The 54,517-nt window shown below is 70.0% G+C and carries 46 protein-coding genes; 21 read left to right on the top strand and 25 right to left on the bottom strand.

Features of this window, described 5'->3' with window-relative positions; translation table 11 throughout:
* Positions 1 to 85: 85 nt before the first annotated feature.
* The 7 genes from ACFUJR_RS12815 to ACFUJR_RS12785 form a co-directional block, all read right to left on the bottom strand.
* Entirely contained in the window at positions 86 to 1,249 is a 1,164-nt protein-coding gene (locus ACFUJR_RS12815) for an ABC transporter ATP-binding protein (protein WP_383166826.1), read from the bottom strand.
* A complete protein-coding gene (locus tag ACFUJR_RS12810; protein WP_383166829.1) occupies positions 1,242 to 2,300 on the bottom strand; it encodes an ABC transporter ATP-binding protein in 1,059 nt (352 codons plus the stop codon). Before ACFUJR_RS12810 ends, ACFUJR_RS12815 begins: the two co-directional genes overlap by 8 nt.
* 17 nt (positions 2,301 to 2,317) lie before the next feature.
* Complete coding sequence (locus tag ACFUJR_RS12805) at positions 2,318 to 3,271, bottom strand: ABC transporter permease (RefSeq protein WP_383166832.1); 954 nt, start codon at positions 3,269 to 3,271, stop codon at positions 2,318 to 2,320.
* Positions 3,264 to 4,190 carry an ABC transporter permease gene (locus ACFUJR_RS12800; RefSeq protein WP_383166835.1) on the bottom strand — a complete coding sequence of 309 codons (927 nt, stop codon included), beginning with the start codon at positions 4,188 to 4,190 and terminating at the stop codon, positions 3,264 to 3,266. Before ACFUJR_RS12800 ends, ACFUJR_RS12805 begins: the two co-directional genes overlap by 8 nt.
* An 89-nt stretch (positions 4,191 to 4,279) precedes the next feature.
* The gene (locus ACFUJR_RS12795; RefSeq protein WP_383166838.1) at positions 4,280 to 5,923 is read right to left on the bottom strand and encodes an ABC transporter substrate-binding protein; all 1,644 of its coding nucleotides are present in this window, start codon (positions 5,921 to 5,923) and stop codon (positions 4,280 to 4,282) included.
* Between the two features lie 561 nt (positions 5,924 to 6,484).
* Positions 6,485 to 8,386, bottom strand: coding sequence for a translational GTPase TypA (gene typA / locus ACFUJR_RS12790; protein ID WP_383166841.1), 1,902 nt, complete (start codon positions 8,384 to 8,386; stop codon positions 6,485 to 6,487).
* 304 nt (positions 8,387 to 8,690) lie between these two features.
* Positions 8,691 to 11,084 (bottom strand): ABC transporter family substrate-binding protein, encoded by a 2,394-nt coding sequence (locus ACFUJR_RS12785; RefSeq protein WP_383166844.1) that lies wholly within the window; start codon positions 11,082 to 11,084, stop codon positions 8,691 to 8,693.
* Positions 11,085 to 11,344: 260 nt separating this feature from the next.
* Here ACFUJR_RS12785 and ACFUJR_RS12780 point away from each other — a divergent pair, with 260 nt between their 5' ends.
* The 4 genes from ACFUJR_RS12780 (at position 11,345) to ACFUJR_RS12765 (ending at position 15,142) form a co-directional block, all read left to right on the top strand.
* A complete protein-coding gene (locus ACFUJR_RS12780; protein WP_383166847.1) occupies positions 11,345 to 11,575 on the top strand; it encodes a hypothetical protein in 231 nt (76 codons plus the stop codon).
* 78 nt (positions 11,576 to 11,653) lie between these two features.
* Complete coding sequence (locus ACFUJR_RS12775) at positions 11,654 to 12,490, top strand: hypothetical protein (protein WP_383166850.1); 837 nt, start codon at positions 11,654 to 11,656, stop codon at positions 12,488 to 12,490.
* A 1-nt stretch (position 12,491) separates the two neighbouring features.
* Positions 12,492 to 14,375: a fumarate reductase/succinate dehydrogenase flavoprotein subunit gene (locus ACFUJR_RS12770; protein WP_383166853.1), complete on the top strand. Its 1,884-nt coding sequence runs from the start codon at positions 12,492 to 12,494 to the stop codon at positions 14,373 to 14,375.
* Positions 14,372 to 15,142, top strand: coding sequence for a succinate dehydrogenase/fumarate reductase iron-sulfur subunit (locus ACFUJR_RS12765; protein ID WP_383166856.1), 771 nt, complete (start codon positions 14,372 to 14,374; stop codon positions 15,140 to 15,142). The genes ACFUJR_RS12770 and ACFUJR_RS12765 overlap by 4 nt, the downstream gene beginning before the upstream one ends.
* 85 nt (positions 15,143 to 15,227) lie before the next feature.
* Here ACFUJR_RS12765 and ACFUJR_RS12760 read toward each other — a convergent pair whose 3' ends face one another.
* The gene (locus ACFUJR_RS12760) at positions 15,228 to 16,373 is read right to left on the bottom strand and encodes a hypothetical protein (protein WP_383166859.1); all 1,146 of its coding nucleotides are present in this window, start codon (positions 16,371 to 16,373) and stop codon (positions 15,228 to 15,230) included.
* On the opposite strand from ACFUJR_RS12760, the gene ACFUJR_RS12755 reads away from it, so the two are divergent.
* Both ACFUJR_RS12755 and ACFUJR_RS12750 read left to right on the top strand, forming a co-directional pair.
* Positions 16,374 to 18,563: a TPM domain-containing protein gene (locus ACFUJR_RS12755; RefSeq protein ID WP_383166862.1), complete on the top strand. Its 2,190-nt coding sequence runs from the start codon at positions 16,374 to 16,376 to the stop codon at positions 18,561 to 18,563.
* Positions 18,564 to 18,646: 83 nt separating this feature from the next.
* The gene (locus tag ACFUJR_RS12750; RefSeq protein ID WP_383166865.1) at positions 18,647 to 19,372 is read left to right on the top strand and encodes a PspA/IM30 family protein; all 726 of its coding nucleotides are present in this window, start codon (positions 18,647 to 18,649) and stop codon (positions 19,370 to 19,372) included.
* A 119-nt stretch (positions 19,373 to 19,491) separates the two neighbouring features.
* On the opposite strand, the gene ACFUJR_RS12745 is transcribed toward ACFUJR_RS12750, so the two are convergent.
* The 5 genes from ACFUJR_RS12745 to ACFUJR_RS12725 form a co-directional block, all read right to left on the bottom strand.
* Positions 19,492 to 22,086, bottom strand: coding sequence for a SpoIIE family protein phosphatase (locus ACFUJR_RS12745; protein WP_383166868.1), 2,595 nt, complete (start codon positions 22,084 to 22,086; stop codon positions 19,492 to 19,494).
* 147 nt (positions 22,087 to 22,233) lie between these two features.
* Positions 22,234 to 22,653 carry an ATP-binding protein gene (locus ACFUJR_RS12740; protein WP_383166871.1) on the bottom strand — a complete coding sequence of 140 codons (420 nt, stop codon included), beginning with the start codon at positions 22,651 to 22,653 and terminating at the stop codon, positions 22,234 to 22,236.
* A 142-nt stretch (positions 22,654 to 22,795) separates the two neighbouring features.
* Positions 22,796 to 23,239 (bottom strand): (deoxy)nucleoside triphosphate pyrophosphohydrolase, encoded by a 444-nt coding sequence (locus ACFUJR_RS12735; protein WP_383166874.1) that lies wholly within the window; start codon positions 23,237 to 23,239, stop codon positions 22,796 to 22,798.
* A gap of 56 nt (positions 23,240 to 23,295) precedes the next feature.
* Positions 23,296 to 23,475 carry an SPOR domain-containing protein gene (locus tag ACFUJR_RS12730; RefSeq protein ID WP_352192255.1) on the bottom strand — a complete coding sequence of 60 codons (180 nt, stop codon included), beginning with the start codon at positions 23,473 to 23,475 and terminating at the stop codon, positions 23,296 to 23,298.
* A 507-nt stretch (positions 23,476 to 23,982) separates the two neighbouring features.
* Positions 23,983 to 24,735: a GntR family transcriptional regulator gene (locus ACFUJR_RS12725; RefSeq protein ID WP_383166877.1), complete on the bottom strand. Its 753-nt coding sequence runs from the start codon at positions 24,733 to 24,735 to the stop codon at positions 23,983 to 23,985.
* A gap of 224 nt (positions 24,736 to 24,959) precedes the next feature.
* On the opposite strand from ACFUJR_RS12725, the gene ACFUJR_RS12720 reads away from it, so the two are divergent.
* The gene (locus ACFUJR_RS12720; RefSeq protein WP_383166880.1) at positions 24,960 to 26,303 is read left to right on the top strand and encodes a glycoside hydrolase family 18 protein; all 1,344 of its coding nucleotides are present in this window, start codon (positions 24,960 to 24,962) and stop codon (positions 26,301 to 26,303) included.
* Positions 26,304 to 26,526: 223 nt separating this feature from the next.
* On the opposite strand, the gene ACFUJR_RS12715 is transcribed toward ACFUJR_RS12720, so the two are convergent.
* A complete protein-coding gene (locus tag ACFUJR_RS12715; RefSeq protein WP_383166883.1) occupies positions 26,527 to 27,561 on the bottom strand; it encodes a DUF4190 domain-containing protein in 1,035 nt (344 codons plus the stop codon).
* A gap of 598 nt (positions 27,562 to 28,159) precedes the next feature.
* Entirely contained in the window at positions 28,160 to 29,737 is a 1,578-nt protein-coding gene (locus ACFUJR_RS12710; RefSeq protein WP_383166886.1) for a S8 family serine peptidase, read from the bottom strand.
* Between the two features lie 178 nt (positions 29,738 to 29,915).
* On the opposite strand from ACFUJR_RS12710, the gene ACFUJR_RS12705 reads away from it, so the two are divergent.
* From ACFUJR_RS12705 to ACFUJR_RS12695, 3 genes are all read left to right on the top strand, one after another.
* Entirely contained in the window at positions 29,916 to 31,037 is a 1,122-nt protein-coding gene (locus ACFUJR_RS12705; RefSeq protein ID WP_383166889.1) for a threonine synthase, read from the top strand.
* Between the two features lie 197 nt (positions 31,038 to 31,234).
* Positions 31,235 to 31,675, top strand: a complete 441-nt coding sequence (locus tag ACFUJR_RS12700; RefSeq protein WP_383166892.1) for a hypothetical protein — start codon at positions 31,235 to 31,237, stop codon at positions 31,673 to 31,675.
* A 304-nt stretch (positions 31,676 to 31,979) separates the two neighbouring features.
* Positions 31,980 to 32,783 carry a bifunctional 5,10-methylenetetrahydrofolate dehydrogenase/5,10-methenyltetrahydrofolate cyclohydrolase gene (locus ACFUJR_RS12695; protein ID WP_383166895.1) on the top strand — a complete coding sequence of 268 codons (804 nt, stop codon included), beginning with the start codon at positions 31,980 to 31,982 and terminating at the stop codon, positions 32,781 to 32,783.
* Positions 32,784 to 33,088: 305 nt separating this feature from the next.
* On the opposite strand, the gene ACFUJR_RS12690 is transcribed toward ACFUJR_RS12695, so the two are convergent.
* The 10 genes from ACFUJR_RS12690 to ACFUJR_RS12645 all read right to left on the bottom strand — a co-directional run bounded on the left by ACFUJR_RS12690 (position 33,089) and on the right by ACFUJR_RS12645 (position 44,633).
* The gene (locus tag ACFUJR_RS12690; protein ID WP_383166898.1) at positions 33,089 to 33,316 is read right to left on the bottom strand and encodes a hypothetical protein; all 228 of its coding nucleotides are present in this window, start codon (positions 33,314 to 33,316) and stop codon (positions 33,089 to 33,091) included.
* Positions 33,317 to 33,502: 186 nt separating this feature from the next.
* Positions 33,503 to 33,742 carry a hypothetical protein gene (locus ACFUJR_RS12685; RefSeq protein ID WP_361597077.1) on the bottom strand — a complete coding sequence of 80 codons (240 nt, stop codon included), beginning with the start codon at positions 33,740 to 33,742 and terminating at the stop codon, positions 33,503 to 33,505.
* Between the two features lie 14 nt (positions 33,743 to 33,756).
* Entirely contained in the window at positions 33,757 to 35,232 is a 1,476-nt protein-coding gene (locus ACFUJR_RS12680; RefSeq protein ID WP_383166902.1) for a WhiB family transcriptional regulator, read from the bottom strand.
* A 121-nt stretch (positions 35,233 to 35,353) separates the two neighbouring features.
* Positions 35,354 to 35,971 (bottom strand): hypothetical protein, encoded by a 618-nt coding sequence (locus ACFUJR_RS12675; RefSeq protein WP_383166905.1) that lies wholly within the window; start codon positions 35,969 to 35,971, stop codon positions 35,354 to 35,356.
* Between the two features lie 11 nt (positions 35,972 to 35,982).
* Positions 35,983 to 38,259: a hypothetical protein gene (locus ACFUJR_RS12670; protein WP_383166907.1), complete on the bottom strand. Its 2,277-nt coding sequence runs from the start codon at positions 38,257 to 38,259 to the stop codon at positions 35,983 to 35,985.
* 62 nt (positions 38,260 to 38,321) lie between these two features.
* Positions 38,322 to 38,870: a hypothetical protein gene (locus tag ACFUJR_RS12665; RefSeq protein WP_383166910.1), complete on the bottom strand. Its 549-nt coding sequence runs from the start codon at positions 38,868 to 38,870 to the stop codon at positions 38,322 to 38,324.
* 39 nt (positions 38,871 to 38,909) lie between these two features.
* Entirely contained in the window at positions 38,910 to 41,930 is a 3,021-nt protein-coding gene (locus ACFUJR_RS12660) for an ATP-binding protein (RefSeq protein WP_383166912.1), read from the bottom strand.
* A gap of 7 nt (positions 41,931 to 41,937) precedes the next feature.
* On the bottom strand, positions 41,938 to 42,501 hold the full coding sequence (locus tag ACFUJR_RS12655) for a hypothetical protein (protein WP_383166915.1): 564 nt from the start codon (positions 42,499 to 42,501) through the stop codon (positions 41,938 to 41,940).
* A gap of 73 nt (positions 42,502 to 42,574) precedes the next feature.
* The gene (locus tag ACFUJR_RS12650; protein WP_383166918.1) at positions 42,575 to 42,841 is read right to left on the bottom strand and encodes a hypothetical protein; all 267 of its coding nucleotides are present in this window, start codon (positions 42,839 to 42,841) and stop codon (positions 42,575 to 42,577) included.
* A 97-nt stretch (positions 42,842 to 42,938) separates the two neighbouring features.
* Positions 42,939 to 44,633, bottom strand: a complete 1,695-nt coding sequence (locus ACFUJR_RS12645; RefSeq protein WP_383166921.1) for a conjugal transfer protein — start codon at positions 44,631 to 44,633, stop codon at positions 42,939 to 42,941.
* Positions 44,634 to 44,955: 322 nt separating this feature from the next.
* On the opposite strand from ACFUJR_RS12645, the gene ACFUJR_RS12640 reads away from it, so the two are divergent.
* The 11 genes from ACFUJR_RS12640 to ACFUJR_RS12590 all read left to right on the top strand — a co-directional run.
* Entirely contained in the window at positions 44,956 to 45,570 is a 615-nt protein-coding gene (locus ACFUJR_RS12640) for a hypothetical protein (protein WP_383166923.1), read from the top strand.
* A 55-nt stretch (positions 45,571 to 45,625) separates the two neighbouring features.
* Positions 45,626 to 46,381, top strand: a complete 756-nt coding sequence (locus ACFUJR_RS12635) for a hypothetical protein (RefSeq protein WP_383166926.1) — start codon at positions 45,626 to 45,628, stop codon at positions 46,379 to 46,381.
* Positions 46,382 to 46,501: 120 nt separating this feature from the next.
* The gene (locus tag ACFUJR_RS12630) at positions 46,502 to 47,125 is read left to right on the top strand and encodes a hypothetical protein (RefSeq protein ID WP_383166929.1); all 624 of its coding nucleotides are present in this window, start codon (positions 46,502 to 46,504) and stop codon (positions 47,123 to 47,125) included.
* Positions 47,125 to 48,129 carry a hypothetical protein gene (locus tag ACFUJR_RS12625; protein WP_383166932.1) on the top strand — a complete coding sequence of 335 codons (1,005 nt, stop codon included), beginning with the start codon at positions 47,125 to 47,127 and terminating at the stop codon, positions 48,127 to 48,129. Before ACFUJR_RS12630 ends, ACFUJR_RS12625 begins: the two co-directional genes overlap by 1 nt.
* Positions 48,130 to 48,251: 122 nt before the next feature.
* Complete coding sequence (locus tag ACFUJR_RS12620) at positions 48,252 to 48,875, top strand: hypothetical protein (protein WP_383166934.1); 624 nt, start codon at positions 48,252 to 48,254, stop codon at positions 48,873 to 48,875.
* On the top strand, positions 48,872 to 49,885 hold the full coding sequence (locus ACFUJR_RS12615; protein WP_383166937.1) for a hypothetical protein: 1,014 nt from the start codon (positions 48,872 to 48,874) through the stop codon (positions 49,883 to 49,885). The genes ACFUJR_RS12620 and ACFUJR_RS12615 overlap by 4 nt, the downstream gene beginning before the upstream one ends.
* Positions 49,886 to 50,007: 122 nt before the next feature.
* Positions 50,008 to 50,631, top strand: a complete 624-nt coding sequence (locus ACFUJR_RS12610; RefSeq protein WP_383166940.1) for a hypothetical protein — start codon at positions 50,008 to 50,010, stop codon at positions 50,629 to 50,631.
* Positions 50,628 to 51,647, top strand: coding sequence for a hypothetical protein (locus ACFUJR_RS12605; RefSeq protein ID WP_383166943.1), 1,020 nt, complete (start codon positions 50,628 to 50,630; stop codon positions 51,645 to 51,647). Before ACFUJR_RS12610 ends, ACFUJR_RS12605 begins: the two co-directional genes overlap by 4 nt.
* 27 nt (positions 51,648 to 51,674) lie before the next feature.
* Positions 51,675 to 52,397, top strand: coding sequence for a DUF4913 domain-containing protein (locus tag ACFUJR_RS12600; RefSeq protein ID WP_383166946.1), 723 nt, complete (start codon positions 51,675 to 51,677; stop codon positions 52,395 to 52,397).
* A gap of 186 nt (positions 52,398 to 52,583) precedes the next feature.
* Positions 52,584 to 53,273, top strand: coding sequence for a hypothetical protein (locus tag ACFUJR_RS12595; RefSeq protein ID WP_383166949.1), 690 nt, complete (start codon positions 52,584 to 52,586; stop codon positions 53,271 to 53,273).
* Between the two features lie 6 nt (positions 53,274 to 53,279).
* Positions 53,280 to 54,517: lytic murein transglycosylase (locus tag ACFUJR_RS12590; RefSeq protein WP_383450379.1), on the top strand; the 1,238-nt coding region annotated here is incomplete at its 3' end.

Here is a 54,517-nt window from a genome sequence, read left to right as displayed (position 1 = left end):
GGGTGTACACCGGCACTACACCTGGGAAAAGAACAGTGTGGGGCACCCGTGCAACTCGGCAGGCCACCTCACGCGTCGAACTCGGTCATCCGGCGTGGACGACGTCCTTCTCCTCGGCGAAGTGACACGCCGACTCGTGCGCGGCCGGGGTGTCCTGGCCCTGGAAGCGCTCGGGGATCGCAAGCAGCGGGATCTCCGTGGAGCACTTCTCCTGCGCCTTCCAGCACCGGGTGCGGAAGCGGCAGCCCGACGGCGGGTTGGCCGGCGAGGGGACGTCACCCGTGAGGATGATCCGCTCGCGGCCCTCGCGGGCCTCCGGGTCCGGGACCGGGACCGCCGACAGCAGCGCCTGGGTGTAGGGGTGCGTCGGGTGGTCGTAGATCTGCGCGTCCGTACCGATCTCGGCCATCTTGCCGAGGTACATGACGCCGACCCGGTCCGAGATGTGCCGGACGATCGACAGGTCGTGCGCGATGAAGACGTAGGAGAGGTTGAACTCGTCCTGCAGCTTCTCCATCAGGTTGATGACCTGCGCCTGGACGGAGACGTCCAGGGCCGAGACCGGCTCGTCGCAGATGATGATCTCCGGGTTGAGCGCGAGGCCTCGGGCGATACCGATGCGCTGGCGCTGGCCTCCGGAGAACTGGTGCGGGTAGCGGTTGATGTACTCGGGGTTCAGACCGACCACATCGAGCAGCTCCTGCACCTTGCGGCGCCGGTCGCCCTTCGGGGCCACCTCGGGGTGGATGTCGAAGGGCTCACCGATGATGTCGCCGACCGTCATGCGCGGGTTCAGCGAGGTGTACGGGTCCTGGAACACCATCTGGATGTTCCGGCGGACGGCCTTCAGGGCGCTGCCGGACAGCTTGGTGATGTCCTGGCCCTTGTAGAAGACCTCGCCCGCGGTCGCCTTCTCCAGGGTCATCAGGAGCTTGGCGACCGTGGACTTGCCGCAGCCGGACTCGCCGACGATGCCGAGGGTCTCGCCCTGGTAGAGGTCGAAGGAGACCCCGTCCACGGCCTTGACCGCGCCGACCTGGCGCTTGAACAGGATGCCCTGGGTCAGCGGGAAGTGCTTGACCAGGTTGCGCACCTGCAGGATCGGCTCACCGCGATCGACCGGCGCCCCGATGGCGGCCACGGCCTCCGCCTCGCTCGTCGCGTCGGCCCCGGGGACCTCGGTGACGTTCGGAGTCGCGTCCGCGGCCGAGCCCTCGGGCGATGTAGCAGCCTTGCTGAGCTCAGCCATGGATCGTCTCCTTCCAGAAGTGGCAGGCGCTGCCGCGGCCCGGCAGATCGGTGCCGTCCTGCTCGGTGACCGGCGCGAGCACCGGCACGTCCGTACGGCAGACGTCGTCCGCCTTGGGGCAGCGCGGGTTGAAGGCGCAGCCCGACGGGATCTTGAGCAGGTTGGGCGGCAGACCCTTGATCGCGTAGAGCTCCTGGCCCTTCTGGTCCAGGCGCGGGATCGAGTCGAGCAGACCCTTGGTGTACGGGTGGGCCGGGCGCGCGTAGATCTCGTGCACCGGCGACTGCTCGACGATCCGGCCCGCGTACATCACGGCGATCTTGTCCGCGACGTCGGCGACGACGCCGAGGTCGTGGGTGATCAGGATCAGACCCATGTTGAGCTCGCGCTGGAGCTCCGCGAGCAGGTCCATCACCTGAGCCTGGACGGTCACGTCGAGCGCCGTGGTGGGCTCGTCCGCGATGATGAGGTCGGGCTCGAGGGCGAGCGCCATCGCGATCATGATGCGCTGGCGCATACCGCCGGAGAACTGGTGCGGGTAGTCGTTGACCCGCGCCGCGGCGGCCGGGATCTTCACCCGGTCCATGAGCTCGATCGCCTTGGCCTTGGCCTCCTTCTTGGAGAGGCCCTGGTGCACCCGGAACATCTCGCCGAGCTGGTAGCCGACGCTGAGCACGGGGTTGAGCGAGGACAGCGCGTCCTGGAAGATCATCGCGATCTTGCTGCCGCGCAGCCTGCGGTGCTCGTCCTCGGACATCTTGAGCATGTCCTGGCCACGGAAGAGGATCTCTCCCTTGGTCACGAACCCCGGCGGGGTGTCGAGGATGCCCATGATGGCCTGCGCGGTCACGGACTTGCCGGAACCGGACTCGCCGAGCACGGCGAGGGTCTCGCCGGCGTTCACGGAGTACGAGACGCCGTTCACGGCCTTCGCGACACCCTCACGGGTGCGGAACTCCACATGGAGGTCGCGTACGTCGAGCAGCGGACCGTCGTGGGTCGCGCCGTCACGCGGCGCGGGGACGCTCGCGGTTTTGTCGATGGTGGTCACTGCGTTCGTCCTTACTCTCAGCGCAGCTTCGGGTCGAAGGCGTCACGGACCGCGTCGCCGAGCATGATGAAGGCGAGCACCGTGATGGTGAGCATTCCGGACGGGAACAGCAGCGGGTGCAGCCCCTGGGAGATGCGCTGCTGCGCCTCGGCGATCATCACGCCCCAGGAGATGGCAGGGGGCCTGATGCCGATACCGAGGAAGCTCAGCGTCGCTTCCGCGCTGATGACGACACCCAGGGAGATCGTGGCGACCACGACCACCGGAGTGGCGGAGTTCGGCACGACGTGACGGAACATCAGCCGCCAGGTGGAGGCACCCAGCGAACGGGCCGCGGCGACGTAGTCCGCCTGCTTCACCTGCATGACGGCACCGCGCATGACGCGGGCCATGGACATCCAGCCGACGACGGTCAGCGTCAGGACCACGGCCATGACACCGGCGTTGCGCATGCCCTTGTCGTCACGGAAGTTGTTCAGGATGACGATCGCGGCGAGCAGCAGCGGCAGTCCGAAGAAGACGTTGGTGACGAACGAGAGGAGGGCGTCCGTCCACTTGCCGAAGAAGCCCCCGAGCACACCGATGAAGCCGCCGATGAGCAGGGAGAAGACCGTCGTCAGCACACCCACGATGATCGAGTTGCGGGTGCCGTAGACCGTCTGCGAATAGACGTCGCAGCCCTGGAAGTTGTAGCCGAACCAGGCGTCACCGCTCGGGCCGGCCATCGAGTTCTTCAGATCGCAGTCGAGCGGCTCGACGCTGGTGAAGAGGCCCGGGAAGGCGGCGATGGTCAGGATGAAGAGGATCAGGGACGCCGAGACGAGGAACATCGGTCGGCGGATCAGGTCCCGGAACGCGTCCTGCGCGAGACTGCGCGGCTTGTCCTGCTTGCTGGAGACCGCACCGGGCACGACGGTCCCGGCGTTGCTCTCGGTGAAAGCCTCTTCGGGCGACTTGGTCGGGTTACTCATAGCGAATCCTCGGGTCAAGCACGGCGTACAGCAGGTCGACGATCAGCGCGGTGATCAGATAGACGAGCACCAGCAGGCTGACGAATCCGACGACCGCCGGTCCGTCCTCCACGTTGAGCGAGCTGAACAGCTGGAAGCCCACACCGGGGATGTTGAAGATGCCCTCGGTGACGATGGCGCCGCCCATGAGGGAGCCGAGGTCGGCGCCCAGGTAGGTGACCACAGGGATCAGCGAGTTGCGCAGTACGTGGATGCCGATCACTCGGCTCTTCGGAAGGCCCTTGGCCTTCGCGGTCCTGATGTAGTCGGCGCGGAGGTTCTCCGCGACGGAAGCCCGTGCCAGTCGCGCGATGTACGCGAGCGAGACGGAGCCGAGCACCATACCCGGCAGCAGGTAGCTCACGAATCCGTCGTCGGTGCCGGCGACGGGGAACAGCCCCCATTCCACACCGAGGAAGTTCTGGCTGACGTTACCGAGCACGAAGATCGGGATGGCGATGACGGTCAGGGTGGAGACGAGCACCAGGTTGTCGATGAAGCTGCCGCGGCGCATCCCGGCGAGCACACCGGCGGTCACGCCGATGAGCAGCTCGAAGGAGAAGGCCACACCAGCGACCTTCAGCGTCTCCGGCCAAGCCTCCGCGAGGAGGTCGACGATAGGCCGACCCTGCGCGATGGACTCACCGAAGTCTCCCTGGAGCAGTCCGGTGAAGTAGTACCAGTACTGCATCCAGAACGGTTCGTCCAGGTGGTACTGGGCGGTGAGGGTCGCTCTGATGTTGTCAGGGACTGGCTTCTCGCCGTACAGGTTCTGGATGGGGTCGCCACCCATCTGCGTGACGAGCACAAAGACGATGAACGTGGTGCCGACAAAGACGGGCACCATCTGAAGGATTCGTCGGATGACGAACCGGCCCATGGGTCCTCCTCGCGAGAAGCGGCGGGGGCCGGTGTTGCCGCCCCCGCCGCCGTTCTCGACTATTCGTTTGGGTCAGATGCCTGAGGCTGTTAGGCCTGCGAGATCTTCGTGACGTCGACCCGGTTGAAGAGGTCCATCTCGACGTTCGCGACCTTCTTGCTGTGCGCGAACACGTTCTTGCCGAAGCGCAGCGGGATCACCGGCATGTCCTGGACGAGGACGTCCTCGGCCTGCTGCCAGAACTTGATCGCCTCGGCCGGGGTCTTGGCGGCGCGGCCGTCCTCGACCAGCTTGTCGAACTGCTTGTTGCTGTAGCCGTAGTAGTTCGAGGAACCACCGGTGGTGAACAGCGGGCCGAGGTAGTTCTCCATGGACGGGTAGTCCATGATCCAGCCCATGCGGAACATGCCGGAGAACTTCTTCTGCTCGACCTGGGTCAGCATCTCGGCGAACTGCGGCACGGCCTGGCCGACGCAGTCGACGCCGAGGTTCTTCTTGATCTGGTTGCAGGTGGCGTCCACCCACTCCTTGTGACCACCATCGCCGTTGTAGCCGATGTTGATCTTGTTGCCCTCGACACCGCCGGCCTTCGCAAGGAGGGCCTTGGCGGCGGCCGGGTCGAACTTGCAGGACTCACCGCAGGTGTTGTCGCGGTAGCCGCCGACGACCGGGGAGACGAAGGAGCGGGCCGGGGCCTGCGAGTCGTTGAAGATCACCTTGGTGATCTCCTCGCGGTCGATGGCCATGGAGATCGCCTTGCGGACCTCGGGCTTCGAGTACTTCTTGTCGTACGTCGGGAACGACACGAACTGGAAGGTCGAGGCCGGGGACGACTTGAAGCGGTCACCGAACTGCTTCGGAGCGTTGGCCAGCTCGGAGGTCGGAACCTGCGGGATGACGTCGAGGGCGCCGGCGACGACGTCCTTATACATCGTCTCCTGGGCCTGGTAGATCTTGTACGTCACCGAGTCCACGTTGGGCTTGTTGGTGCCCGTGTAGTCAGGGTTCTTGACGACCTTGATCGCCTTGTTGTGCTCCCACTTGCCCTCGATCTTGAAGGCACCCTGGCCGATCGGAGCCTCTTCGTACGCCTTGATGTTGGCGATCGCGGCATCCGGCAGCGGGTAGAAGACCGTGTAACCGAGGACGGTCTTGTAGTCGGCGAAGGGCTTCGCCAGCTTGACCGTGAAGGTGGTGTCGTCCACGACCTTCAGGCCCGACATCTCCTTGGCGGAGGGCTCGGGGGCCTTCTTCGGGCCCTCCTCGCCGTCCGGGTCCGCCGGGTTGAGGGCGTCGTAACCCTCGATGGTGGCGAAGAAGTAGTTGCCGTCGGCCGCGTTCGGGCCGTAGGCACCCCAGTTCCAACCCTGGACGTAGCTCTTGGCGGTCACCGGGGTGCCGTCGTGGAACTTCTGTCCGGGCTTGATCTTGACGGTCCAGAGCTGGTTGTCCGTCGTCGTGATCGACTCGGCAGCGTCCTCGACCGGCTGGTTCTTGTCGTCGTAGCTGACGAGCGGACGGAACAGCGCGTCCAGCACCTGCGAGCCCTCGGACTCGGTCGTCGTCTGCGGGACGAGGCGCTTCGGCTCGGAGATGCCGACGCTCACAGAGCCGCCGGTCTTCGCCTTGCCTTCACCCTCCCCGCCCTTGTCGTTGCTGCCGCCACAGGCGGTTGCTGCCAGGGCCACGACGATCGCGCCCGCTACCCACTTGGCGCTCTTGGCACCGCGCATGGGTTCCTCCTCATGAGTCCACTTGTCACTACAAGGGGGGCACTTCGAGTTCGCCGACACCCCTGACGGCATTGGACTCAAGTGCCCCTAGTGTGCTCGTGAGTCGACACTCCCCACAGTGCGTGACCCATTGACCCGAGCTCAATGGAGCCAACTATTAAGTACGTCCGGGCTGTAAACCACACTTAAGTGGTCTCGTTTTGGCAACATCAGTAAGGGCCTTGAGACCGAAATCCGGACAAACTGATCACAGACAGACACCCCCGAAACGGACCGTTAACACACGTTCCGGAGAGCGACGTCCGGAAATCGAACATCGGGACGGGAAATCGGTTTGACGCGTTCCTGCCCATCCGAACTGTCAGATTCGCCACGCTGTGCGCCTCCGGCCGGAGGGTTCCGGAGGGCCCTGGAGCGTTCCGGAGGGGAGGGTCCTGGAGGGTTCGGGAGGGGCCCACAACGGGGAACGGCCCCCGCGGGGATCCCGTGGGGGCCGTTGCCGGTGTTCCGGTGGTGCTGGTGGGACCGGCGAGACGCCGGTGCCGGTCGAGCCTCGCTCGGTCAGCCGTTCTTGGCGCGCGACGCGGAACGGCCGCGCTCCTTCTGGTCCAGGACGACCTTGCGGATGCGCACGGCCTCCGGGGTCACCTCGACGCACTCGTCGTCGCGGCAGAACTCCAGCGACTGCTCCAGGGAGAGCTTGCGCGGCGGCACGATCGCCTCGAAGGAGTCGGCCGAGGAGGAGCGCATGTTGGTGAGCTTCTTCTCCTTGGTGATGTTCACGTCCATGTCGTCGGAGCGCGAGTTCTCGCCGACGATCATGCCCTCGTACACCTCGGTGCCGGGGTCGGTGAACAGGACACCGCGCTCCTGGAGGTTGGTCATCGCGAACGCGGTGACCGAGCCCGCGCGGTCGGCGACCAGCGAACCGTTGTTACGGGTCGTCAGCGTGCCGAACCACGGCTCGTGGCCCTCGTGGATCGAGTGGCCGATGCCGGTGCCGCGGGTCTGCGTCAGGAACTCCGTACGGAAGCCGATCAGGCCACGGGACGGAACGACGAACTCCATGCGGACCCAGCCGGAGCCGTGGTTCGACATGTTGTCCATGCGGCCCTTGCGGACACCCATGAGCTGCGTGACCGCACCCATGTGCTCCTCGGGCACGTCGATGGTCATGCGCTCGACGGGCTCGTGCGTCTTGCCGTCGATCTCGCGGGTGACGACCTGCGGCTTGCCGATGGTCAGCTCGAAGCCCTCGCGGCGCATCTGCTCGACCAGGATGGCGAGCGCCAGCTCACCACGGCCCTGGACCTCCCAGGCGTCGGGGCGCTCGGTGTCCAGCACGCGGAGCGAGACGTTACCGATGAGCTCGCGGTCCAGGCGGTCCTTCACCTGGCGGGCGGTGACCTTGCGGTCCTTGACGGCGGACTTGGCGTCCGCGCCCTTGCCGGTGCCGCCACGGCCGACCAGCGGGGAGGTGTTGGTGCCGATGACCATGGAGATGGCCGGCTCGTCCACCGTGATCAGCGGCAGCGCGATCGGGTTCTCCGGGTCCGCCAGGGTCTCGCCGATCATGATGTCCGGGATACCGGCGACGGCGCAGATGTCACCGGGGCCGGCGACCTCGGCCGGCTTGCGGGTGAGCGCCTCGGTCATCATCAGCTCGGTGATGCGGACGTTGGAGATCGTGCCGTCCCGCTTGATCCACGCGACCGTCTGGCCCTTGCGCAGCTCGCCCTGCTCGACACGGAGCAGCGCGATACGGCCGAGGAAGTTGTCGGCGTCGAGGTTGGTGACGTGGGCCTGGAGCGGCGCGTCCTCGTCGTACGACGGGGCCGGGACGTGCTCCAGGATGGTGGAGAAGAAGGGCTCCAGGCTGTCGCTGTCGGCCGGGACGGTGCCGTCCTCCGGCTTGGTCAGCGAGGCGATGCCGTCACGGCCGCAGGCGTAGACGATCGGGAACTCGATCTGGTCCTCGTCCGCGTCCAGGTCGAGGAAGAGGTCGTAGGTCTCGTTGACGACCTCGTCGATCCGGGAGTCCGGACGGTCGGTCTTGTTGATGCAGAGGATGACGGGCATCCGGGCCTGGAGGGCCTTGCGGAGCACGAAGCGCGTCTGCGGCAGCGGACCCTCGGAGGCGTCGACGAGCAGAACGACCGCGTCGACCATCGACAGACCGCGCTCGACCTCGCCACCGAAGTCGGCGTGGCCGGGGGTGTCGATGATGTTGATCGTGATCGGGGCCCCGCCGTCCTTGGGGTGATACTTCACCGCCGTGTTCTTGGCGAGGATCGTGATGCCCTTCTCACGCTCCAGGTCGTTCGAGTCCATCATGCGGTCGTCGAGCTGCTGGTGGGCGGCGAAGGCACCGGCCTGCTTGAGCATGGCGTCGACGATGGTCGTCTTGCCATGGTCGACGTGGGCGACGATGGCGACGTTACGGATGTCGTGGCGCGTGGGCATGGGTGCTTGCGCTTCTCTCGGATCGTGGGATGCGGCGTCAGTTCCTCTTACGCCCGCCGGGCGGACGCGCCACGGCTATGTCCTATGGTACGGGGCCGCCGCGCAAGGGGCTTCCCCGCCTTGATTCGAGAGGGCCTGCTGGAGGCCTGGGGACGCCTCGGTGGTGCGGTGCACTGGGGATGAGGAGAGGCACTGAGCGTGCGCGAACCGGCCGGGTCAAGGGGCCGGACGTGATCCTGCCCGCCGGGGGAGCCGGCGGGCAAGGGAATTGAGCTGCATCTGAGGTTGTGACCTGCGGTTTCGCCTACTTGGTGTTGCGCTCCGCACCCTTGGCGGATTCGGGCTTCTTGAACCCGATGTCCTGGTAACGCGGGGTCGCGAAGCCCCAGGCGCCCGCGTTCACCAGCTCGGGCTTGGCCGCCACCAGCTGGGGGCGCTGATAAAGGGGAATCGATCCTGCGGCGGCCCAGATCCGGGCGTCGGCCTGACGGACCAGGTCCAGCGCCTCCTTCTCGTCGAGCGTGGACACCGCCTGATCGAACAACTGGTCGATTCGGTCGGTGCCGACGCGTGCGTAGTTCTGCTCGACCAGGAGGGAGCCGTCCGAGGCCACCTCGGGCTTGGCGTAGATCGGCCGGGCGTCGGTCGCCGGGAAGGCGGAGGCGGGCCAGGAGTAGAGGGCCAGGTCGTAGTCGCCGGCGGCGATGTGGTCCTTGAAGAAGCTCTCGTCGGCGACCTTGCTGACCTCGGTCCGGATGCCGACCGCGTCGAGCATCCGGACGATCTTCTCCCCGACGGCGCGGAGCGACTCCGAGCCCGGACCCGAGGGCAGGACGAAGCGCAGGTTCAGCGGCTCGCCGTCCTTGCCGAGGGCCTGGGAGGCGCCCGCGGGGACGGCCGGGGCCGCGGTGCCGCGCGGGGCGTAGGCCCCGGGGGCGCCCCGGTCGGGACGGGCCGGGTTCTGCGCCTTGGCCTCGGTGCCGCCGGAGTCGGCGGTTCCGTCGGCACCGGCGCCGGGCTCGTCGTCGAGCAGGGCGGCCCGGTGCAGCAGCCCGGGGGCCGGGGCGACGACGGTGGTGCCGTTCTCCGGGGCTCCGGCACCGATCACGGGCTCGCCCGCGGTGCCGCCCGGCTTGTCGTCGCCGACGATGTAGAGGCCTTCGTCGGAGGCGGTGTCGGCGGCCTCGGGCTTCTTGGCCTCGTCGGCCGAGCCCGCCTTGCCCTTCTCCTCGGCCTTCTTCTCCTCGGCCTTCTTCTCCTCGGCCTCGCTGCCTGCCTTCGTCCCGGCGGGCTTCTTGTTCGCACCGCCGGGGACCCAGCCCGCGTCCGCGAGCAGCGCCCGCGCCTCCTTGGCGTCCTGACCACCGAGCGCGTCGCTGCTGTCCGCGTACGCCGCCTGCCCCGCGAGCGCCAGGTGGCTGCCGGGCGGCCGGGCGGGCAGCCCGAGCGGCTTGAGTACGGCTTCGGCCAGTTCCTGGCGGTCGAGGGCGCGCGCCACCGCTCTGCGTACCCGCTCGTCCGAGAGCGGGCCGCTCTCACCGTTCAGGGAGAGCTGGGTGTACGCGGGCTCCAGGGACTTGCGGACCACGAACGTGCCCAGCGCCCGCTGCTCGGCCGCATACCTGTCGACGGCCTGCTGGTTCTTCTCGCGCGCGGCCTGGACCGCCTGCGCCTTGCCCTCGTCGGAGCCGTTCGCCAGCGCCCAGGACTTCAGGGCCGCCGACGGGGTGATCGCGGCGCCGGGGCCGTGTGCGAGGGGCTGCCCGGCACTGCCGCCGGCCTGGGCGTCCCGTACCGCGAGGGCGATGCGGTCGGCGGCCGACCGATCGATCTCGGCCAGATCGAGCTTGCCCGCGGCCAGCGCGGCGATGCGCTCGTCGCGCGGCACGGCACGCAGGACCACCTGGTCGAGCTTGGGGGACCGGCCCCACCAGCGGGGGTTGCGGACGAGCGTGACGGTGGCGGCCTTGCTGTCGGCGGCCTTGAGCAGGAACGGTCCTGCAGTCGCCTTCAGGGTGGTGCGGGCGCCGTCGTTGAAGGCGTTCGGGGTCCCCGTCACCTCCTTCGGGTAGAGCGGGGTGAAGAGGGACTGCCAGTCGGCGTACGGCCGGGCGAAGGTGACCCGTACCTCCAGGTCGTCCTTGCCGCGCTCGATCTTCTCGATCCGCTCGTAGCCGGCGTTGCGGGCGGTCCAGTACGCGGTGTCCCGGCCGTTCAGGGCCCGCCACTGCGCGACGAAGTCGGGGGCGCCGATCTCCCGGCCGTCGCTCCACACCGCCTGCTGGTTGAGCTTGTACAGGACGATCTGCTTGGGCTCCGTCTCGATCACCTGGGCGGACTCCAGATAGTCCGCGTTGCGCCGGGGCCGGCCGCGCTCGTCGAGGGTGTAGAGGGCGGGGAGCACGGCTCCGGCGACGCGCGACGTCGCCCCGTCGGCGTCGGCCTGGAAGGCGTTGAGCGTGGTCGGCATCGCGTCCACGGCCCAGTTCAGCGTGCCGCCGTCGGCGATCTTGTCGCGCGCGGCCGGGGCGTGGTCCGGAGCGGCGGCCGGGGTCTCGTCGGCCTCGTCGCCGGAGCTGCATCCGGCGAGGACGGTGATGGCGAGCACCGCGCTGGTGAGCGTGGCGGCGGAGCGAAGCGTGCGGGAGCGGGGGCTCCTGGAGCATGTCCTCCCGCGAGGGGCGCCGACCTGGGACATGACTTGTACCCCTTCGTCCAGTTTCATGGCATTTGGCGATGATCACACCTATTGCTCATACACTGAAAGCGACGCACCGGATCCGGCCACGCCGACACGGCGGCGGGGCGGACAAACCCCACCCGTGCGGCCCAACCGCCGGGCGGCGCGGTTCACCGGACGAGTGGAATCCCGTACACATGGCTTCACAAGCGGGATGTGACGCGCGACACTCTCAGGCGCGTGTTCGCCACCCGCACTCGCGGAAGTGAGGGCAACCCATGTCCGTTCAGGATGATTTGGCGGCCGTCAAGCGCTGCCTCGAAGACCTGGTCCGCACGGTCGGACAACTGGAACGCAGCGTCGCGGCGGAACGGGGCGCCACCGCGCCACCAGCCCCCGGCCGGCCCGAGAACCTCGTGACGATCCCCGACACGCCGTACGACAGCGCGCTGTGGGGCTCGGACACCGACGACGAGGGCCTGGGAGCACGCGACCGGCACGCACCCTAGGTCCCGCGGCCTCCGGGAGCGGCAGCCGCTGGAGGCCCCGGGAGACCGACAGTCGGAACGCGCCCGAGGAGACCGACCTTGGCCACAGGAACCGAACCGCCGTCCACAGGAAGGGGGGTGCGCGCCACCGGCGTGCACTCCCCTTCCCGTGCGGCCATCGCCCCGCGCCATCTGCGCACCGACCGCTGGTGGCTGGCACCGGCCGCCACCGCCGCCGGACTGCTCGCCTTCGTCGCGTACTCCACCTGGCGAGCCTTCGCCAACAGCGACTACTACGCGGCCCCGTACGTCTCGCCGTTCTACTCGCCCTGTCTGGCCGAGAACTGCGTCCCCATGAAGGGCGGGCCCAACTGGGAGATCTTCGGCAGCTGGTGGGGCCTCTCCCCCGCCCTGCTGATCCTGATCTTCCCCCTCGGCTTCCGGCTGACCTGCTACTACTACCGCAAGGCGTACTACCGGGGCTTCTGGGCATCACCCCCGGCCTGCGCCGTCGCCGAACCCCATCGGACGTACACCGGCGAGACGCGCTTCCCGCTGATCCTGCAGAACATCCACCGGTACTTCTTCTACACCGCGCTGCCGGTCGCCGCGATCCTCACGTACGACACCGTGCTGACCTTCCGGGACTCCTCGTACGCCTGGGGCCACGCGGGTCTGGGGACGGTGATCTTCCTGATCAACATCGTGCTGATCTGGGCGTACACCCTCTCCTGCCACTCCTGCCGGCACATCGTCGGCGGGCGGCTGCGGCACTTCTCCAGGCATCCCGTGCGCTACCGGATGTGGAACCTGGTCGGGAAGCTCAACGCCCGTCACATGCTGCTCGCGTGGGCCTCGCTGATCTCCGTCGCGGTCTGCGATCTGTACGTGTACCTGCTCGCCACCGGCACCTTCGACGACCCGAGGATCTTCTGACATGGCGCAAGTCGAGCGGCAGCAGTGGGACGTGGTCGTGGTCGGCGCGGGCGGCGCGGGGCTGCGCGCCGCGATCGAGGCGCGCGAGCGGGGCGCACGGACGGCCGTCATCTGCAAGTCCCTGTTCGGCAAGGCCCATACGGTGATGGCCGAGGGCGGCATCGCCGCCTCCATGGCCAACGTCAATCCGCACGACACCTGGCAGGTCCACTTCCGCGACACCATGCGCGGCGGGAAGTTCCTCAACCAGTGGCGGATGGCGGAGCTGCACGCGCGCGAGGCGCCCGAGCGGGTGTGGGAACTGGAGGCCTGGGGCGCCCTCTTCGACCGTACGCCGGACGGCCGGATCTCCCAGCGCAACTTCGGCGGTCACGAGTACCCGCGCCTCGCGCACGTCGGCGACCGCACGGGTCTCGAACTGATCCGCACGCTCCAGCAGAAGACGGTCGCCCTCCAGCAGGAGGACTTCCGGGAGAGCGGGGAGTACGAATCCCGGCTGAAGGTCTTCCAGGAGTGCACGGTCACGCGCGTCCTGCGGGACGAGTCGGGACGGGTGGCGGGGGTCTTCTGCTACGAACGGGAGACCGGCCGCTTCTTCGTCCTGGAGGCGCCGGCCGTCGTCCTGGCGACCGGTGGCATCGGCAAGTCCTTCAAGGTGACGTCCAACTCCTGGGAGTACACGGGCGACGGCCACGCGCTGGCGCTGCTCGCGGGCGCGCCGCTGGTGAACATGGAGTTCGTGCAGTTCCATCCGACCGGGATGGTCTGGCCGCCGTCGGTGAAGGGGATCCTGGTCACCGAGTCGGTGCGCGGCGACGGCGGAGTGCTGCGCAACTCCGAGGGCAAGCGGTTCATGTTCGACTACGTCCCCGACGTCTTCAAGGAGAAGTACGCGCAGACGGAGGCGGAGGGTGACCGCTGGTACGAGGACCCGGACAACAACCGTCGCCCGCCCGAGCTGCTGCCGCGCGACGAGGTGGCACGGGCCATCAACGCCGAGGTGAAGGCGGGGCGCGGCTCCCCGCACGGCGGCGTCTTCCTCGATGTGTCGACCCGGATGCCGGCCGAGGTGATCAAGCGGCGGCTGCCTTCGATGTACCACCAGTTCAAGGAGCTGGCGGACGTCGACATCACGGCGGAGGCCATGGAGGTCGGGCCCACCTGCCACTACGTGATGGGCGGGGTCGCGGTCGACTCCGACACCGCGGCGACCGTGGGGGTGCCGGGACTCTTCGCCGCGGGGGAGGTCGCGGGCGGGATGCACGGCTCCAACCGGCTCGGCGGGAACTCGCTCTCGGACCTGCTGGTCTTCGGGCGGCGGGCGGGGTGGCACGCCGCGGAGTACGCGGCCGCCGCCTCCCGCGCGGGCGTCTCCGAGGCGGGGGTCGCGACGGCGGCCGCGGAGGCGCTGGCGCCGTTCGGGGCGGCGGAGGAGCCGTCGGCGGAGAACCCGTACACCCTCCACCAGGAGCTCCAGCAGACGATGAACGACCTCGTCGGCATCATCCGCCGGGAGGGCGAGATGGCCGAGGCCCTGGAGCGGATCGCCGAGCTGCGCGCCCGGGCGCGGCGCGCCGGGGTCGAGGGGCACCGGCAGTTCAACCCGGGCTGGCACCTGGCGCTCGACCTGCGGAACATGCTGCTCGTGAGCGAGTGCGTGGCCCGGGCCGCGTTGGAGCGGACCGAGAGCCGCGGAGGGCACACCCGGGAGGACTACCCGTCGATGGACCGGGCGTGGCGTCCGGTGAACCTGCTGTGCCATCCGGCGGAGGAGGGCGTCGCCCTCGAACGCACCCGTACGGAACCCATTCGTCCGGACCTCCTCGCGCTGTTCGAGAAGGAGGAGCTGGTCAAGTACCTGGCCGAGGAGGAGCTGTACGAGTGAGTACCTATGACGCGCGCTTCCGGGTGTGGCGGGGCGACACCGCCGGCGGGGAGCTGAGGGACTTCACGGTCGAGGTGAACGACGGCGAGGTGGTCCTCGACATCATCCACCGGTTGCAGGCCACACAGGCCCCGGATCTGGCCGTGCGCTGGAACTGCAAGGCGGGCAAGTGCGGTTCGTGCTCGGCCGAGATCAACGGGCGGCCCCGGTTGATGTGCATGACCCGGATGTCGACCTTCGACCACGCGGAGACCCTCACGATCACGCCCCTGCGTGCCTTCCCGGTCGTACGCGACCTGGTGACGGACGTGTCCTTCAACTACGCGAAGGCGCGCGAGATCCCGGCGTTCGTGCCGCCGGAGGGGGTCGCTCCGGGCGAGTACCGGATGCGGCAGATGGATGTGGAGCGCTCGCAGGAGTTCCGTAAGTGCATCGAGTGCTTCCTGTGCCAGGACACCTGTCATGTGGTCCGGGACCACGAGGAGAACAAGGGCGCGTTCGCCGGGCCGCGCTTCCTCATGCGGGTCGCGGAGCTGGACATGCACCCGCTGGACGCGGCGGCTGAGGCCGGCCTCGACCGGAGGCGGACGGCGCAGGACGAGCACGGGCTCGGGTACTGCAACATCACCAAGTGCTGTACGGAGGTGTGTCCGGAGGGCATCAAGATCACGGACAACGCCCTGATCCCGCTGAAGGAGCGGGCCGTGGACCGCAAGTACGACCCGCTGGTGTGGCTGGGCAACAAGATCCGGCGGCGGGAGGGGTAGGGACGGCCCACCCCTCCCCCTGCCGGATGGGCCCACCCCTCCCCCTGCCGGATGGGCCCGCCCCTCCCCCCGGCGGATGGGGACGTCAGTGCCAGCCCTCGCGGTAGGCCGTCCAGTCCCCCTCCTTCGCGGCGAAGTCGACGTAGAGCGCGACTCCGAACCGTTCGCGGTCGCGGTCCGTGCGCCCCAGGCCCAGCCGGGTGCCGCGGATCGCGGCCGCCACGGTCTCCGCCGAGTCGTGGTGGCCGAGGTCGTCCTCGTGGAAGAAGGGCAGGCCCATGAGCAGGTCGGTGTCCTCGGGCGTGACCTCCAGGGCAAGGCTCGTCTGCTGGGCGACGTACCCGCCGTAGAGGCTCTCCAGCGGCATCCACGTGTCGTACGACATGACGGCTATCTGGTCGACCCTGCGGGCGACCTGCCCGAAGAACTCCTGCGACCACCACTTCTCGCTGCCGCTGACCGCGCCGTTCACCGAGTGCAGGGCGGGCAGCGGGTCGATCTGGTGGGCGGCGACGGAGAGCGGGACCTTGCGGGCGCTGGTCAGCTCACCGAGGTCGTCGAGGAGGGACAGGCAGTGCGCGTCGTCGGAGAGCAGCGGCTCCAGGTCGAAGTGGACCCCGTCGAAGCCGGCGTCGAGGATCTGCCGGGCCGAGCCCACCACGGCGGTCCGTGAGGCCGCGTCCTCCAGACGGAGCCCCTCGGGTCCCTCGGTGGCCAGGATGTCGCCGAGCCAGGCATGCACCCGTATGCCGGGCATCGTGCGGTGGACGCTCTGGATCAGCCACGCCGCGCGGGGGTAGCGGGCGGCGGGCAGGGTGCCGTCGTGCTCCAGCGGCCCGGCGTGGACGTAGAGGTCGCGTATGCCGGTCCCCTTGATCCGGGCCGCGAACTCGGCGAGGTCGGCGTCCTTCTTCCGGCCGTCCACCCAGGCGTGGCCCAGCCAGATCGCGTCCTTGCCGCGGGTCTTCGTCCCGTCCTGGAGCTCGCCCGCGTAGTTGACGCGCAGGGCGATCGCGCTGCCGCCCAGAGGGAGGACCAGAAGGAGGACGAGACCGAGGGCGATCCATCTCCCCCGCCGCCACCAGCCGCGTACGCGTCCGTCCACCCGGTCCCCCAAGATCGTCGATGTCGTGATCACCACCCTAGGGGCGGCTACTGACAGTGACGCTCGGGGCCGAGGGGGCGGTTCCGCCCGGTCGCGGGCCCCCGAACCGGGACATAACCTCCCCATGTGACGCGAACAGCCACCCGAGCCCTCCTCGCGGTGCTGGTGGCGGCGTGGTGGCTGACCGTGCCCGCCGTTCACGGCGCCCGCGCCGACGACCCCGTCGTGCTGTCCCGCGAGGGGCAGATCACCGACACGGTGGGCGCGCTCGGCGACCGTCGCAGCGCGGTCGCCCAGGCCCTGGACCAGCTCTACGACGACCGGCGCGTCCAGCTCTTCGTCGTGTACGTACGGGACTTCTCCGGGCGCTCGGGCCAGGGCTGGGCCGACGCCACGGCCGAGCGCAACGGCCTGGGCGTGGACGACATCCTGCTCGCGGTGGCCACGCACGACCGGCAGTACGGCTACTCGGCCGACCCGGACTCCCGCTTCACCCAGGCACAGCTCGACGACGTCGCCCGGACCGCGATCGAGCCGCCGCTCCGGCAGAACGACTGGGCGGGCGCCGTGATCGGCGCGGCGAACGGCTACGACGCGGTCCTCGGCGGACGGCCCGTGCCCACGCCCACGATCACCCCGGGCGTCGCCGATCCCGGCGGCACCGGGGACGACGGCACCGTGGACGACGGCGCCTCGGGGACGGACCTCGTCGTGCCCGTCGTCCTCGTCGGCGGGGCCGGGGTCGTCGCCGCGTACGTCTGGAGCAAGCGCCGCCGGCGGCCCGCGGCGGGAGCGGGAACGGGCGCCGGGGAGGGCGCCGGGAGAGGCGACAGTACGGGAGCCGGGACGGGCGCCGGGGCGGGCGCCGGGGCGGGCGCGAGCGCACCGGGCGGCCGGGGCTGGGGCGCTCCGAAGGAGCCCGCCCAGCCGACGCTGTCCGTGTTGGACCGGCAGGCCCGGCAGGCGCTCGTCGCCACGGACGACGCCGTCCGGACCAGCCAGGAGGAACTCGGCTTCGCGACCGCCCAGTTCGGCGAGGAGGCGGTCGGGCCCTTCACGGAGGCGATGGCGTTCGCGAAGGAGGAGCTGACGGCCGCGTTCCGGCTGCGCCAGAAGCTCGACGACGCCTTCCCCGAGGACGACGCGACCCGCCGCTCGATGCTCGACGAGATCATCGGGCGCTGCGACGAGGCGAACGCGCGTCTGGACGCCCGGTCCGAGGACTTCGACCGGCTACGGGCCCTGGAGCGCGATGCCCCCGAGGCCCTGGCCGCCGTCGAGGCCGCGTTCCGCGAGCAGTCCGGGCAGGTCGGCACGGCGGAGGCGGCACTGACCGCGATGCGGGAACGGTACGCCGAGTCCGCGGCCTCCCCCGTGGCGAGCGACGTCGAACAGGCCAAGCAACGGATGGTGTTCGCGACGACGCATGTGGACCAGGCACGGCAGGCCGTCGAGGCGGGCGACAACGGCGTCGCGGCCGTCCACATCCGGGCGGCCGAGGGCGCGGTCGACCAGGCGGCCCGGCTCACCGAGGCCGTCGACCGGCGGGCGAAGGAGCTGGCCGAGGCCGTGGGCAGGCTGACGACCGCGCTCTCCGAGACCGAGGCCGACCTCGCCGACGCCCGCGGAATGCTCCAGGGCACGGCCGAGGGGGTCTCCACCGCCGACCTCCAGGGCCGTATCGCCCGCGCGGAGGCGGTCGTGGCGGATGTGCGGCGGAGGATGGACGCGGGCCGCCACGACCCGTTGGACGCGCTGCGCCGCATCGAGGAGGCCGACACGGCGCTCGACGAGGCGCTGGCGGGCGCACGGGAACGCGAGTCGGGCACGCGGCGCGCCCGCGCGCTCCTCGACCAGACGATGCTGACGGCCCGTTCCGCCGTTGGAGCGGCGGCCGACTACATCACCACCCATCGCGGGGCCGTGGGCAGCGAGGCCCGTACGCGCCTGGCCGAGGCCCAGCGCCGGCTGGAGAAGGCGGCGGCCCTGGCGGAGGCCGACGACCCGCAGGCGGGCCTCGGCGAGGCCCAGCAGGCGGGCGCGCTGGCCCGGCGGGCGCAGGACCTCGCCGAGCAGGACGTCCGCACGTACGGGAACCCGAACGGCCTGGGCGGTGTACCGGGGGCGGGAGGCGGCGGCGGGCTCGGCGGAGCGGTGCTCGGCGGCATCATCCTCGGCGGGCTGTTCGGCGGAGGAAGGGGAGGCGGGGGCTTCGGTGGGGGCGGGTTCGGTGGAGGCGGGTTCGGTGGAGGCGGACCCGGGCGTTTCGGCGGCGGGGGAACCCGCGGCCGACTGGGCGGTGGCGGTCGCTTCTGACGATTCACGGCTCACCGCGTCCACCGTGCTCCCCGCGTCCACCTCGCTCACCGCGTTCACCGTGCTGCTCAAGGAGAAGGACCATGACGAAGCAGACCGTCCTCGGCCGCGTCACCCAGCTGGCGAAGGCCAACATCAACGCGCTGCTGGACCAGGCGGAGGACCCGCAGAAGATGCTGGACCAGCTGATCCGCGACTACAGCAACAACATCACGGAGGCGGAGGAGGCGGTCGCGGCGACGATCGGCAATCTGCGACTGATGGAGCAGGACCACCAGGAGGACATGGCCGCGGCGAAGGAGTGGGGCGGGAAGGCGCGGGCGGCGAGCAGAAAGGGGGACGAGCTGCGGGCCGCGGGGCAGACGGCGGAGGCGGACCGGTTCGACAACCTGGCGAAGGTCGCGCTTGAGCGCCAGCTTCAGTCGGAGAAGGAGGCGAAGACGGCCGAGCCGACCATCGCGGCGCAGACCGAGGTGGTGGGGAAGCTGAAGGACGGGCTGGACCGGATGAAGGCCAAGCTGGGCGAGCTCCGGGCGAAGCGCGACGAGCTGGTCGCCCGGGCCACGTCCGCGCAGGCGCAGAACCGGATGATGGACGCCGTGAAGAACATCGACGTGCTGGACCCGACGAGTGAGCTGAGCCGGTTCGAGGACAAGGTCCGGCGCGAGGAGGCGAGGGCGATGGGCAAGCAGGAGCTGGCCGCCTCCTCGCTGGACGCCCAGTTCGAGCAGTTGGACACGCTCGGCGACAGCGCGGAGATCGAGGCGCGGCTCGCGGCGCTGAAGGGGGAGCGAGGGCCGGAGCGGTAGCCGGAGCGGTGCGAGAGCGGGAGCGGTGCGGGAGCCGGAGCGGTAGCGAGAGCGGGAGCCGGAGCGGTGCGGGAGCCGGAGCGCCCACCCCGCCCGCGCGCGGGGTGGTGCGGCACCGGTCAGAACATGCTCAGGAGCTGCTCCACGGTCGGCTCCGCGGCTCCCTCGCCGTCCGGCAGCGGCAGTTCGAACCAGACGGTCTTGCCCCGGGGGGTACGGCGCGATCCCCAGGCGGCACTGAGGAGTCCGACCAGCTGCAGTCCGCGCCCGCCCTCGTCGGTGTCCCGGGCTCGGCGGCGCCGTGGCTGCACGAGTCCGGAGTCCCAGACCTCGCAGACCAGGGTCCGGTCGCGGAGCAGCCGGAGCCGGATCTCGCCCTCGCCGTACCGCAGGGCGTTGGTGACCAGTTCGCTGACCAGGAGTTCGACGGTGTCCACGAGCGGTTCGAGGTCCCAGGCGGTGAGCTGGGCGCGCGCCAGTTCACGGGCCCGGCCGACCGAGCGGGGCTCACGGGGCAGCCGCCAGTCCCCGACGGCGCCGGACGGCAGCCCCTGGATACGGGCCATCAGGAGGGCGATGTCGTCCTCGCCGTGCTCGGTGTCGAGGGTGGACAGCACCCGGTCGCAGACGTCTTCGAGGGGCAGCGCCGCGTCCGTGAGCGCGCCGCGGAAGGCGCTGAGCCCCTCGTCGAGTGGATGGTCCCGGGACTCGACGAGCCCGTCGGTGTAGAGGGCCAGCAGGGAGCCCTCGGGCAGCTCGACCTCCACCTCCTCGAAGGGCTCTCCGCCGACGCCGAGCGGCATCCCCGGCGGCACGTCGAGCAGCAGGGCCTTCTCGCCCGGTTCGACGAGGACCGGCGGAAGGTGGCCGGCGTTGGCGAAGGTGCAGCGCCGGGTGACGGGGTCGTAGACGGCGTAGACGCAGGTGGCGAGGTAGACCTCGGAGAGCTCCGGTCCACGGGGCTTGTGGGCGCGGGCGCTCTGCTGGGCTCCGGCGGGTGCGCCGAGGCCGCGGGCGATCTCGTCGAGGTGGGAGAGGACCTCGGCGGGTTCCAGGTCGAGCTGGGCCAGGGTGCGGACGGCGGTGCGCAGTTCGCCCATGGCGACGGCGGCGCGCAGGCCTCGGCCCATGACGTCCCCGATGACCAGGGCGGTGCGGTGGCCGGGGAGTTCGATGACGTCGAACCAGTCGCCGCCCACCTCGGTGGCCGTGGTGCCGGGGAGATAGCGGCAGGCGATGTCGAGGCCGGCGGCCTCGGGGTCGCCGGGCGGGAGCAGACTGCGCTGCAGGATCAGGGCCCGCTCGTGCTCGCGGCGGTAGAGACGGGCGTTGTCGATGCAGACCGCCGCGCGGGCGGCCAGTTCGACGGCGAGGGCCCGGTCCCGCTCCCCGAAGGGCTCGCTGCCCTTGGTCCGGGAGAACTGGACGAGGCCGACGACGGTGTCGTGGGCGACCATCGGCACGACGAGGGTCGAGTGGACGAGACTGCCGTCGCCACCGGGGACGGTTCTCACCCGGCCGGTGCGGAGAGCTCCGGCGCAGGGCGAGTTGAAGGGGTAGCGGTGGACGGAGCCGACCTCGACGGGCCCGGCGCCGCAACAGCCGTCGCCCGCGTCGGTGCCGGTGCCGGCCGTCCCGTCGGGGTTGCGGAGCGGGGTGTCGGACACCGCGCTCGCGAAGGCGACGCGGCGCAGTTCGGCGCTGCCCGCGCCGTAGCCGACGTCGTGGGAGCTCCCCCACCGTCCGGGCGGAGCCTCGTCCCCGGTCAGCAGCCCCTGGTAGAGGTCGACGGAGGCGAGGTCGCAGAAACCGGGGACGGTCACGTCGAGCAGTTCCCGGGCGGTGGCCTCCAGATCGAGGGAGTTGCCGATGCGGGCGCCTGCCTCGTTGAGGAGGGCGAGGTTGCGGCGGGCGCTGGCCGCCTCACGGGCCGCGTTGTGGCGGCGGGTCACGTCGATGCCGAGTCCGGCGACGCCGACGGGCCGGCCGGAGCCGCTGTGCACGCGGTAGAGGTTGATCGACCAGTGGCGCCGGTCGGTGGAGCCGGGAGGGGCGCCGACGATCTGCAGCTCCGTGACGGCCTCACCGGTCTCCAGGACGCTCTGGAGCGCGGCCGTCATCCGGTCGGCCTCGGGTCGGGAGAGGTAGTCGTGGACGGTGCGGCCCCGGTGGTCGTCGGCCGAGCCGCCGAAGACGGTGGCGAAGCGCTGGTTGGCGCGCTTCACGGTGAGGTCGGTGCCGAAGAGGAGGAAGCCAAAAGGGGATTGGCCGAAAATCGCCTGCGAAGCGGCGAGGTCGGTCTCGATGTGCCGCAGCGCCCGTACGTCGACGACGATGCAGAGCGCGGCTCGTTCCCCGGTCGTGGTGCGGCTCGGCATCACGTACATCTCGGCGATGCCGTCACGGCTCGCGCTGCGGTCCTGGCCGGGGATCCGGAAGGGGACGAGGCCCGTCCACTCGCGGCCGTCGAGGATCTCGGCGACCCTGCGACGCCCGCGTTCACGCAGGTCGGCAGGCATGAAGGCCTCGACCGGATCCTTACCCATGGCGTCTTCGGCGGGCACACCGAAGAGGTCGACGGCCCGGCGGCTCCACTGATCGACGAGCCCGTCAGGCCCTATCGAGAAGGAGGCGACCCTGATGTAGTCATAGATCGAGCCGGGCGGGCTGCTCTGCCACACGAAGCCGCTCGCCGTCTCAGGTATCTCGCTCACGCGACCGTCCCCTCCAGCTCACCGCACCGGACCGGCCATGCCCGCAGTATTCAGCACTACGGCCCCCGACGGCACGACGTTCACGATCACAGGGTGGTCTCGTTCATTTCCGGCCGAGCCCTCGGTGATCGTTGTCCCAACCCTCTCTTAACCCGGCAGGGCCAGCTCGAACCACACTGTCTTGCCCGTTCTGCCTTTACGGGTCCCCCAGCTCCGAGCGGAACCGGCCACGAGCTGAAGACCGCGACCGCCCTCGTCGTCGGGGCCGGCGGGGCGTTCGGTGGGCGGATCCGGAAGCGGATCGGAAACCTCCACGAGAAGGGCGGGGCGGTGGGCGTCGCCGCCCGGCTCCGGCCGGAGGTGGACGAGCCGGACGCCGATGGGGCCGGAGGCGTAGCGCAGGGAATTGGTCACCAGCTCGCTCACCAGGAGGACCGTGAGGTCACCCACCGCCGGGTCGATCCGCCAGGTCCGGAGGGTGTCGCGCACCGCGTGGCGGGCGGTGCGCACGGCATTGGCCTCAGCAGGGAAGTTCCACTCGACGCACTCGCCATCGGTGTCGATCACGCCCGATCACTTCCCCAACCCATCACCAGAAGGAAGGCCCACGTCCTATTTCGGGGGGTTATTCAGGACATACCCGAATTGAGAGCGCGGTATCGCGAGGCGTGGGCCAAGGGGAGCACGGTGGCACGAACGGCGTAAGGCCTCAGCCCCGCACTCCGTCGGCGGCGACGGGCGGCAGGCGCAGCCCCGCCTCGGCGACGGCGGGGCGGTCCTGGTCCAGCCAGTCGACGGAGTCCAGCTCATGACGGGCCAGCCAGCGCAGCTCGTCATGGTCCTGCAGCGGGCGTGGCTCACCCGAGAGCAGGCGGGCGGTCCACACCCGGAGAACGTAGCCCGGCTTCAGCGGCCACTCACCCGGGATGCGCTCACCGGGCTCCGTCTCGACGCCGAGCTCCTCGCGCAACTCGCGGACCAGCGCGGCTTCGGGGCTCTCCCCCGGCTCCACCTTGCCGCCGGGGAGCTCCCAACGCCCCGCCAGCTCGGCGGGGGCACTGCGGCGTGCGGCCAGCAGACGCCCCCTGTCGTACACGGCTCCGGCGACCACGACCACGTGGTCGGCCACGTGGTCGGAGTGGGGTTCTGTCATGGGCCGGAGCGTATCCCGCGTGGGGGTACTCCCAGGGCCGAAGGCTCTGGGCGAGATCAGACCGCGGGTTGCCCGATCCGCTCCACCCAATAGAGCTGCTTGTGTCCCCGGTCATCGAGACTGTCGGCGACTTTCTGCGCCTCGTCTCTCGTCGCGTACCGCCCGACCCGATAGCGGTTCCCGTTGTCGTCCTGCCGTATCACCAGCCAGGGCAGAACAGGGCCACTGTCGGTCATCGACCATCTCCCTCCGCCGGTCCGGCCGTCTCTAAGGGTCTCCCTGAAATGGCAATCCGCATATGCCTGACCCTACGCCTGACATTTACACAGCGGATATGAGATTTCACAAAGAGGTACGGATCCGGCCGGGAATTGACGGCGGGAGGCCGAAGATCAGGCCCCGAGGCGGGCCGGGACACGGCCGAAGCGGACATCGGAACGGCTCCGGCCGCTCCGGCCGGCGCGGAACCCGTGCCGCGGGCACCACCCGCCACACAGCCTCGAAGCCGACCGGTTTCACGGCCCGAAGAGGCGGCACGGCTCACGGCATGACGGCATGACGGCAGCCGGGCACGCCCACGGCGCACACACGATCGACGGGGTCCACCGACGCAGAGACAGACGCACCACGCACCCCACCGGGACGCCGTACGCGTGCCACGCACCCCACCGGGCCGTCGCACGCGCGCTTCGTGCACCGCCCGCGAGGCGGCACGCGCAAAACGCGCGATACGCGTGCTTCTTTCAGCGCACCGGCAGGTGGTAGGCGATGCGGTAGCGGTCCGCCGGGACGACGACGTCAGCGGTCTCCACCGCACGGCCCGACGCGTAGTACGTCCGCTCGACGACCATCACCACATGACCCGGGACACCGCCGAGCGCCAGGAGTTCCTCTGCGAGCCCCGGGCGGGCGCCGACCTCCTCCGCCACGTTGTCGACGACGACGTCGATCGCCGCCATGCGCTCCACGACTCCGCAGCCGCCGAGCGGCCCCTCCTCTGGCAGCATCACGGGCGTCCGCCCCGTGACCGCGAGCGGCTCCCAGGAGGTGGAGAGCATCATCGGCTCGCCCCCGTCGCGGTAGACGTACCGCGTGCGCATCACCCGCTCCCCCGGCTCGATGCCGAGCCGCTCGGCCACGACGGCGCTCGCGTGCTCCTGCTCGCTGCTGGACTCCCAGGTGCCGCGCGCCCCGTCCGCCGCCTGCTCCTGCCGGAAGGGATTGGCACCGGACGGCGGCCGGTACCCGGAGCGGGCGATCCTGCGCGGCACCGGGCGCTCCCGCACATACGTCCCCGAGCCCGAGCGGCCCTCGACGAGCCCCTCGGCCATCAGCACCTTGCGGGCTTCGAGGGCCACGGTGTCCGAGACGCCGTACTCCTCGCGGATGCGCGCCTGCGAGGGGAGCCGGGTATGCGGCGGAAGCGAGCCGTTGGCGATCTTCTCTCGAAGATCGCTCGCCACGCGAAGATAGGCGGGCTGCTCACCGAACGTCACTGGACACTCCCCTCAGGTTGACGGACAGCTACAGACTGACAACCCTCGGTGTCCACCCGCAAGCATGGGCCAGAGTTTCACCCGAAGTGATGATTTGCCTTTACGCCTGCACTTACCGCAGGTATAGCCACCGATTCCCACCGGAGCCTTGACCTCAATGGTCCAGACCAATACGTTCCTGTGAGCACAGCTCCCTTCCGGCACACGCACAGGAAACGAGCCTCATGCGTCGTAGAACCCTTTCCCGGCTGACGACCGCCGCCCTCTCCCTCGGCCTCGTGGCCGGACTCGCGCCCGCCGCGGGCGCCGACTCCACCTCACACAGCACCAGCCGCCCGTCGTACAAGCGCGTCGGCTACTTCACCCAATGGGGCGTCTACGGACGCGACTTCCAGGTCGAGGATCTGGAGACCAGCGGTACGGCGGCCAAGCTCACCCACATCAACTACGCCTTCGGCAACGTGAGTTCCGACGGAAAGTGCTTCACCGGCAACGTGCCGGGAGAGGCCGACGCCTGGGCCGACTACGTCCGCCCGCTCGACGCGGCCGACTCCGTGGACGGCATCGCCGACACCGCCGAGCAGCCCCTCGCCGGCAACTTCAACCAGCTGCGCGAACTCAAGGCGAAGCACCCGGGCCTCAAGGTCCTGATCTCGCTGGGCGGCTGGAGCTGGTCCACCCACTTCTCCGACGCGGCCCGCACCCCCGCGTCCCGCAAGGCCTTCGTCTCCTCCTGCATCGACCTCTACATCAAGGGCAACCTGCCCGTCGACGGAGCCCGTGGCGGCGCGGGAGCCGCAGCGGGCCTCTTCGACGGCATCGACCTCGACTGGGAGTGGCCGGCCTCCGCCGGCGACGTCGACACCGTCTTCCGCCCGGAGGACAAGCAGAACTTCACCGCTCTGGTACGGGAGTTCCGCAGCCAGCTCGACGCCTACGCCAAGTCCCGGCAGGGCCACGGCAAGCGCAAGCACTACGAGCTGACCGCCTTCGTCCCGACCGCTCCCGCCAAGATCGACGCGGGCTTCGAAGTCCCCAAGATCATGCGGGACTTCGACTTCGTGAACCTCCAGGGCTACGACTTCCACGGCTCCTGGGAGTCCACGACGGCCCAACAGTCGGCGCTCTACGCCAAGAGCGGCGACTTCAGCGTCGACCAGACCGTGAACGACTGGCTGCGGCGCGGCGCGCCCGCCCGCAAGCTCGTGGTGGGCATGCCGTTCTACGGCCAGGGCTGGACGGGCGTCACGGGCGGCGGCGACGGGCTCGGACAGCCGGCGACCGGCCCCGCGACGGGCACCTGGGCGAACGGGAGCGAGGACTACAAGGCCCTGAAGAAGCTAGCGGACTCGGGGACGTACAAGGTGCACCGCGACTGGCGCACCGGCCACGCCTGGCTCTTCGACGGCACGAACCTGTGGACGTACGACGACCCTCAGGTGCTGCGTACCAAGTCGGCGTACGTACGCGCCAAGGGGCTGGGCGGCGCGATGTTCTGGTCGCTGGACGGGGACACCCCCGACGGCGAGCTGATCACTGCCGTGGACCGGGGCCTCGGCCGCCGCTGACCCACCGGCGCAGAGCCGCCGACCCACCGGCGCGCACGGCCACCGGCCCGCACCCGGCGACCCGCCGGCGCGCAGACCCGCCGGCCCGCCGGCCCGCACTACCACCGGCCCGCCGGCTCGCCCGTACGCGTGCGTGCACGGGGCCGGGTCTCCCGAGGGAGGCCCGGCCCCTGTGCACGCGCCCACGCGTGCGGCGGCCACCCCGCCCCGGCTCCGGCGCGCCTCAGACCGACGTGCCGGAGTCCAGCGTCGCCGTGAGGTCCAGGGCCCTGCGCGCCTCGGACTCAGACCCCCAGTACGTCCCGTCGTACGCGGCGTCGTAGTGCTCCCAGAAGGCGTCCGCGTCGGCCGCCTTCGCCAGCTTGTCCCACTCCTTCGCGGACGCGTCCAGCTCCTTCACGAGCTCCGCGACCCGGGGCGCCGCGGCCGGCGACCAGGTGTGGCTCTTCAGGCTCCGGCTCGCCCCGGTGAGGGTGTCGTGGACCTTCCCCGCCCATTCCCTGTTGCCGGCCAGATCCTCGTCCGCGTCCGCTTCCGGCTCCTCGTTCAACGCGTCGTCGATCGGGTTCATGGTGGTGAGGAAGTGGAGCTGGTGAGCGTCGAGGGTGGTCTTGTCGCTGCGCAGTGAACCCTTCATCGGTTCACCGCCGTCCACGATGAAAGCGCAGGTCACGGCGCGGTCGCCAGCCCGCCAGCCGGCACGGCTCGGCATGTAGTAGAAGTCGTAGACGCCCTCGGGGAAGGCCCAGCTGTCCAGCGCGTACGCCCGGCCGATGTCCTGGCAGCGCTTCTCCGCGACGCCGTCGATGGCGGTCTCGCCCGGCCACCGGGTGAACCCGGTGAGCTTGAAGCCGCCCGTGACCTCGCCCTCGTGCGGCCGGTCGCAGTCGACGACATCGACGTCCGAGGTCTCGGCCTCCATCTCGCCGTCGACGTTGTAGCACTGGCCGGTGCGCAGCGAGAACGCCGAGCTCGAACTCGCCGCCTCGTCCAGGCCCTTCTGGAAGCCGCGCCACGCCTCGCCGAAGACTCCGGTGACCAGTCCGACGATCATGATGACGGAGCTGAGCGCGGACAGGATGATGCCCGCGATCGCGAGCCCCTTGCCCGTCTGGTTCCGCTTCCTGATCTGCGGGAGGGCGATCAGCCCGAAGATCAGACCGAGCGGCGGCAGGCAGCAGACGACGCCGGAGACCAGGGACGCGATGGCCAGACCGTTGGTGGTCGGCTGCGGCGTGGCGTAGGCGGCGGGACCCATCGCGCCGGGTCCGTAGGGCCCGTACGGGGCATAGGGGCCGGCGTTGTACGGCCCCGGCACCACCGGAGCGCCGCGGTGAGCCGTCGAGGCACCTGGAGGAGCCGTCGGGTCCGAAGGCTCAGGGGCAGGCCACGCTCTGTGGGGTGGCTGAGAGTCCTGGGGCGGCTGGGAGGGCTCCACGAGTACGGTGCTCCTGTGCGGGCGGATGATACGAACGTGCGATCAGGCGCGCGCATCGTACGTGCTCCGGGGGCGGGGGCGGTACAGGGGTGACATCTACGGCGATCAGGACACCGGCGGCGTGAGAGGGCCTCGCGCTCAACCCGGCCACTCCCCCGACATCCTCCTGCGGCTGCTCGACCCGCCCGCGGTCCCGTCCTGGTCGGCTGCCCGCTCTCCCGGGCCGCGTCCGGGCGGAGTGCCGTAGCTGTGCGCGAGACACCGACGACGGAGGGGCGGCCGCCGAACCCGGCGTCCGCCCCTCGTCCAGGCACTCTCTCAGTCACTGAGTCACTCGGTCACTCGGCCACTCGGTCACTCAGTCACTCGGTCACTCGGCCACTCAGTCACTCAGTCACTCGGCCACTCAGTCACTCGGTCAGAACTGGAGCGCCCAGGAGTCGATCCTGCCCGTGTCCCAGCTGTAGTTGTCGCTCACCCGCAGCTTCCACGTGCCGTTCGCCGTCTCCGAGGAGGCGTTGACCGTGTAGGTGGTGTTGATGTTGTCGGAGCTGCCGCCGGTGCCGAAGCCCTTCAGCGTGTACGCCGTGCCGTCGGGGGCGATCAGCTGGACCTGAAGGTCACCGATGTAGGTGTGAACGATGTTCACGGGCACCTGGAGGGCAGAGGGGGCGTTGCCCGAGACGCCGCTGACGGTGATCGGGGACTCGACGGTCGAGTGGTCGTTGATCGCGTAGTCCGTGGTGTTCTCGAAGCGGTCGCCCGGGTCCGGCGGGGTCGTGCCGCCGCCGCCGACGAAGAGCAGCCGGTTCGGAGAGCCGGAGCCGGGGCTGCCGACGACGTTCGGGGTGGCGGCGCTCGTCAGCGCGGTCGACACCTGGGCCGGGGTGGCCGACGGGTTGTCCGCGAGGTAGACCGCGGCCGCGCCCGCGACGTGCGGGGTCGCCATCGACGTGCCGGAGATGGTGTTGGTGGCGCTGTCGCTCGAGTTCCAGGCCGAGGTGATGGAGGAGCCCGGGGCGAAGATGTCCAGCACGCTGCCGTAGTTGGAGAAGCTGGAGCGGGCGTCGGAGCTGGTCGTGGAGCCGACCGTGATGGCCTCGGAGACCCGCGCCGGCGAGTAGTTGGAGGCGTTGGAGCTGTCGTTGCCCGCGGCCACGGCGTAGGTGACACCCGACGCGATCGAGTTGCGCACGGCCGTGTCGAGGGCGGAGTCGATGCCTCCGCCGAGGCTCATGTTGGCGACGGCCGGCTTGACGGCGTTCTGGGTCACCCAGTCGATGCCAGCGACGACCTGCGCGGTCGTGCCCGAGCCCTGGTTGTTGAGGACGCGGACGCCGACGATCTTGGCCTTCTTCGCGACACCGTAGGCGGATCCCGCGACGGTGCCGGCGACGTGCGTGCCGTGGCCGTGCCCGTCCTGGGCGACGTTGTCGTTGTCGACGGCGTCGTAGCCGTTGAAGGCCCGGCCGCCGAAGTCGCTGTGGGAGATCCGTACACCGGTGTCGATGATGTACGCCGTGACGCCCTGGCCCGCGCTGTCCGGGTAGGTGTAGCTCTGGTTCAGCGGAAGGGCCCGCTGGTCGACCCGGTCCAGGCCCCAGGACGGCGGGGAGGGCTGCGTGCCGTCGACCGTGAAGACGCGGTTCTGCACGACGGAGGCGACCGCGGGGTCGGCGGCGAGCTTCTTCGCCTGCGCCTCGGAGAGCTCGACGTTGTAGCCGTTCAGCGCCGAGGTGTACGTCTTCTTGATCGTCGCGCCGTGCTTGGCCGCGACCGCCCGGCCCTTCGCGGTCTCCGCCGGGGCGGAGTCCTTCAGTGTGACGATGTAGCTGCCGTCGATCGTGCCGGGGGCCCCGGCGTTCTGGATCACGCCTTCGGGAGCGGCCTCGGCCGCGGTGGCCGGGAAGGTGGCGGCGGTGCCGAGAGCCAGGGCGGCGACGGCTATGGCGCTTGCGGCGGCGAGTCTGCGCCGCGAATCACGCATCACTGACATGTGAGGGGTCCTCCTCATTGGTGGTGCGTTGCTGTGGGGGTACGGCAGGAACATGACAAGACGGCGTGAGGTGTCCACGCCGTTTCGCACATCCGGCTGCCGAGCGAAAGATTGACGGATCCATAGGAATCACACAAGGGTCCCGAGCGCCCCGAAACACGTGCGCCACACAGCTGACATGCTGGCGCCCATGACGCCCTACGTGTGCCCCCGTTGCCGGGTTCGGGCCCCCGCCGACGCCCTCACCTGGTGTTGTCCGCAGTGCCGCGGCCCCTGGGACCTCGAGTTCACGAGTGCCCCCGTTTCACTCACGTCCCTTGCGTCACGTGTGAATTCATTGTGGCGTTACGAAGAGGCGCTGCCGCTGGCGACCGGCGCCCCGCGGGTGACGCTCGGGGAAGGCCGTACTCCGCTCGTCCCGCTCACCGACGGGATCTCGGCCAAACTCGACTTCCTCATGCCGACGTTGTCCTTCAAGGACCGTGGCGCGGTGATGCTCGCCGAACTCGCCCTCCGCCTCTCCCCGTCCCGCGTCCTCGCCGACAGCAGCGGCAACGCGGGCACGGCGATCGCCGCGTACTGCGCACGGGCGGGCCTCGACTGCGTCGTATACGTACCCGAGGGAACGTCCGCCAAGAAGCTGGAGCAGATGCGGGCCCACGGAGCGCACGTGACGGTCGTGCCCGGCGACCGCGAGGCCACGGCGCGCGCGGCGCGGGACGCCGCGGACGAGCCGGGCACGTTCTACGCCTCGCACGTGTACAACCCGCACTTCCTGCACGGCACGAAGACGTACGTGTACGAGCTCTGGGAGGACCTCGGCGGCCGGCTCCCGGACACCCTCGTCGTCCCGGTCGGCAACGGCACCCTCCTCCTGGGCGCCGCCCTCGCCGTCGAGGAACTGTACGGCCACGGACTGATCGACAGCCGCCCCGCGCTGATCGCCGTACAGGCGGAGGCGGTGGCCCCGCTGGCCGAGGCGTTCGCGGCGGGGGCGGACGACCTGCTGGAGCCGGCGGACGTCCGCCCCACCCTCGCCGAGGGCATCGCGATCCCGAACCCACCGCGTGCCGCCCAGATCCTGCGAGCGGTACGGGCGACGGACGGGACCTTCCTGACCGTGACGGAGGATCAGCTCCACGCCGCCCAGGTCGACCTGGCGCGGCGCGGGCTCTTCGTCGAGGCGACGGGCGTGGCGTGCTGGGCGGCGGTACGCGCGACACCCGCCCGGGCGGGGCTGACGGTGCTGCCGCTGTGCGGGGCGGGGGCGAAGACGGGGCTGAGCGGGGGTGGGGGGTGAGCGGGGGTGGGGGGTGAGCGGGGGGGGCTCCGCGGCGCGAGAACCCTCTCACTCACCCTGCTCGTCCAGCGCAACGACCAGACCGACAGACAACTCGCCGACCACGAAGCCCCGCCTGGACGCCCTGGTACGCGCCCGCCGGCCACCTCCTCGACCGGAACCGCCCCTCAGCTGCACCTTTCTGACACGCTGAGCACATGTCCGTTTCTCAGATCGCTCGATTGCTCCGCTGGCAGCACCACCTCGGTGAGGCTCACACCCTGCTGCGCGCGACGTACGACCCGGCCACCCGGCAGGCCGTCGTCATGTTCTCCGAACTCGAGAGCAACCCCGACGACCGAGCGATCACCAGCGCTTTCGGACCTCTCGCCGAAGCCGCCCTACCCGTGCTCCGTGCGGAATTCGGCCCGGAGATCGTCTCCGTCGTGTGGATCGCCCATTTCGGCGAGTTCTCCTACTACGACCCCTCTGGCCCGGACACGTTCACCGCGATCTCCCTCAAGGTCAGCGAGACGGGCTACGCGGATGACCTCAAGGGCGATCAGGAACTGACCGCGGACCAGGTGACCCAACTGTTCGGCGGGGAGCCGCCGGCGCCCGTGCAGGATGTCCTTGCGCGACTGGACGCTCGGACGTGACCGAACCGGTTTCGGGTCGGAATGTACTGCGCCAGGCGCGGGAGCTCTACGCCCATTACAGACCTGCCGTCGAACCCACGGGAATGAAGGTCGGGGTGATCCGTTTCACCCCGCGGGACACCGACCCCCCGGCTGGCGCGTCCGGCTCGAAGCATCCCGGATCTCCGCCGAACAGAAGGTCAAGAGTTTCGAACACCTCGGATTCCAGGCCGACCATGTCGTCCTGCCACCCCACGTCAGCCGTGAACAGTTCGCGGGGCTGCTGGACAACTAGAGCACCGACCCCGACACTCGCGCGGTCATCGTGCAGTTCCCTCCGCCCGCCGCGCTCCGGGCGCACGTCGCCCACCACCTCGATCCGGCCAAGGACATCGACGCCCTCCTCAAGGACCGCTCCCCCTACCCCGCCTGCGCCACCGCCGAAGGCATCTACCGGGTAGCCGAGCCCTTCGCCACCGACAACCCCCGCATCGCCGTGGTCGGCAGCAAGGGATTCGTCGGGCAGGGGGTCATGAGCATGCTCCACGCCGACGGACACGACCCGATGGCGCTCGACTACGGCGACAAACTGGAGCACGTCCGCGACGCCGACATCGTCATCTCCGTCACCGGCAACCCCGGCATCCTCACCCCCGACCACATCCAGCCCCACCACCGCGTCGTGATCGACTCCGGCTTCGTGCCTCAGGCCGACGGCAGCGTACGCGGCGACGTCCGGCCCGAGGCGTACGGCATCCCCCAGAACCTCACCCCCGTACCCGGAGGCATCGGCCCCGTCGAGATGGCCACCCTCATGGAACGCATCATCCGGCAGGAGGTCGACCCGAACGTCACGCCCTGGAAGGTGACCGCCGGCCCCTACCTCGACCGCGCACACTTCACGGCAGCCACGGCCACCACCGCGCACCAGCGCACCTCCATGACCGCGCCCGCCGCCACGCCGCAGGCAATCGCGTCGGCCAACTGGCTGCCCGGTGCCCGCAACCCCGCAGCCGTCACACCCCCCACTCCCACCGCGCCACCAGCCACAAATCCCCGGCTCCCGCGCCAGCACTCGGCGCCCCTGCCTCAGCTACCCCCGCGTGGCAGCGACGGCCCATCTCTTTGAACGGAGACGCCACCAGTTCGTCAGGACAAGCCCGATGGTCTCGGGGGTGGCTTCGCCCATCTCGCGGGAGAACTCCATGCGCTGCGCAGGGGGCAACGCGGCGGTGACGGCGTTCTGCGTGCGCGGGATCGGCTGCGGGGCGGAGTGAATCGGCTGTGTGCTCACAATGTCCTCCAGGGTGGGCCCCGAGGTATCCGGCGGGGCGTGAACGCATCAGCTCTTCGCGGAGCGAGGGGACGCATGAGCCCGCGCGCCGCGGGGCAGGGCGTGGTCGAGCGCAGGCCGGGTCACCGTGCACCGCGCGGTCACTCGGTGCCGTCCCGGTACCGGCGGTGCCCGTCCTGGAGGAGGTCGAGCACATCGGGCACCGACGGGAAGAGCGGTGCGCACTCCGGGCACGCGTACACGTTGAATCCGGGGCCGGAGTTCTGGTGTACCTCGGAGACGAGCACGGGGGTGTTCGTGATGTGGTTGCAGCGCACGCACATGCGGACGGGCTTCCGCGTCGGCGCGCCGGGGGCCGGCTCACTCACCAGGCCACCCCCGCCGCATGCACGTCCCGGGTGTCCAGGTCGATTCCGACGTCCGCCGCCATGTCGAGATCCTGGGCGGAGCGGATACCCACGATCGGTGACAGGAGTCCGCGGCGGGACAGGCCCGGCCAGGGTGTGCGTTCGTCCGGACGGGCGGCCGGACGGGCGGCCGGACGGGCGGCCGCGTCAGTCCAGCGCTTCCGTGGTGCCGTCCGGGTGGATGAGCAGGCGGATGGCGCCGCCGAACCGGTCGTCGGTGATGGAGGCCGCGGCGGGCGCGCCGAACTGCTGGGCACGCTGCTGGAGGATCGAGATGACGACCTCCTGGATGTCGCCGTACGGCGGCGCCGTGACCGGGACACCGTCGATCAGACCGGCGTTGGGCGAGAAGATACGGACTTCGGCCGCCGGGGGCGTGGGCTGCACGACTCGGGGTCCTTTCAGGAGTGCGCGGCGAGGTCGCCGGGTGACGGAGCGTCGAAGGAATGGCCCGAGTGGTCGCGGGGGCCGGAGTGTTCCCTGGACTCCAAGGATCCCACGGGTGCGCGGGTTTCGGCGGCCCTCACGGGCCCCGCTGTTCCGACGGACTCCACGGCGTACGTACCCCGGGACACGCGCCGTAGCCGGCCGGACTTGACCATGGCGGACAGCAGATTACTGATCGACTTCGCCGACTCCTGGAACACCTCGGGGGGAAGCGCGAGCAGCACGTCGCGGGCGGTGAACGGGCCGGGGAAGGAGACGACCGCCCGGTCCACGGCCTGGCGCAGGCTCGTCATGGGCGGCAGGGCGCGCACGCCCCCGTCCCGGGCGTCCCCACCCGCCACGGCGCGCAGGCGCGGTACGACGGCCGTCAGCCCATCTTCGTACGCCTCGATGCGCATGGCGAGTTCGCGCAGCGAGCCACGGATCTCCACCAGCGTCGTGGGCCTGTCGGCGCCGTCGTTCTCCGTCCGCTCCGTGCTGTCCAGGACGGACATCACGGACTCGATGCGGACGATCGACTCCGAGACGCGGCGCAGCAGGGGCTCGAAGAGGTCCTGGCGTAGGGCGGTGATCGGGTCGCTGGTGGCCAGTTCGACGCTGACCGAGCCGACGAGCCCGGTGTCCGCCGGGAGTCGGGGCGCGTCGTCGGCGCACTCCGCACGCCAGGTCTCCAGGCAGCGGCGCGCGCGGCGGCACGCCTCGGCCAGCTCCGGGGTCAGCCCGGCGGACGGCACGTGCGCCAGCATCCCGGCGAGCTGCTCGGTGGCTTCGAGGGCGGGGAGCGCGGCGTGCAGCAGCGGTGCGAGGACGGCCTTCTGCACGGCGAGGACGGGATCGTCGAGAGGGAAGGTGATCCGTTCGCCTGCCGGAACCGCCATGGATACCTCTGCTACGTGGTGGGTCTTCTGGGGTGGAATCGAGGACAGGAGACCGGACCGGACCGGCCGGCGCGCAGGCCGACCGACGGACCCGTCGACGGGCTGCCCGACGGACTGGTTCACGACGTGGCTCGTCGGCCGCCCGGCGCGCCTGGGCGCGAACGCATCGAGTACGGACGCGAGTTCGGCGGCCCGGTGCCGGAGGTCGACGGGCTCGGTCAGGTCGCCGTGGGGCGTACCGACACCGAGCTGACGGCGGATGAGCCGCCTGTCCTGCTCGGTGGTCCCGGCGAGGTACCCGCCCGGATCGGGTCGGAGGACGGCGTCCCGCAGGCACTCCTGCTGGAGCGGGCAGGAGGCGCAGAGCTGCCGGGCCGCATGGGCCAGGGCCTGGACGCGCCGGCCCTGGAGGGGCAGCTCGGCGGCGGCGACGGGCGGGTTCTCCAGAAGGGGATGACGGAAGATGTCGGGCCTGCGTCCGCAGGGGAGGGAAGCGGCGGCCGCGCCGTGGGATACGAGTGCGGGACGGGTCCTGCGAGCGGTTGTGACCATGTAAGTGCCCCCCGTGGCAATTTTTGATACCTGGGGACTCTAGAACAGTGCAAATGGCGACCGCAAAGTTGTTCCAGACTGTAACCGACCTGCCGAAATGCTTTCTGAACATCCATCGGCTCTACGAACCGTTCACTTCGGTGTCACCCGAAGAACGGCGGAAGCGGCCTACCAGACGCCGCGCGAAGCGCCCCGCGGCGGCGCCCCCGCCGCCACGGAACATGAGCACCACGACGACCCCCGCGAACGCGAGGGGCACGGCGACCTGGGGAACGACGGTCCCCACCCCGGCCGCCACAAGGATCACGACATCGGCGAGAACGACGGTGAGCCCGCGCCGCCCGGGGTGCTCCTTCACGATCCAGGCCCCGAGCAGCGCCATCCCGGCGAGCGCCCAGTGCCCCAACACCGCCTGCCCACTGAGCCATCCGTCCGCCACGCCCCGGGCGATGTTCCCGACGGCCGCGAGGTACCCGGCGAAGGCGGCAGTCAGGACGGTCGCCCCGAGCCCGAGCAGCAACTGCCCACGGCGTCGCAGCAGGAACACGAGCAGGCCGAGCGCGAGCAGCGCGCAGATCGTGATGAACGAGCTCATGCTGGAGGAGGCGAGGACGAAGAGCGTGTACGCGCCCGCAAGCCCGAAGACGAGCCTGGGCAGCAGCTTGACTGCCCAGGCGTCACTCTTCTCCTGCCGGACGAGCCTCCGCAGTCCGTCGGCGACCGAGCCGGTTCGTGACATGGCCTGGCCTCCTATCGGGGCATCCGGTTGCCGTCACGCGGCGGCTGCTGCGGCGGCAACTGGGGCGGCTGCGTCTGCGCGGGCGGCTGCGCCACGGGCTGCTGCGTCGGCTGCACTCGCGACGGCCTCGGCGGGGCGGCCTGAGGCGCGGCCTGAGGCGTCGGCTGCTGCTGCGGCACGGGCGCGGGCGCCACGGTCGGGTCGGCGGCCTGAGGCGGAGTGGTGTTGCCCTGGCTGACGCGGCCGGTACGGCGGCCAGCCTGCTCCTGCCCGGCCGCGGCCGACGAGGCGCCCGCCGAGTTCTGGGCTTCCCTCTCCCTGTTGTCCCTCTTCTCGACCGCGTCCTTGAACGATTCGTTGTGAATGACGCGGGCTTCGCGAGCGGTCTTGCGCTGCCGTCGCTGGGAGTTGTTCTGCGAGATCCAGCCGCCCTTCCGCAGCCGTCCGTTGAGCAGCGCATTGTCCATTCCGCGCGCGACACTGCCTGCGACACGCCCCGTGCCCGCAGCTGCGGTCCTCCCGGCAGCCCCCACCATCGGCGCGGCCTTCGCGGTGACGGCACCCGGCATGTCCCCGACGCCCAGGTTGGCGGCGCCGGCTATCTGCGGGCCGAACTCCCCGGAGATGAGCTTCTTGAGCATCATCACGACGGCGACGGTGACGAGCAGCAACATGAGGAGCTGCATGCCCAGCGGGATGCGGGCGGGCAGGATCATCTGGTACAGCACGAGCAGGATGGTGAGGATGACTCCGAAGCCCGCCCGCAGCACGAAACTGTGGATGAACGTCTGCAGCCAGCCCTTCAGCAGCTTCTGCTGGGAGGGGTGGATGCCGAGCGTGGCGACCAGCGGGAGCAGGATGATGAGGATCAGGGTCACGGCGTGCCATAGCAGTGTGAGCGCGCTGAGCACGATGACCATGATGCCGACGATGAGGGCGGCGATCAGGGAGTAGAAGGCGAGCCCGACCCGGCCGCCGGCGTTGTGGCCGGCCCAGTCACCGAAGGGGACCGGGTAGATGTTCTGGTCCTTGGGAAGGTCGTCCTCGTCCGGGATGTCGTCCCTCTCACCACCCGCGATGTCCATGCGGATGGGCATCCAGTGCGATTCCTCCTTGTCGCCTGTCTTCGGATCGCCCTTCCTGGGGTACTGGTCGTAGTTGGTCGTGGACTGCGCCACGGCTTGCTTGACCCGAAGGTCGTCGCAGCGCGCACCTCGGCCGTAGTCGCACTCGCCGCTGCTCGACTCGCACGCGCCCTTGTTGAGCTTGGCGCCACCGTCCTTGCGGAAGATGCAGTTCGTACCGTTCTCGCCGAACTGCCCCAGGGCCCATGGCCGGAACGCGAGGGTGTCGTACATCGCGCAGCTCGAGGCGCGAAGCCCGCGGTTCTTCGACTCCGTTTCGGCGAGGTCGCAGGGCGACTGCATCTTTCCGGAGACACCCGCGAGGGCCGCCTCGGCCAGCATCGAGTTGAAGTTCGCGATGCCGGCGTCGGCCTGGTCAATGACCTTGTGATAATTGCTCTTCTCGCCGCCACCGGCGAGAAGAGTGACGACGGCGATCGTCGTCAGACAGGCCCATCCGACTCCGGACCAGACCTCGCGCATCTGCTGCGCACGCCACTTGGTGAACACCCAGATACCGGTGAGCACGATCATGACGGGCACGGCCGGTATGAAGACGTTGTTCTGCAGCGTCGTCACGGCATCGTTGCGTCCCTCGTAGAGACCCCGGAGGGGGCTCGGGTTGGACGCCAGTTCCTTGATGGAGATGGCCGCGCGCGAGAGGATCTTCGTTCCGTTGAAGACCATGTTGGCCACGCCATTGTTGACGAAGTCCATGACCGAACAGTCGTCGGCGCCGCTGCCTGACTTGCCGTCGGGCACCGACGCGTCCATCCGGCTCTTGAAGGTCGTCGTCCAGTTCAGACCCCGCATGCCGTTGATCTCGTAGAACGTGTACCGGTCGGGGCTGTTGGGCAGCTTGACCGCCCCGGTGACCATGCCCCTCGTGTCGTTGATGTCCTCGCCGGTCTGGCCCGTCTCCTCCCACTGATTGACCGCGGGCATGATGGACTCGCCGCTCGCACCCGGGTTGTCGTGGCTGTAGCCGTCGTCCCCGGTGATCTTGCAGCTCAGGTTGAGGTCGATGGCCTGCGCCGTGTTCGGGACGGAGAGCGTCAGCGCGACCAACGCGAAGACGAGGAACAGGCCAGCTCTGACGACCCGCCCGGCACCGCGCACCAGGCCGCCCGGCGAACGGGGAACAGTACGGGTTCCGCGTGACATGGCCCTACGGCGCACGGGTATCGATTTCCTTCCGGGGTCCGGGATTCCGGGACGGGGAGCGGCTACGCGTTGTAATTCGTCGTGAAGCAGGGCTTGACCAGACCCTCATGGATCTCGTAGCCGCTGGGCACGTCATCACGCTTGTCTTGGTCGCATGACAACGTGTGCAGACCGTTCCGATTCAGGGTCTGACCGAAGGATTCGGCCTCGCCGGCGAGAGCGAAGTTCTGACCGATCGTGAAGGTGCCGCGTTCCTTGGCCAAGGACTCCTGGAACTTGGTCATGTCACCGATGAGCAGCACAGTGACGGAACTGCCCGCGCTGTCGAAGCAGACGGCGCGCTCCTGGATGCCCCAGGCGGGGTCCTTGGCCTCGTCCTTCATGTACGAGTGTCCCTCGCGGCTCTTCTCAAGCGGGCTGCAGTCCTCACCGCGCTCCACGACGGCCTTCTGGACATCGGCCATCGTGGTCGCCTTCGGCAACTTGCTCAGCGGACCGTCGGTGCCCGACGAGCCCTCCTGGCCGCCGCCGCTGTCACCACCGCACCCCGTCAGCGTCACCAACGCCGTCAGCGCGACGGCTCCGGCTGCGAGGGTCTTGGACAGGCGCATGTGCTTCTCCTTGGGTCGATTCGGGTGGGCCGAGGCGGGTCAGACCGCGGCCGTGGCTTCCGCTGCCGGCTTCGGGTCCAGGTCGTTCGTCTCCTGGAGGAACGTCCAGTCCCAGACGCTCAGCGGGGGGTTCACGCCCTGGCGCGACGGGCGGGTCGTGCCGTTCGTGTCCGTGGCCGCGAGGATCTCCTTGAAGACCAGGTCCACCGCCACCGTCCCCACCCGCTTGTCGGCGTCCCGCTGCACACAGACACCCGTGCGCAGCTCCTGGAGAGCGGAGACCACCTTCGCGTCCGACTCCGGACGGCCCAGCAACGGTGCCACAAGTGACGCCTCCTGGGCGGACTTCTGCTTGAACGCGAACACCGTGTGGATCTGGTTCGCGCCACCGCTGCGCGCCTCGGAGTCCTCGATCTGGACCAGGTCGATCGCCTGCTGCGTGATCAGTACCGTCACCGCCAGGTACGAACGGCCCTGCTTGAGCGCCCGTCGCATCAGGTCCCGGCCGCTCTCCGTCGCCGTGACGACGTACGCCTCGTCCACGAACAGCGCCTTCGGACGCAGCCCGATCTCGCCCGTCACCGGGTTCTTCTCGTACCCGACGTCGAGCATCTGGCTGCCGAGCTCGACGACCGCCATCAGGGCCGTCGCCGCGAGCCGCTCGGCCGGGTTCCAGTTGCGCGGGTCGGAGGCCGCGGGCGACTGGAAACCGCGCAGGGTGATGACCGTTCGACGCTTGCGCATCGCCGACAGGGTCTGCGGCGTCTCCGCGAACGCCAGTCGCGCGTACGGCAGCGTCCGCAGCTCCGTCAGAAGCATCTGCGCGAGCTTCAGCTCCTTCGCCGCCTCGCGGTCGTTCGTCGCGATCGCGTGGTCGTACGCCCGGACCACCTCGTCGACGACACTCCACAGCGTCGGCCGCGGTACCTGCGCCTCGGCGTCCCGGGCGCTCAGGCCCTGCTCCGTCGCCTGCCGGATGGCCGAGTTGTACCAGCCGACGACCGTCGCCATCGCCTCGATGACGGGCAGCCGCACCCGCTGGTAGTCCTCGTCACCGAGGAAGCCCCGCAGCATCGACTCGGCGAGCAGCCGGCCCGACGGCACGTCGCGCGCGATCACCCACGGGTCGAGCACGCCCGCCTGGCCCTTGAGGAGGTCGACGACCTCCGTCTCGGCCCAGAACTCCGGGTTCACCGGCTGGAACCGGCTCTCCGGCGTACCGAGCACACCACGCTCCGCGTCCGCCGCGAACTCCGGGTCGTTCACCTGGGCGCCGAAGCCCAGGTAGTAGCAGAGCTGCGCGAAGTCCGTCTTGGGGTCGATGACCAGGCAGCGGACGCCCGACTCCGACTCCTCGTAGAACTTCTGCAGCGCCAGAGACGACTTACCACCACCGGACGCGCCGACGATGGCCAGGCCACCGCCGTCGTTGCGGGCCGGGCCCACGTGCAGCGAGTAGTGGACCGGCATCTTGCCCGCCCAGCCGACCAGGTTGCCCACCCAGCCGAGCTTCTTCCCGGACCGCTGCTCGGGGTTGTCGCCCAGCTCCGTACCGGCCGTCGGCAGCCCGGCACCGAGCTGCTCCACCTCCTGCAGCCGCAGGTACGGCGCGATGGGCAGCTTCGGCGCGTTGCCCGGCAGCTGCGACTGGAGCAGCCGCCACTGCTGACGCGTCGGGCGCAGCAGCGTGACCTTGAGGTCCTGCTTGAACTGCATCTCCAGGATGCGGCGCCGCCGCTCCAGTTCGGTCGGGTCGGACGCGGAGATGGTGAAACGGATCTGCGCCTCCATCCCCGGCATCTTGTGCTCCTCGATGTCGTCCACGAGGTGCTGGGCGCGGGTGACCTGGTTGGCGAGCTTGGTGTCCGGCGAACGGCCCGAGTTCGCCATGTCGTTCATCTCGTCGAGGAGGTTGCCGCTGATCTTCCCGGCGCGGTCCTTGAACCTCATGTACGGGATGAGGGTGAAGCGCATGTCGATCTCGACCGGGAACTCCACGTTCTGCGCCGCGTACCGCGCCCAGGCGGTCGACTGCCGGAACCGGGTCTCCGTCGGCCAGTTGGCGGCGACCAGCGTCGTCGTGTAGCTGGTGTGCTGCTCACCCGTGACCTCGTCGTACTGGTGCAGCACGATGTGCGTCTTGCGGTTCTCGCCGGAGAAGTCGACCACCAGATCGAACTGGTCCGGCCCCCACGACCGCGAGCCGAGCACCGGCTCGGGCGGCACCGGCAGGTCGCCGTGGAGCGGCTTGCGGATCAGCCAGACCAGCTCCTCGCGGGCCAGCGGCGTACCGCCGAGGCTCTCCAGGCTCTCGTGCACCTCGCGCGCGACCTGCGTCCACTGGGCCAGCAGGACCGGTGACAGGTACTCCCCGTGCACACCGGTCGCGGCGGCCGCAGCCTTGTCGGCCGTACCCGTCAGGGCGCGGGACAGGGCGAGGTCCTCGACCGGGTCGTCCCCGCCGGGCAGCACCCCGCTGCCGTCACCGGAGCCGCGCTTGAGCGAGCCCAGCTTGACCAGCAGGATGTTCCGCTCGCGCATCGCCCCGATGCGCTCCTGGTACTCCGCCTTGCGGAAGTTGTACGCCTTGTAGTTCTCGGTCGGGTCCCAGGCGACGGCGTTGAGCTCCTCGGCCCAGCCGACGGCGGTGATCGGCCGGTACACCTTGCGGTAGTGGCACTCGACGTTCCGGTCGCCGCGGGCGAGGTTGAGCAGCGCGCGGGCCGGCGCCTCGGCCATGGCCTGGAGCTCGGTGGCGTTCAGGTACTCGTCGATCGAGGTGGGCAGGACGATGCCGGTCCACACCGAGTCGCCGTGCACGAAGATCATGTCGTCGGCGTAGCGGTACGGCAGACGCATCTCCTCGCGCCGGGCCTGCGCCCGGTCGCCCTGGGACCGCCCGCGGTTGCCGGAGCCGGAGGAGCCGCGCGAGCCGGAGCCCTGCTTCCCGCCCCCGCCCTGGTTCCCGTTGGCGCCCTTGGCCTTGGAGGAGCTGGCGGCCATGATCATGGCGATCACGAAGAAGGCGACCGCCCCGCCCAGAAGGATCATCATGAACATGGAGTCGTCATCCTGCGGTCTCGGAGGAGGGTACGGCGGTGGAGGCGGGCACACGTCCCGCCGTGGGCGCGGGAATCGGCGGTCCCTCGGCGGCGTACGACGAACCGTGCGCCGCGGCTTCGCCCAGCGCCTGCTCGTAACTCTGCTGCCAGCGCCTTGCGCCCGGCTGCCAGAGGATCACCTGCCAGTGCAGCTCCTCCGGCTCGCGGTCGGCGCTCAGGCCCTGCAGCCGCTTGGGCTGCCACCAGTAGTCGGCCCAGACCACCAGCTGCTGGCTGAGGGTGAGGGCGGAGGGGAGCGGCCGGCCCCAGACAAAGTAGACGCCGACGGGGGGCCCGACGTAGAGCACGGCCGTCAGCACCGACATGCCCAGGACGGGTACGAAGGCGGAGAGGGAGAGCAGCGTGATCATCCACACCACACCGAACCCGAACGCCGCGCCGAGCGCGGGCAGCAGCAGTCCGGGAAGGGGGATGTTGCCCCAGTTCCAGATGCGCTTGGGTCGGTTGAGCAGATCCGTGTGGTCGTAGGCGACCATCGGCTCCGGCTCGCCCGGTACTTCCTGCGCCATCGGTCACTCCCCCTCTCTCTCGACGGCCGCGGCCCCTCGGAGGGCCGGGACGGCTCGGTCCCGGCCGCGTGGCTCAGTTACCGCCGCCGCCACCGATCTGGCCACCGAGACCGATCAGCACACCGGCGAGGCCGGTCGCGCCACCGATGATCAGGGCGGCCAGCGCGATCATGCCGAAGCCCTGGAAGGCCTCGCGCATGCCGTCGCCGCGCTTCATGGACATCAGCATGCGGATGCCGAGGATGAGCAGGGCGATCACCGCGACCATCGTTCCGGCGCTGCGGAGGATGTCCTGGATCTCGCCGAACATGCCCTCCAGCGTGGTCGCTGCCAGGTACATGGGGTGTCCTTTCGTTCTGGGGTCGTGAGGGGAAGAGCGGAGCTGGATAGCTGAGAAGAGGAATCGGGGACGGGCGACGAATCGTCCCGTGGGCCCGTCAGGGCTTGGGCTTCGTCGTCGCCGGCTTCGTAGCCGGCGGCTTGGCGGCGCCGGTGGCGGGCGGTGGCGTGGTGGTCGCGCCGACCGACGGAGTCGACTCCCCGGGCGACGGAGTGGCGCTCGGCGCGTCGGCGTCGGCGTCGCCCTGTCCGCCCGCCGGGTCGAGGACGGCGCCCCGGACGTCCTTGATGAACCAGCCCTGGGCTGTGTTCACGACGGTCAGCCGGTACGAGCGCTTGACCTCCGTGGTCGTGGGCTCGCCGGTCGCGTTCTCGGTACGGGCCCCGTCCCAGACGACCTCCACACGCACCGGCACGGACTGCCCGTACTTGTACGTGGCCTGGTCGCCGTCCTCCGTACCGGCCGGGGCGAGCGCCTCGACCGTCTGGACCGTCGGGGCGGCCAGGGCGCCGGCGAGACCGGTGGTCGCGGCGGCGGTGGCGTCGGGGGTCGTGAAGCGGGACATCGCGGTGTCGTCGGACGCGCCCCAGGCCGTGAAGTAGCCCGGCAGGACCTGCGCCTTGAGCTGGTCCGAGAGCGTGTCGTCGATGATCTCGGCGTCCCGGTCCACCTCGGGCGCGGTGCCGCGGACGGGCAGCGGCATCTCGCCCACGTCGCCGACGACCCGGAGCCCCGAACCGGCGGCCGGGTTCGCGACGTACACGGGTACGGAGACGGTGGTGACGCGCCCGGTCGACAGGGTGACCTGGACTCCCAGGTAGCGGCCGTTCTTCCCGTACTCGGGCAGGTCCTCGACGCTGCCGTCCCAGGCGGCGCCCGTGACGGTCTGCGTGCCCTGGCCGTTCCAGCCGCACTCGCGGTCGACGCCGGTCGTGGTGTAGCGGGCGAGCTCGTCGCGCCGCTGGTCGGCGTTCTTCGGGTCGTACGTGAGACAGAGCGTCGCGTACTTCTCGGCGAAGGTGGCGGCGGACCGGGTCGGGAACTCCGTGAGCCGGTACTTCTGCACGTCCTTCTTGTCGAGCGCGGCCGTGGGCGCGCTGGAGGACTTGCCGATGGCGAGACCGACGACTCCGCACGAACCGAGTGCGAAGGCGCAGGTGGTGAAGAGGAGGGTGGCGCGCAGCGCGACGTGGGTACGCCGGCCCTGCGTGGGCAGCCGGCCGCCGGGACGGGGGATGTCGAACCCGGCACCGGGGGACGAATGCGCGGCGGGGCCGGAGGTTCCGACAGACGCGGGCGCGTGGGCGGACGCAGGCATATGTGCGGGCCCGGCCGTGGGCACGGACGAGGCCGTGGTCGCGGGCCTGGGCCCGGAGGAGCCGCCGCCCTTACGGTTCTCCTTCGCCGCCCTCTTCGCCTCGTACGCGGCCTTCCGCTCGGCCCGCGCCTGCTCGCGCCGGTCCTTCTTGCTCTGCGCGGCGCCGGCGGCAGGGCTGTTCTGGCGCGGCGGAAGAGTCGGTACGGCGGCCTCGCCGGGCGGCACGGCGGCCTGCGGGGCGCGTCGCGTCCAGGCGGCGGCCACCTGGGCACGCGCGGCCTCGGACGCCATCTGCTGCTGGGCGGGGGCTGCCTGGGCGGGATACCCGTACGGCCCGGGCGCCTGCGGCGCCTGACCCTGGTGAGGCTGCTGCGGCTGCTGCCCCGCGGGCGTGTTCGGCGGCCCGAACTGCCCGGGCTGGGCGGGCGGCTGGTTCCCGCCGGCACCGCCGGCAGGGCTGTTGTGGTCCGTCATCGGCTCGGTCTCCCCCCGCGTGTGATCCCGTGTGATCCCCGGCCGCCGGATCGGGCGCGGCGGGCCCTGGTGAGGCCAGGTGCGGTGGGCAGTGTGGCAAACGGACCGGACAACGACTCCTCGTTTTCCTCGTCGAGGAAAACGAGGAGTCCGGGCGAGGAAGAACGAGGAAAGCGGAGCGGGTTCACAGGCAGGCTCCGGGGGCCCTGCGGGATTCCCCGGGCCCCAAGGAGGTCCCCCACGCTGCGGGCTCGGCACAATGCGGGGGTTGCCCGCTCATCGGGCGCGCCCGAACCGTCCCCGACCCTCCCAAGGACGAGAGTTGAGCGACCAGACCGCAGGACCCGAGCAGACCCCGTACCCGGTGGGGACGCCCCAGCAGTACGCGCCGCCCGCCGCGCCGACACCCCAGCAGTACGCACCGCCGGCCACAGCGACGCCCGAGCAGTACGCGCCGGCGGCCGAGCAGTACGCACCCCCGGCCCCGCCGGCGCCCGAGCAGTACGCGCCCTCCGTGCCGGCGACGCCCCAACAGCAGGCACCCGCCGCGCCCGCCGCCCCGGCCACGCCGACGTACGACGCCCAGCACGCCTGGATCGACGGCTACGAACCCGGCAACCCCTGGCAGTCGCGCCTCTGCTTCCAGACCCAGTTCGGCACGGTCTCGTACCCCCTGACCCCGAACACGATGCCCGAACTCCTCGAAGGTCTCGTGATGGTGGCCCAGGAACAGCAGGGGATCACCGGCGACCTGGACCCGGCCGACGACGAACCCGACGCGACTTCGACGCCCACGTGGGTCCACGACGGCCGAGCCGCCCGCCTGACGGGTTGGGCGATGGTCCACGACCTGTGGGAACGCGAGGACCCGAAGGCCCGCTACGTCATGGGCGGCGTGGTCGCGGCCTTGCTGCTTCTCGGGATCTTCCTGACGTGATCGGGTTGCGGTCGAGCGGATGTATCGAGTGAGTGGATCGAACTAAGGAATCGAGATGCTGACAGAGGCCACGGGGCGAACCCCTCAGGACCTGGTCGCCGAGCTGAAGGACGAACTGGCGGTCGACTGGATCCCGGCATGGCAGGGGTTGCCACAGCTTGGAGGACCGGAGTTCCGGGAGCTGTTCGACTCGTACGGCTGGGAGTACGAGCTCCCGGTCCACGAACGCGAGAGCGTGGCCGTGCGCACCCGAACGGGTGCGTACCTCACGATCGGACTGGGCACGCTCTGGGGCGTCGAGAGTGTGAATCACTACGCGTGGCACGTGAAGGCCGGTGACCCGTCCGAGAACGGCGCCCTCCTCGCCCGCGCCGCGGAGGACTGGCCGGCCTACCTGAAGGCCGTCGAGTCCGTGCTGGGTGCGCCGACCTGGACCGGCCCGTGGGACGCGGCGGACTTTCCCGAGCCCCCGCACCCCTCGTACTGGCCCGATCGGACGTTCCGGCTCGAGAGCCGCCGGCCGTACCAGTTCGCGCACTGGGCGCCTGCCGGTGACGCCCAGGGGCGTCCCCACATCGTGCTGAGCCAGTCGGTGTCCTTTCCGACCTGGACGACGACGGCGCCCGGCGGGTCCCTTCTGCAGCTCGAACTCTTGGCTCCGGTCGAGTTCCTGGCGCCGCGCCGCACTCCGCCTTCACCCCGGCCTGACCACCAAGGCCGCCACCCGCCCCGCCGCCCCACGAGACACGGCGTGTACAACGAGACGGCCATCGAACCGCCCGCCCCGGAGCCGACCGGCGCCGAGCTCTGACCGGGGAACTTCCGAGCCGAAGCAGGGCAGGGCCCTGGCCAGGAAAGACGTCGTCGGCCGGTACGCGCCCCGGGGTACGGTCCTCCTCACGTACCAAGTGAGCAGACGAAGGTAAAGACAATGCTGACGGAGAACACCCGTCGCACGGCCCAGCACCTGGCCGGCGAACTGACGGGACTGCAGGACGTGGACTGGGCCTCTGTGTGGGCGGGTCCACCGCAGGGCGGATCGGCGGAGTTTCGCGCGTGGTGCCGACGGTATGGCTGGGAGCCTCAGACCGTCGAAGGGAACCTTGACGTACTGACAAGCACCGGGGGGCAGTTGACCCTGTGGTCGGACGGCATGTGGCACCCGGTTCACAGGCTGGCCCACTACGTGTTGAGCCTCCGGGCCTCCTCACCCGCCGAGAACACCGAGGTCGTCGAGCTCTGCGACGCAGCGTGGCCGGAGTACCTGGCAGCGGCCGAGAACGTCATGGGCCCAGCGGTGTGGAGCGGCTCCTGGGAAGCGCCCGATTTCCCCGAGCCGCCCGAGCCACGGTTCTGGCGTTCGCGAGACGCTCGGCTGCGAACTCGCAGCCCCTACCGACTGGCCTTCTGGAAGCCGGTCGGTGACCCGCCCGGCCAGGCCTTCTTCGTACTCAAGCAGTCCGTGTCGTTCCCGACGTGGACCACCGACATGCCCGGCAGTTCGACCATCACGCTGAATGTCGAGGCGCCCCAGGGCTCGCGGCGGCGCCCGTGATGTACGACGCCCCTCCCACCCAGGAGGAGATCGACACGGCGTTCAGGCTTCGGGACGAGTATACGAAGGCCACCCCCTCCAACGCGGAAGAGGCGAGCGTGCTCGCCGGCCGCATCTACGACGACTGGCAGACGGCGCACGCCGAGGAGCGCACCACCGCGCCCGATCTGCTTGCCTTCATCAAGGACATCGGCGACAACGCATCCGTCACGTCCCCGGACAGGGGCAGCGTGCGCGCCTTCTGGGCCTACGAGTCCCAGCCCGAGGGAGCGCCCGAACCCATCCAGCACCGCTTCCTGGCCCGGGCATGCGGGGCCTCTCGCGGACTCCAGGTGCTCCAGGAGACGGACGGTGGACGTCAGATGGACTCGTACCGCCTGGAGACCGATGAGATGCAGGACGTCCTGGTCGAGGACTACGGTCTGAATCGCGAGAAGCTCAAGTCCACCGTCGACGACACGTGGATCAAGCTCTCTGAGCGCTACGCGAGGGAAGCGCAAGGGCCGGTCGTCGCCTTCGTGGGCGAGATCGCCGAACGGACAGTACTCGGCAAGGACGAACTACCCATCCTTCTGGAGCGGTCCGAGGTCGGCAAGGAAGGCGTGAAGTTCCCTGTCCCTCTGCCCGAGCGCGACCATCTCCCACCGGACATCCACGCGTTCATCGCCCATGCCCCGCACCGGGCCCAGATACGCATGGAGGACTACGCCGCGGACAAGTCACCGAAGGACTTCGCCGCGAAGCTCGCCGGCCTCGATGTCCCGGACAACCAGCGCGAAGCACACGAGGCAGCCCTCTGGCGACTCTCGACCGCCAACACCTACCCCGAACTCAACGCCCTCACCGCGCAGAACGTACCCAAGCAGCAGCACTCCGCGTTCACCCCCGGCCTGACCACCAAGGCTGCCATCCGCCCCGCCGCGCCCCGCGGCCCCACCGGACACGGCGTGTACAACCCGACGATCGCACCGCCCGCCCCGGAGCCGACCGGTGTCGGCCTCTGACCGGAAAAGCATCCGAGCCGAAGCGACTGCAGGGCCCTGGCCAGGGAAAACGTCGTTGACTGACACGCGACCCGGGGTACGGTCGAGCTCACGCACCAAGTGAACAGAACGAAGGTAAGACGATGCTGACGGAGAACACCGGTCGCACCGCTCAGGATCTCGCCGCAGAGCTGGCCGGCCTGCGCGGAGTGGACTGGGGCTCGGTCTGGGCGGGACCCCCGCAAGGTGGATCGGTGGCCTTCCGCGAGTGGTGCGGACGCTACGGCTGGGACCCGCAGACGGTCGAGAAGAACCTTGAGGTCCACACCCGCACGGGCGGAGAGTTCACCTTCTGGTCGAACGGCGGGTGGACTCCGGTCGACACGGTGACCCACTACGCCTCCCGCCTGCGGGCCTCCGCACCGACCGACAACCCTGACGTCATCGCGCACGCCGACGCTGCATGGCCGGAGTACCTGCGCGCGGCCGAGAACGTGCTGGGCCGGGCGGGGTGGAGCGGCACGTGGGACGCGCCCGACTTCCCCGAGCCGCCGGAGCCCCGGTTCTGGCGCGAGCGCGAAGGCCGCCTGCGCACCCGCAGCCCGTACCGACTCGCCTTCTGGCAGCCCGTCGGTGACCCGCCCGGCCAAGCCTTCTTCGTCCTCGTCCAATCGGTGTCGTTCCCGACCTGGACGACCGACATGGCCGGCAGCTCCACCATCGCGCTCGACATCTTCGCACCCGCCGGTTCGAGGCTGCAGCGTTGAACTACGACGCCCCTCCCACGCAGGACGAGATAGACACGGCGTTCCGGCTCAAGGAGGAGTACGAGAAAGCCACTCCGTCGACCCCCGACGAGGCGACCGTCGTGGCTCAGCGGATATACGGGGACTGGCAGACGGCGCGTGCGGAGGGCCGGTCCACCACCAAGGACATCCTGGAGTTCATCGCCGAGATCGGGGCGAAGCACGAGGTCACCAGCCCGGACAGGGGCAGCGTACGCGCCTTCTGGGCCTACGAGTCCCAGCCGGAGGGAGCGCACGAGCCCATCCAGCACCGCTTTCTCGCACGGGCGATGGGAGCGTCCCGAGGACTCCAGGTGCTCCAGGAGACCGAGGGGGGCAGGCGGATGGACTCGTACCGTCTGGAGGGCGAGCTGGTGCCGAACGCCCTCGAACGGGAATACGGCGTGGACGGCAAGAGACTCAAGACCGTCGTCGACGACGCGTGGGTCAATCTCTCCGAGCGGTACGCGAGGGAGGCCACAGGCCCCGTCGTCGCGCTCGTGGGAGACATCGCCGAGCGGACAGTTCTCGGCAAGGACGAGCTGCCGATCCTGCTCGCCCATGAAAAGGTCGGCAAGGAGGGCGTGAAGTTCCCCGTCCCCCTGCCCGAGAACGAGCATCTCCCTCGGGGCATCCACTCGTTCATCGCCCATCCCGAGCTCCGGTCCCAGATGCGGATGGAGGACTATGCCAAGGACAAGTCGCCGAAGGAGTTCGCTGCCAAGCTCGCCGGCCTCGACGTCCCCGAGAACGAGCGCGAGGCACACGAAGCAGCCCTCTGGCGACTCTCGACCGCCAACACCTACGACGAACTCAACACCCGCGCCGCCCAGAACGTACCCGCGCAACAGCAGCACTCCGCCTTCACCCCCGGCCTGACCACCAAGCCCGCCACCCGACCCGCCGCCCCCCGCGGACCCACCGGACACGGCGTGTACAACCCGACGGCCATCGCACCGCCCGCCCCGGAGCCGACCGGCGCCGCGCTCTGACGGGCACACACCCGAGCCGAAGCGGGGTGCAGGTCCCCGGCCAGGAAAGACGTCGTCGACGGGTACGTGACTCGGGATACGGTCGAACTCGCGCGCCATGTGAGCAGAACGAAGGAAAGACAATGCTGACGGAGAACACCGGTCGCACCGCTCAGGATCTCGCCGCAGAGCTGGCCGGCCTGCGCGGAGTGGACTGGGGCTCGGTCTGGGCGGGACCCCCGCAAGGTGGATCGGCGGAATTCCGCGAGTGGTGCGGACGCTACGGCTGGGAGCCGCAGACGGTCGAGGGCAACCTCAAGGTGCACACGCCCTCTGGCGGTGGGATGACCTTCTGGTCGGATGGGCTGTGGACTCCGGTGAGCAGCCTTACCCACTACGCCTCACGGCTGCGTGCCTCCACTGCGGCCGAGAACGCCGAGCTCATCGAGAGCGCCGACAGCGCCTGGCCGGCGTACCTGGCAGCCGCCGAGAGCGTCCTGGGCCCCGCCGCGTGGAGCGGCCCGTGGAACGCGCCCGACTTCCCCGAACCTCCCGAACCTCACTTCTGGCGCGAGCGGGAGTCCCGGCTGAAGACGCGGAACCCGTACCGACTGGCCGTCTGGCAGCCCGTCGGCGACCCTCCGGGCCAGGCCTTGTTCATCCTCACCCAGTCCGTGGCCTTTCCGACGTGGACCACCGAGTTGCCGGGCAGTTCGACGATCGCGCTGGACGTGGAGGCTCCCGAGGGCTCGCGGCGGCGCCGATGATGCGCGACGCCCCGCCCTCTCAGGAGGAGATCGACACGGCGTTCAGGCTGCGTGAGGAGTACACGAAGGCCACCCCCTCCACCGAGAGTGAGGCAGGTGTCCTCGCCGGCCGCATCTACGGGGACTGGCAGGCAGCGCACGCCGAAGGTCGGTCCACCGCCACGGACCTGCTGTCCTTCATCCGTGAAGTCGGGAAGGGATCCGTCACGGCTGAGGACAGGGGAACCACCCGCGCGTTCTGGGCGTACGAATCCCAACCCGAGGGAGCGCACGAGCCCATGGAGCACCGCTTCCTGGCGCGCGCGCTCGGTGCCTCGCGCGGGATGCAGGTGCTCCAGGACACCGACGCGGGCCGACAGATGGACTCGTATCGCCTCGTGAACAAGCTGATGCAGCGCACCCTCGAGAAGGACTACGGTCTGGATGGAGAGGAACTCGAGAACGTCGTCAACCAGACGTGGGTCACCCTCTCCGAGCGCTTTGCGATGGCCGCGGAAGGACCAGTCGTCGCCCTCGTGGGTGAGATCGCCGAACGGACAGTGCTCGGCAAGGACGAACTGCCCGTCCTCCTGGCGCGTCCCAAGGTCGGCAAGGAGGGCGTGAAGTTCCCCGTCCCCCTGCCCGAGCGCGATCATCTTCCCCCGGAAATACACGCGTTCGTGGCCCATGCCCCGCACCGGGCCCAGATACGCATGGAGGACTACGACCCGAACAAGAAGCCGAAGGACTTCGCCGCGAAGCTCGCCGGGATCGAGGTCCTCGACAACCAGCGGGAAGCCCACGAAGCCGCGATGTGGCGGCTCTCTACCGCGAACACCTACGACGAACTCAAAGCGCGGGCCGAGCAGAGCGCGGTCCCGCAGCAGGACTCCGCCTTCACCCCCCGCCTGACCATCAAGCCCGCCACCCGACCCGCCGCCCCCCGCGGACCCACCGGACACGGCGTGTACAACCCGACGGCCATCGCACCGCCCGCCCCCGCCGTCGCCCCGGCACACGCCGGCGTCGAGCGCTGAGCCCGAGCAGCAGGAGAGGCAGCTCTCATGAGCAGTGACAACACCGAATACGCCCGTGCGGCAGCGGCCATGGCGGAGAAGGCGGTCTTCTTCGCCGAGACCAAGGCATGGGGACCCATGCACATGAAGTTGACGTTCTTCCTGGCCGGGTCCCGCTCGGCCCAGGAGGAACAGCATCACAGTGGTCAGCTGGACGGCTGGAAGGCCCGACTGCTCGCCGCCCGCGCGGCCGGCGACGGGGCTGCCGACGAGAACGCCCGGACCGAGCTCGCCGGAATGGTGCTTGCCGAGCTTCACCGCCGGGAGGGCGCCCTGGGGACCCTCCTCGGGGCGTTCCCCGTGCTCGCCGAGGTGATGGCGGCACAGCCTCCGGAGCAGCAGTCGGTTTCCGAGGAGGGCGAGTTCTTCTTCGCGGACGTCTTCGTCTTCGTCACCGAATACCTCGCACCGATGCTGCGCCGCCGCATCAACGGCTCTTCCGCCACCTGGTGCCCTCGATGGTGGGCGCACCCCGAGGCGGGTGCGCGGCTGAGTGCGCTCTGGCTGGCCTGGGAGCACCTGCGACAGGAGCCGGGTACGGGCATGTCCACGTGGTGGCTGCACCACGCCGATCCGCATCTACGGGTGCTGATGGACCCGGACATGGGGCCGTTCGCCGCGTGTTCCCCGAAGGACGGACACACCGCCTACCCCTTCGACCCGCTGCCCGTCGAGCCGTACGACGAGAGCGTGGACCCGCTGCGCGGCTGAGGGCCTGCCCCCGCGGCCGAGAACCTGCACCACTCCCGCACACACTCCTCTCCCCGCCCTGGCTCCCGATTCCCCGTCTTTCCTCGCCGATTCGCCGCGCTTTCCCCGACGGGGAAAACATGCGCGCCACGGGCCGACTCTCCCCCTACCGTGTCCCGGCAACCTGACTGAGGGAGGCCCGGGACGGTGGAGTCACCTGCCGACAACAAGCGAACTGCGGCACTCGCCCTGGCGGTACTGGGGCTCCTGATGGTCGGCGCCATGTTGGTGCTGATCGTCTTCGACGGGGACGGCGACACTCCGGGCGGGGGATCCGCGAACCCGCCCGCCACCAGCGCCGCCCCGGGCGGGAGTTCCGGCGGCGGTTCCACGGACGACAAGCCCTCGGACGGCGCGGCCGGTGGCGCCGGCGCAGTCAAGCCCATCCTGTCCGAGGCCGAGGCCGCCCAGGCGCACAAGGTGATGACCGACTACATGGCCGGTCTCAGCACGTACGCGCACACCGACGACGCCGCTTCCTGGGCCGAACCGCTGCTCGCGCTCACCAACGGCGACCCGAACCTCAAGCAGGAGACCGCCCTCCCCACCGGCAAGGCCTGGGACACGTGCGTGGCCGCCAAGTGCGCCTCGCGCGGGACCGCGACCGTGCTCCGCGACGCGATGGTCGCCGACGATCTCGTACGCGACGGCGGCACGACGGTTTCCAGCCTGGTGAAGGTGACGGCGGCCCGGAGCGAGGACGGTCGGAACACCGATACGGAGACCAACTCCTGGCTCGTCACGGTCCGGGACAGCGGTGCCGGCCGCTGGAAGGTGTCCTCGTTCTCCATCTTCGGTCTCGGCAACGTGGGCGCGTCCGACCAGGCGGGAGGGTAACTACCGATGGTCGCTCCTGCCGTACTGGCGGCCGCCGCCAAGGCCGCTAAGGTCGCCAAGGCGGCGAAGGCAGCAAAGGACGTCGCCCAGTCCGCACGCGGAGGCGGCGGACAGGGCGGCGGCGGTGAGAAGAAGAGCAACCTCAAGCTGTGGCTGCTTCTCGGTGCCGGCGGCATGTTGCCGATCGGCGGCATCGGCTTCGTCGTCCTCGTCCTGATCAGCGGCCTGATCGGCGGCATCGGCGGAGGTTCGGCGGCAGCCGCCTGCGGCGACTACGGCGACAACGCCGAGGCCGGCAACACCAGTGACGCGGCGGCCACTTCGCCGATCATCCCGGCGGGCAAGATGTACCTGCCGAGCTCGACCGCGCGGAACGAGATACCCCCGAAGATGATCCTCGCCGCCATGCGCGCGGCCGCCCGCTACGAGGGCATGGACTGGACGATCATCGTCGGGCAGATGTACCAGGAGACCAAGTACGGGCAGGACCCGTCGGCGGCTCCCGGCGGCAAGAACAGCGCCGGTTACATGGGCATCCTCCAGTTCGGTCACCCCGCCTGGAAGGACTACGGGGACGACGGCAACGGCGACGGCAGGAAGGACCTGTACAACATCGACGACGCCGCCTTCGCCGCCGCCAACTTCCTGCACGCCAAGAAGGTCGAGACCAACGCCTGGAAGGCGCTGCAGTCGTACTCGGGTTCCCTCGCCAGCAACACCATCTACATGCGCGTCGTCCTCACCCAGGCCGCCCGCTATCGGGGCAACCTGACCGGCGACAAGGACCTGATCAACGACTGGTACGCGCACCTCAGGAAGACCGTCGAGAAGAACCCGAGCTTCCCGACGCTGGGCCGGCAGTCCGACATCCCGGAGCCGGTCGGCAACAACGCCCAGCCGAACCAGGCGCTGAGCATCGCGAGTTCCCCGCCCCGCTCCTGGTCCACGCCGCCGCTGGACGGTGTCGGGGCGACGACCACGACGGCGATGGCCGCGCAGGGCGGCTTCGGTGACGCCGTACCGCTCTCGCTCGGCGCCGAACCGATCTCCCTCGCAGCCGCACCCCTCGCCCCCCAGGCGCCCACGAACGGCAAGGACTGGCAGTGGCCGCTGAAGGAGGGCACGTACAAGGTCGGCACCAAGTACCGTAAGACCGGCAGCATGTGGAGCCTCGGCTACCACACCGGCCTCGACCTGGAGGCCCCGGTCGGTACGGCCATCTACGCGCCGGCGGACGGCAAGAT

This window comes from Streptomyces sp. NPDC057271 (assembly GCF_042668715.1).
GTDB lineage: Bacteria > Actinomycetota > Actinomycetes > Streptomycetales > Streptomycetaceae > Streptomyces.
The sequence above is the reverse complement of the archived record's forward strand: the minus strand, read 5'-3'. Positions and strand labels throughout refer to the sequence as shown.

Coding starts and splice junctions, on each gene's coding strand:
- ACFUJR_RS12635 (WP_383166926.1), top strand. CDS start 45,626: ATGCTGACAGAGGCCACGGGGCGAACCCCTCAGGACCTGGTCGCCGAG.
- ACFUJR_RS12650 (WP_383166918.1), bottom strand. CDS start 42,841: ATGTACCTGGCAGCGACCACGCTGGAGGGCATGTTCGGCGAGATCCAG.
- typA (WP_383166841.1), bottom strand. CDS start 8,386: ATGCCCACGCGCCACGACATCCGTAACGTCGCCATCGTCGCCCACGTC.
- ACFUJR_RS12800 (WP_383166835.1), bottom strand. CDS start 4,190: ATGGGCCGGTTCGTCATCCGACGAATCCTTCAGATGGTGCCCGTCTTT.
- ACFUJR_RS12630 (WP_383166929.1), top strand. CDS start 46,502: ATGCTGACGGAGAACACCCGTCGCACGGCCCAGCACCTGGCCGGCGAA.
- ACFUJR_RS12700 (WP_383166892.1), top strand. CDS start 31,235: ATGTCCGTTTCTCAGATCGCTCGATTGCTCCGCTGGCAGCACCACCTC.
- ACFUJR_RS12710 (WP_383166886.1), bottom strand. CDS start 29,737: ATGTCAGTGATGCGTGATTCGCGGCGCAGACTCGCCGCCGCAAGCGCC.
- ACFUJR_RS12815 (WP_383166826.1), bottom strand. CDS start 1,249: ATGGCTGAGCTCAGCAAGGCTGCTACATCGCCCGAGGGCTCGGCCGCG.
- ACFUJR_RS12770 (WP_383166853.1), top strand. CDS start 12,492: ATGGCGCAAGTCGAGCGGCAGCAGTGGGACGTGGTCGTGGTCGGCGCG.
- ACFUJR_RS12605 (WP_383166943.1), top strand. CDS start 50,628: ATGATGCGCGACGCCCCGCCCTCTCAGGAGGAGATCGACACGGCGTTC.
- ACFUJR_RS12730 (WP_352192255.1), bottom strand. CDS start 23,475: ATGACCGACAGTGGCCCTGTTCTGCCCTGGCTGGTGATACGGCAGGAC.
- ACFUJR_RS12600 (WP_383166946.1), top strand. CDS start 51,675: ATGAGCAGTGACAACACCGAATACGCCCGTGCGGCAGCGGCCATGGCG.
- ACFUJR_RS12805 (WP_383166832.1), bottom strand. CDS start 3,271: ATGAGTAACCCGACCAAGTCGCCCGAAGAGGCTTTCACCGAGAGCAAC.
- ACFUJR_RS12670 (WP_383166907.1), bottom strand. CDS start 38,259: ATGTCACGCGGAACCCGTACTGTTCCCCGTTCGCCGGGCGGCCTGGTG.
- ACFUJR_RS12665 (WP_383166910.1), bottom strand. CDS start 38,870: ATGCGCCTGTCCAAGACCCTCGCAGCCGGAGCCGTCGCGCTGACGGCG.
- ACFUJR_RS12750 (WP_383166865.1), top strand. CDS start 18,647: ATGACGAAGCAGACCGTCCTCGGCCGCGTCACCCAGCTGGCGAAGGCC.
- ACFUJR_RS12645 (WP_383166921.1), bottom strand. CDS start 44,633: ATGACGGACCACAACAGCCCTGCCGGCGGTGCCGGCGGGAACCAGCCG.
- ACFUJR_RS12705 (WP_383166889.1), top strand. CDS start 29,916: ATGCTGGCGCCCATGACGCCCTACGTGTGCCCCCGTTGCCGGGTTCGG.
- ACFUJR_RS12610 (WP_383166940.1), top strand. CDS start 50,008: ATGCTGACGGAGAACACCGGTCGCACCGCTCAGGATCTCGCCGCAGAG.
- ACFUJR_RS12675 (WP_383166905.1), bottom strand. CDS start 35,971: ATGTCACGAACCGGCTCGGTCGCCGACGGACTGCGGAGGCTCGTCCGG.
- ACFUJR_RS12720 (WP_383166880.1), top strand. CDS start 24,960: ATGCGTCGTAGAACCCTTTCCCGGCTGACGACCGCCGCCCTCTCCCTC.
- ACFUJR_RS12780 (WP_383166847.1), top strand. CDS start 11,345: ATGTCCGTTCAGGATGATTTGGCGGCCGTCAAGCGCTGCCTCGAAGAC.
- ACFUJR_RS12655 (WP_383166915.1), bottom strand. CDS start 42,501: ATGGCGCAGGAAGTACCGGGCGAGCCGGAGCCGATGGTCGCCTACGAC.
- ACFUJR_RS12680 (WP_383166902.1), bottom strand. CDS start 35,232: ATGGTCACAACCGCTCGCAGGACCCGTCCCGCACTCGTATCCCACGGC.
- ACFUJR_RS12760 (WP_383166859.1), bottom strand. CDS start 16,373: ATGGGGAGGTTATGTCCCGGTTCGGGGGCCCGCGACCGGGCGGAACCG.
- ACFUJR_RS12625 (WP_383166932.1), top strand. CDS start 47,125: ATGTACGACGCCCCTCCCACCCAGGAGGAGATCGACACGGCGTTCAGG.
- ACFUJR_RS12785 (WP_383166844.1), bottom strand. CDS start 11,084: ATGTCCCAGGTCGGCGCCCCTCGCGGGAGGACATGCTCCAGGAGCCCC.
- ACFUJR_RS12735 (WP_383166874.1), bottom strand. CDS start 23,239: ATGACAGAACCCCACTCCGACCACGTGGCCGACCACGTGGTCGTGGTC.
- ACFUJR_RS12620 (WP_383166934.1), top strand. CDS start 48,252: ATGCTGACGGAGAACACCGGTCGCACCGCTCAGGATCTCGCCGCAGAG.
- ACFUJR_RS12795 (WP_383166838.1), bottom strand. CDS start 5,923: ATGCGCGGTGCCAAGAGCGCCAAGTGGGTAGCGGGCGCGATCGTCGTG.
- ACFUJR_RS12715 (WP_383166883.1), bottom strand. CDS start 27,561: ATGGGTCCCGCCGCCTACGCCACGCCGCAGCCGACCACCAACGGTCTG.
- ACFUJR_RS12660 (WP_383166912.1), bottom strand. CDS start 41,930: ATGTTCATGATGATCCTTCTGGGCGGGGCGGTCGCCTTCTTCGTGATC.